Annotated in this window: 51 protein-coding genes and 1 pseudogene (1 of these 52 only partly in view); 19 read left to right on the top strand and 33 right to left on the bottom strand. The window is 60.6% G+C overall.

The annotated features are described in order from the left end of the window. On the bottom strand, window positions 1–329 hold the start of the coding sequence (locus SYN63AY4M2_RS11325; RefSeq protein ID WP_206337015.1) for an iron ABC transporter permease. Its footprint begins 715 nt before the window's first position; the window shows 329 of its 1,044 coding nt (coding positions 1–329); it begins with the start codon at window positions 327–329; the stop codon falls past the left edge of the window. A 391-nt stretch (window positions 330–720) separates the two neighbouring features. Beyond that, window positions 721–2,001: an RNA-guided endonuclease TnpB family protein gene (locus SYN63AY4M2_RS11320; RefSeq protein WP_011430848.1), complete on the bottom strand. Its 1,281-nt coding sequence runs from the start codon at window positions 1,999–2,001 to the stop codon at window positions 721–723. A gap of 209 nt (window positions 2,002–2,210) precedes the next feature. Here SYN63AY4M2_RS11320 and mutS point away from each other — a divergent pair, with 209 nt between their 5' ends. Further along, on the top strand, window positions 2,211–4,898 hold the full coding sequence (gene mutS / locus SYN63AY4M2_RS11315) for a DNA mismatch repair protein MutS (RefSeq protein WP_071813525.1): 2,688 nt from the start codon (window positions 2,211–2,213) through the stop codon (window positions 4,896–4,898). A 2-nt stretch (window positions 4,899–4,900) separates the two neighbouring features. Here mutS and SYN63AY4M2_RS11310 read toward each other — a convergent pair whose 3' ends face one another. Continuing rightward, complete coding sequence (locus SYN63AY4M2_RS11310) at window positions 4,901–5,557, bottom strand: cofactor assembly of complex C subunit B (RefSeq protein WP_083759167.1); 657 nt, start codon at window positions 5,555–5,557, stop codon at window positions 4,901–4,903. 456 nt (window positions 5,558–6,013) lie between these two features. On the opposite strand from SYN63AY4M2_RS11310, the gene sigC reads away from it, so the two are divergent. Beyond that, entirely contained in the window at window positions 6,014–7,117 is a 1,104-nt protein-coding gene (sigC, locus tag SYN63AY4M2_RS11305) for an RNA polymerase sigma factor SigC (protein WP_041439130.1), read from the top strand. Window positions 7,118–7,127: 10 nt separating this feature from the next. On the opposite strand, the gene murJ is transcribed toward sigC, so the two are convergent. From murJ to SYN63AY4M2_RS11275, 6 genes are all read right to left on the bottom strand, one after another. Further along, window positions 7,128–8,762 carry a murein biosynthesis integral membrane protein MurJ gene (gene murJ, locus SYN63AY4M2_RS11300; protein WP_011430852.1) on the bottom strand — a complete coding sequence of 545 codons (1,635 nt, stop codon included), beginning with the start codon at window positions 8,760–8,762 and terminating at the stop codon, window positions 7,128–7,130. 165 nt (window positions 8,763–8,927) lie between these two features. Then, window positions 8,928–9,293, bottom strand: coding sequence for a DUF4278 domain-containing protein (locus SYN63AY4M2_RS11295; RefSeq protein WP_011430853.1), 366 nt, complete (start codon window positions 9,291–9,293; stop codon window positions 8,928–8,930). 213 nt (window positions 9,294–9,506) lie between these two features. Continuing rightward, window positions 9,507–10,334, bottom strand: a complete 828-nt coding sequence (locus SYN63AY4M2_RS11290) for a HEAT repeat domain-containing protein (protein WP_011430854.1) — start codon at window positions 10,332–10,334, stop codon at window positions 9,507–9,509. A gap of 32 nt (window positions 10,335–10,366) precedes the next feature. Continuing rightward, window positions 10,367–11,224, bottom strand: coding sequence for a phycobilisome rod-core linker polypeptide (locus SYN63AY4M2_RS11285; RefSeq protein ID WP_011430855.1), 858 nt, complete (start codon window positions 11,222–11,224; stop codon window positions 10,367–10,369). Between the two features lie 274 nt (window positions 11,225–11,498). Continuing rightward, entirely contained in the window at window positions 11,499–11,981 is a 483-nt protein-coding gene (locus tag SYN63AY4M2_RS11280) for a phycocyanin subunit alpha (RefSeq protein ID WP_011430856.1), read from the bottom strand. Window positions 11,982–12,168: 187 nt separating this feature from the next. Beyond that, complete coding sequence (locus SYN63AY4M2_RS11275) at window positions 12,169–12,687, bottom strand: phycocyanin subunit beta (RefSeq protein ID WP_011430857.1); 519 nt, start codon at window positions 12,685–12,687, stop codon at window positions 12,169–12,171. A 723-nt stretch (window positions 12,688–13,410) separates the two neighbouring features. Here SYN63AY4M2_RS11275 and SYN63AY4M2_RS11270 point away from each other — a divergent pair. After that, window positions 13,411–14,022, top strand: coding sequence for a chromophore lyase CpcT/CpeT (locus SYN63AY4M2_RS11270; RefSeq protein ID WP_041438454.1), 612 nt, complete (start codon window positions 13,411–13,413; stop codon window positions 14,020–14,022). A 151-nt stretch (window positions 14,023–14,173) separates the two neighbouring features. Continuing rightward, window positions 14,174–15,175 (top strand): phenylalanine--tRNA ligase subunit alpha, encoded by a 1,002-nt coding sequence (gene pheS / locus SYN63AY4M2_RS11265; RefSeq protein ID WP_011430859.1) that lies wholly within the window; start codon window positions 14,174–14,176, stop codon window positions 15,173–15,175. 1 nt (window position 15,176) lies between these two features. On the opposite strand, the gene SYN63AY4M2_RS11260 is transcribed toward pheS, so the two are convergent. From SYN63AY4M2_RS11260 to SYN63AY4M2_RS11195, 13 genes are all read right to left on the bottom strand, one after another. Next, a complete protein-coding gene (locus SYN63AY4M2_RS11260) occupies window positions 15,177–15,473 on the bottom strand; it encodes a PipX family protein (protein ID WP_099834822.1) in 297 nt (98 codons plus the stop codon). Window positions 15,474–15,670: 197 nt separating this feature from the next. Continuing rightward, window positions 15,671–16,255 carry a TIGR04376 family protein gene (locus tag SYN63AY4M2_RS11255; protein ID WP_011430861.1) on the bottom strand — a complete coding sequence of 195 codons (585 nt, stop codon included), beginning with the start codon at window positions 16,253–16,255 and terminating at the stop codon, window positions 15,671–15,673. An 87-nt stretch (window positions 16,256–16,342) separates the two neighbouring features. Next, the gene (locus SYN63AY4M2_RS11250; protein WP_011430862.1) at window positions 16,343–17,086 is read right to left on the bottom strand and encodes an ABC transporter ATP-binding protein; all 744 of its coding nucleotides are present in this window, start codon (window positions 17,084–17,086) and stop codon (window positions 16,343–16,345) included. A 59-nt stretch (window positions 17,087–17,145) separates the two neighbouring features. Further along, complete coding sequence (locus SYN63AY4M2_RS11245) at window positions 17,146–18,912, bottom strand: MBL fold metallo-hydrolase (RefSeq protein WP_099834821.1); 1,767 nt, start codon at window positions 18,910–18,912, stop codon at window positions 17,146–17,148. Between the two features lie 258 nt (window positions 18,913–19,170). Next, entirely contained in the window at window positions 19,171–20,664 is a 1,494-nt protein-coding gene (locus tag SYN63AY4M2_RS11240; RefSeq protein WP_099834820.1) for a cellulose synthase, read from the bottom strand. Between the two features lie 126 nt (window positions 20,665–20,790). Then, window positions 20,791–21,060 (bottom strand): 50S ribosomal protein L27, encoded by a 270-nt coding sequence (gene rpmA, locus SYN63AY4M2_RS11235; RefSeq protein ID WP_011430865.1) that lies wholly within the window; start codon window positions 21,058–21,060, stop codon window positions 20,791–20,793. 59 nt (window positions 21,061–21,119) lie between these two features. Further along, entirely contained in the window at window positions 21,120–21,527 is a 408-nt protein-coding gene (gene rplU, locus SYN63AY4M2_RS11230; RefSeq protein ID WP_011430866.1) for a 50S ribosomal protein L21, read from the bottom strand. 157 nt (window positions 21,528–21,684) lie between these two features. Beyond that, window positions 21,685–22,434, bottom strand: coding sequence for a photosystem reaction center subunit H (locus SYN63AY4M2_RS11225; protein ID WP_011430867.1), 750 nt, complete (start codon window positions 22,432–22,434; stop codon window positions 21,685–21,687). 52 nt (window positions 22,435–22,486) lie between these two features. Continuing rightward, on the bottom strand, window positions 22,487–22,768 hold the full coding sequence (locus SYN63AY4M2_RS11220; protein ID WP_099887385.1) for a chaperone modulator CbpM: 282 nt from the start codon (window positions 22,766–22,768) through the stop codon (window positions 22,487–22,489). Next, a complete protein-coding gene (locus SYN63AY4M2_RS11215; protein WP_099887384.1) occupies window positions 22,765–23,697 on the bottom strand; it encodes a DnaJ C-terminal domain-containing protein in 933 nt (310 codons plus the stop codon). Before SYN63AY4M2_RS11215 ends, SYN63AY4M2_RS11220 begins: the two co-directional genes overlap by 4 nt. 153 nt (window positions 23,698–23,850) lie before the next feature. Next, complete coding sequence (locus SYN63AY4M2_RS11210; protein ID WP_099887383.1) at window positions 23,851–24,612, bottom strand: ChaB family protein; 762 nt, start codon at window positions 24,610–24,612, stop codon at window positions 23,851–23,853. 276 nt (window positions 24,613–24,888) lie between these two features. Further along, complete coding sequence (locus SYN63AY4M2_RS11200; RefSeq protein WP_099887382.1) at window positions 24,889–25,737, bottom strand: M28 family peptidase; 849 nt, start codon at window positions 25,735–25,737, stop codon at window positions 24,889–24,891. Next, window positions 25,734–26,516, bottom strand: a complete 783-nt coding sequence (locus tag SYN63AY4M2_RS11195) for an HAD family hydrolase (RefSeq protein ID WP_346426056.1) — start codon at window positions 26,514–26,516, stop codon at window positions 25,734–25,736. The genes SYN63AY4M2_RS11200 and SYN63AY4M2_RS11195 overlap by 4 nt, the downstream gene beginning before the upstream one ends. A 138-nt stretch (window positions 26,517–26,654) precedes the next feature. On the opposite strand from SYN63AY4M2_RS11195, the gene lpdA reads away from it, so the two are divergent. Further along, window positions 26,655–28,037: a dihydrolipoyl dehydrogenase gene (gene lpdA / locus SYN63AY4M2_RS11190; RefSeq protein ID WP_099887381.1), complete on the top strand. Its 1,383-nt coding sequence runs from the start codon at window positions 26,655–26,657 to the stop codon at window positions 28,035–28,037. 99 nt (window positions 28,038–28,136) lie between these two features. Beyond that, a complete protein-coding gene (locus SYN63AY4M2_RS11185) occupies window positions 28,137–29,444 on the top strand; it encodes a class I SAM-dependent methyltransferase (protein ID WP_240527345.1) in 1,308 nt (435 codons plus the stop codon). 38 nt (window positions 29,445–29,482) lie between these two features. Here SYN63AY4M2_RS11185 and SYN63AY4M2_RS11180 read toward each other — a convergent pair whose 3' ends face one another. Beyond that, the gene (locus SYN63AY4M2_RS11180; RefSeq protein ID WP_099887380.1) at window positions 29,483–30,874 is read right to left on the bottom strand and encodes a TldD/PmbA family protein; all 1,392 of its coding nucleotides are present in this window, start codon (window positions 30,872–30,874) and stop codon (window positions 29,483–29,485) included. Between the two features lie 24 nt (window positions 30,875–30,898). Next, entirely contained in the window at window positions 30,899–33,211 is a 2,313-nt protein-coding gene (glgB, locus tag SYN63AY4M2_RS11175) for a 1,4-alpha-glucan branching protein GlgB (protein ID WP_099887379.1), read from the bottom strand. A gap of 200 nt (window positions 33,212–33,411) precedes the next feature. Between glgB and tatA the strand changes: the two genes are divergently transcribed. The 7 genes from tatA to SYN63AY4M2_RS11140 all read left to right on the top strand — a co-directional run bounded on the left by tatA (window position 33,412) and on the right by SYN63AY4M2_RS11140 (window position 40,412). Then, a complete protein-coding gene (tatA, locus tag SYN63AY4M2_RS11170; protein ID WP_011430879.1) occupies window positions 33,412–33,690 on the top strand; it encodes a twin-arginine translocase TatA/TatE family subunit in 279 nt (92 codons plus the stop codon). Window positions 33,691–33,928: 238 nt separating this feature from the next. Beyond that, window positions 33,929–34,762, top strand: a complete 834-nt coding sequence (locus SYN63AY4M2_RS11165; protein WP_011430880.1) for an anti-sigma factor — start codon at window positions 33,929–33,931, stop codon at window positions 34,760–34,762. Window positions 34,763–34,955: 193 nt separating this feature from the next. Beyond that, complete coding sequence (locus SYN63AY4M2_RS11160; protein WP_228375270.1) at window positions 34,956–35,816, top strand: bestrophin family ion channel; 861 nt, start codon at window positions 34,956–34,958, stop codon at window positions 35,814–35,816. A gap of 270 nt (window positions 35,817–36,086) precedes the next feature. Next, window positions 36,087–36,452, top strand: a complete 366-nt coding sequence (locus tag SYN63AY4M2_RS11155; RefSeq protein ID WP_011430883.1) for an NAD(P)H-quinone oxidoreductase subunit M — start codon at window positions 36,087–36,089, stop codon at window positions 36,450–36,452. Window positions 36,453–36,526: 74 nt separating this feature from the next. Next, complete coding sequence (locus tag SYN63AY4M2_RS11150) at window positions 36,527–36,979, top strand: DUF2996 domain-containing protein (RefSeq protein ID WP_099813003.1); 453 nt, start codon at window positions 36,527–36,529, stop codon at window positions 36,977–36,979. A gap of 197 nt (window positions 36,980–37,176) precedes the next feature. Next, a complete protein-coding gene (gene glgA / locus SYN63AY4M2_RS11145; protein ID WP_011430885.1) occupies window positions 37,177–38,652 on the top strand; it encodes a glycogen synthase GlgA in 1,476 nt (491 codons plus the stop codon). Between the two features lie 152 nt (window positions 38,653–38,804). Continuing rightward, on the top strand, window positions 38,805–40,412 hold the full coding sequence (locus tag SYN63AY4M2_RS11140; RefSeq protein ID WP_011430886.1) for a 1,4-alpha-glucan branching protein domain-containing protein: 1,608 nt from the start codon (window positions 38,805–38,807) through the stop codon (window positions 40,410–40,412). Between the two features lie 282 nt (window positions 40,413–40,694). On the opposite strand, the gene ilvB is transcribed toward SYN63AY4M2_RS11140, so the two are convergent. Next, complete coding sequence (gene ilvB / locus SYN63AY4M2_RS11135) at window positions 40,695–42,491, bottom strand: biosynthetic-type acetolactate synthase large subunit (RefSeq protein WP_099813002.1); 1,797 nt, start codon at window positions 42,489–42,491, stop codon at window positions 40,695–40,697. A gap of 532 nt (window positions 42,492–43,023) precedes the next feature. On the opposite strand from ilvB, the gene SYN63AY4M2_RS14475 reads away from it, so the two are divergent. Beyond that, complete coding sequence (locus tag SYN63AY4M2_RS14475) at window positions 43,024–43,179, top strand: PepSY domain-containing protein (protein WP_346426067.1); 156 nt, start codon at window positions 43,024–43,026, stop codon at window positions 43,177–43,179. A 39-nt stretch (window positions 43,180–43,218) separates the two neighbouring features. Here SYN63AY4M2_RS14475 and SYN63AY4M2_RS11130 read toward each other — a convergent pair whose 3' ends face one another. From SYN63AY4M2_RS11130 to SYN63AY4M2_RS11120, 3 genes are read right to left on the bottom strand one after another with little or no spacing between them, the layout of a single operon-like run. Further along, the gene (locus SYN63AY4M2_RS11130) at window positions 43,219–43,770 is read right to left on the bottom strand and encodes a hypothetical protein (protein WP_011430890.1); all 552 of its coding nucleotides are present in this window, start codon (window positions 43,768–43,770) and stop codon (window positions 43,219–43,221) included. Beyond that, entirely contained in the window at window positions 43,757–44,143 is a 387-nt protein-coding gene (locus tag SYN63AY4M2_RS11125) for a hotdog domain-containing protein (protein ID WP_099813344.1), read from the bottom strand. Before SYN63AY4M2_RS11125 ends, SYN63AY4M2_RS11130 begins: the two co-directional genes overlap by 14 nt. A 33-nt stretch (window positions 44,144–44,176) precedes the next feature. Then, window positions 44,177–45,685: a hypothetical protein gene (locus tag SYN63AY4M2_RS11120; RefSeq protein WP_011430892.1), complete on the bottom strand. Its 1,509-nt coding sequence runs from the start codon at window positions 45,683–45,685 to the stop codon at window positions 44,177–44,179. Window positions 45,686–45,881: 196 nt separating this feature from the next. Here SYN63AY4M2_RS11120 and SYN63AY4M2_RS11115 point away from each other — a divergent pair, with 196 nt between their 5' ends. Then, entirely contained in the window at window positions 45,882–48,050 is a 2,169-nt protein-coding gene (locus SYN63AY4M2_RS11115) for a toll/interleukin-1 receptor domain-containing protein (protein WP_041438461.1), read from the top strand. A 210-nt stretch (window positions 48,051–48,260) separates the two neighbouring features. On the opposite strand, the gene SYN63AY4M2_RS11110 is transcribed toward SYN63AY4M2_RS11115, so the two are convergent. From SYN63AY4M2_RS11110 to SYN63AY4M2_RS13965, 3 genes and pseudogenes are all read right to left on the bottom strand, one after another. Next, on the bottom strand, window positions 48,261–48,518 hold the full coding sequence (locus SYN63AY4M2_RS11110) for a hypothetical protein (protein ID WP_049749773.1): 258 nt from the start codon (window positions 48,516–48,518) through the stop codon (window positions 48,261–48,263). A gap of 202 nt (window positions 48,519–48,720) precedes the next feature. Next, window positions 48,721–49,652 (bottom strand): IS630 family transposase gene (locus tag SYN63AY4M2_RS11105; RefSeq protein WP_099887378.1). Its coding sequence is split into 2 segments (ribosomal slippage): window positions 48,721–49,316 and window positions 49,316–49,652, totalling 933 coding nucleotides; the frame shifts between segments, so codons are not numbered across the junction. A 304-nt stretch (window positions 49,653–49,956) separates the two neighbouring features. Further along, window positions 49,957–50,067 (bottom strand): annotated as a pseudogene (locus SYN63AY4M2_RS13965) (SulP family inorganic anion transporter); the annotation flags it as partial. 380 nt (window positions 50,068–50,447) lie between these two features. On the opposite strand from SYN63AY4M2_RS13965, the gene SYN63AY4M2_RS11090 reads away from it, so the two are divergent. The 4 genes from SYN63AY4M2_RS11090 (at window position 50,448) to SYN63AY4M2_RS11075 (ending at window position 53,439) form a co-directional block, all read left to right on the top strand. Then, window positions 50,448–50,879 (top strand): hypothetical protein, encoded by a 432-nt coding sequence (locus SYN63AY4M2_RS11090; protein ID WP_011430898.1) that lies wholly within the window; start codon window positions 50,448–50,450, stop codon window positions 50,877–50,879. A 54-nt stretch (window positions 50,880–50,933) separates the two neighbouring features. Next, complete coding sequence (locus SYN63AY4M2_RS11085; RefSeq protein ID WP_228375271.1) at window positions 50,934–51,794, top strand: DUF2993 domain-containing protein; 861 nt, start codon at window positions 50,934–50,936, stop codon at window positions 51,792–51,794. Window positions 51,795–52,038: 244 nt separating this feature from the next. Then, window positions 52,039–52,665: a GerMN domain-containing protein gene (locus SYN63AY4M2_RS11080; protein ID WP_099813000.1), complete on the top strand. Its 627-nt coding sequence runs from the start codon at window positions 52,039–52,041 to the stop codon at window positions 52,663–52,665. A gap of 6 nt (window positions 52,666–52,671) precedes the next feature. Continuing rightward, window positions 52,672–53,439 carry an MlaE family lipid ABC transporter permease subunit gene (locus SYN63AY4M2_RS11075; protein ID WP_011430901.1) on the top strand — a complete coding sequence of 256 codons (768 nt, stop codon included), beginning with the start codon at window positions 52,672–52,674 and terminating at the stop codon, window positions 53,437–53,439. A gap of 42 nt (window positions 53,440–53,481) precedes the next feature. Here SYN63AY4M2_RS11075 and SYN63AY4M2_RS11070 read toward each other — a convergent pair whose 3' ends face one another. Together SYN63AY4M2_RS11070 and SYN63AY4M2_RS13850 are read right to left on the bottom strand one after the other, a co-directional pair. Next, the gene (locus SYN63AY4M2_RS11070) at window positions 53,482–54,588 is read right to left on the bottom strand and encodes a peptidylprolyl isomerase (protein WP_099835815.1); all 1,107 of its coding nucleotides are present in this window, start codon (window positions 54,586–54,588) and stop codon (window positions 53,482–53,484) included. Window positions 54,589–54,785: 197 nt separating this feature from the next. Beyond that, window positions 54,786–55,580, bottom strand: coding sequence for a choice-of-anchor Q domain-containing protein (locus tag SYN63AY4M2_RS13850; protein ID WP_168173340.1), 795 nt, complete (start codon window positions 55,578–55,580; stop codon window positions 54,786–54,788). Between the last annotated feature and the right edge of the window lie 552 nt (window positions 55,581–56,132).

Raw genomic sequence — 56,132 nt, 5'->3', positions numbered from 1 at the left:
GGATCCGCCAGCCCATTGCCCAACATCCCCTGCAGCAGGGCCCCCGCCATCCCCAAGGCCGCCCCCAGCAACTGGGCCAAAAGTGCCCGCGGCAGCCGCAACTGCCAGACAATGGTCTGCCGGACTGGATCCCCTTGCCCCCACAGGGCCTGCCACAGCTCCGCAAAAGTCATGGGAACGGATCCCAAGGCAATCGAGATCCAAAGCAGCAAGAGGATGACACTCAGTAGCAGAACCGCCAAGCCGACCGGCGAGAGGATCCGCCTGGCCTGCCCCCAGCGTGTCTCCGAGTCAACTCCTGATGACAGACGCCCTTGATTGGCCAACATCGCAAACCTCAGGACTTTTGAGAGGGGGAGATCCGCAAGACAGCTCCGACCGGCTCGCCAGAGCAGCGAGCCCAACCCCGCCAAGCTTTCCAGCTTGTTGAGACTTAGATTCAATAAAGACGTAGCTGCCAGAATAACAGGCTTTCTGGGTTATTGCAAGTCAGTTCTAATAAGCTTCTGCCCGCGTCCCCCCCTTGAGTGCCAACCCTTTGGCGTGAGATCGGGCAACACCCAACCTACTCAGGCCTAACCTGCCAGGGATCCGACTGCCCCGGGTAGGGTCATTCCCAGCAGCCGTGGAATGGGAAGTCCTTGACATACTCCCCTACCTAAAGGCAGGGGATTCTTGTTCTTGGTTCTACGGGCGCACTTACCGTATCGGGTTGCCCCTCTACAGCAGCGGTGCATCTCTCCCCAAGCGTTCCCGACCCCCAGGCCCCCCTACATCCCCCCGTATACGGGGGGACACAGGGGGGCGGGGGGCAGCGGTTCCCTTATGCCCTAAGGTACCGTTTTGCCATTTCAACCCTAAGACGCTTAACTTAAAGATGCTGAGCCCCAAAAGGCTTAGCCCCTTCTTCAGGATATTCAGAGCTGCATTCTGATCCCTATCCAGCACAAGCAGACACTTGGGGCAAATATGAGTTCGCGTAGACAGAGTCTTAACCACTCTATGCCCACAACCACTACAATCCTGCGTGGTGTATTGAGGCGGCACTGCTACGATTGCCTTGCCCCACACCTTGCCGTAGTAGTCTAGCCAGTGAGTGAATAGCGACCAGCTAGCATCTTGGATCGATTTGGCAAGATGACGATTTTTGACCAAGTTCTTCACCGGCAAGTCCTCATACACCACGATGTCGTTAGACATCACTACGCACCGGGCTAGCTTAATCGCCCAGTCTCTACGCTGGCGCTGGACTTTGAGGTCAATCCTACCTACTCGGTTCTTCTGTTTGTGGTAGTTGTTTGATTGCGGTTTTCTCCCTTTTGCGAACATCCTGCTCAACTTGCGTTGATGCCTTTTTAGCCGCTTCTCGCTGCGGCGCAAAAACTTCGGGCAATTCACGGTATTGCCGTTCTGGTCGGTGTAGAAATGCTTGAGCCCAAGATCAATACCGATAACATTGCCTGTGTATTGTCCTTGCTCCTTGCGGTCTACATCCAGACAGAACTGGGCATAGTACCCATCTGCTCTTCGGATCACCCGCACACGGTTGATTTTGGAGCTCAGGATATCCTGTCTTGCTTCTCCATTGCAGTACAGCGCAAAGGTCCCTGCTCCAAACCCGTCCGTGAAGGTGATAGACAGGCCATCATCAGATAACTTCCAGCCCGATTGCTTGTATTCCACAGACCGGCAATGCTTCTTGAACTGGGGATAGCCTTTCTTCTTTTCGCCCTGCTTGCACCGTCTGTAGAAGTTGGAAATCGATAGCCATGCTCGCTCCGCACTCGCCTGCCGAGCAGCAGAGTTGAGCTTATTCGCAAATGGGAACTCCTTCGCCAAGTCTTTGCAGAAAGCATACAGATGCTTCTTCCCTACCCCCCGATTGTCCATCCAATGGCGCAGGCATTTGTTGCGCACAAACTGTGCGGTGCGGATGGCTTCGTCCAAAGCTTGATACTGCTTTGGCGTCCCGTTGAGGAGTTTGGCTTCCCTGACTAACATGAATCTATTTTATTCTGGGTCTTATCAGATAAAACAATCTGCGCCTTATATCCCTGACCTAAAGGGCGGGGCTTTATGGCGCCGCTTGGTAATCTCCTCTCTTCCGGAGGGAGAGGGGGGAAGATCTCAAATCAAATAGAATGGCCCAAGCCGGTTAGCTTGGGTTGGATGGACCCTGAATTTGGCCCCCTCTTGCAAGCATTGGTGCCATGGCTTCTTCTGCTGAGACCACTTGGGATGCCCTGCAGGTGGATCCCGCCCTGCTCACCCCCATGATGCAGCACTACGTGGAGCTGAAGCGGCAATACCCGCACGCCATTCTGCTCTACCGCCTGGGGGATTTCTACGAGATGTTTTTCCAGGACGCGCAACTGGTGTCGCGGGAGCTGGAGCTGGTGCTCACCGGGCGAGAGGCAGGGGCCATTGGCCGGGTGCCCATGTGCGGGATCCCTTACCACGCCTTCGACCGCTATGCCGCCCAGTTGGTGGCCAAAGGCTACGCCCTGGCCGTCTGCGACCAGATGGAGCCGGCGGATCAAGCCAAAGGCCTGGTGCGGCGGGAAGTGACGCGGGTGATCACACCCGGCACCGTCATCGAAGAGGAGCTGCTGCAGGCGCGGCAAAATAACTACCTGGCGGCCATTGTCCGCCTGAGAGGCTCCAAGCAAACGGTCTGGGGCCTGGCCTATGCCGACATTTCCACCGGCGAGTTCTGGGTCTGCCAGGGCGAGGGGCAAGAGCAGCTAGAACAGGAGCTGGCGCGGCTGCAGCCGGCGGAGATCCTGCTGCCCACCGAAGAGGGGCTGGGCCTGGGCCTGATGCGGCCCGGGGATCCCCAAGCCCCCCTGGGCCTGCCCGGCCAGTACACCTATACCCTGCGGCCAGCCGAACCCTTTGAGCTGGCCACGGCGCGGGAAAACCTGCTGCAGACCTACGGCCTGCGCTCCTTGGAGGGCTTGGGCTGCGAGGGGCTGCCCCTGGCCATTCGGGCGGCGGGAGGATTGCTCCACTACCTGGAAGAAACTCAAAAAAACCTGGTGCAGCCTTCCCCTCAGGGGGGCCATCCGCTCCTGCGCCCGCCTCGCACCTACCAGCTCACCGACTACCTGATATTGGACACCCAAACCCGTCGCAACCTGGAGCTGACCCAGACCATCCGCGAGGGGGCCTTTGTCGGATCCCTGCTCTGGGTGCTGGATCGCAGCCGCACCGCCATGGGGGGACGCACCCTACGCCGCTGGCTGTTGCAGCCTTTGCGAGATCCAGAGCAAATCCGCCTCCGCCAAGACACCATCCAGGAGCTCTTGGAAAGCCCCTCCCTGCGCACCCGCCTGGGATCCCTGCTGGACTCTCTCTACGACCTGGAGCGGCTGGCCAACCGCGTCGCCTCCGGCACCGCCAACCCGCGCGAGCTGGTGGCCCTGGGATCCTCTTTGGGCAAACTGCCCCAGTTGGCCGAGCTGGTGGCCGAAGCCCAAACCCCCCTCCTGCAGAGCCTACAACAGGTGGATCCCGCTCTGGTTGACCTGGGCCACCGCATCGAGCACACCCTCCTGCCCTCGCCGCCCCCTGTGCTCACCGAAGGGGGGTTGATCCGGCCTGGGGTAGATGCCGAGCTGGACAGGCTGCGGCAGCAGGTGGAGCAAGACCGCCACTGGATTGCCCAGTTGGAGAAAACCGAGCGCGAGCGCACCGGCATCCCCACCCTCAAAGTGGGCTTCAACAAGGCCTTTGGCTATTACCTCAGCATCAGCCGCGCCAAGGCCCAGCAGGTGCCCAAGGAGTACATCCGCAAGCAGACGCTAACCAACGAAGAGCGCTTCATCACCCCTGAGCTCAAAGAAAAAGAGGCCCGCATCCTCACCGCCCAAACCGAGATCAACCAGCGGGAGTACGAGCTGTTTGTACAACTGCGCCAGGAGGCGGGATCCCAAGCTGCCGCCATCCGCCAGGTGGCCCAGACCCTGGCTGCTGTCGATGCTCTCTTTGGCCTGGCCGAGGTGGCCGTGCAGCAGGGCTACACCCGTCCCGTGATCACCGCCGATCGCCGCCTGATCATCGAAGAGGGGCGCCACCCCGTGGTGGAGAAATCGTTGCCCCAGGGCCTATTTGTCCCCAACTCGGTGCGCCTGGGATCCCCCCACGGCCCGGATCTCATCGTCCTCACCGGCCCCAACATGTCCGGCAAGTCCACCTACTTGCGGCAGATTGGGCTGATCCAGATCCTGGCCCAGATGGGCAGCTTTGTCCCGGCGCGGCGGGCGGAGCTGGGCCTGTGCGACCGCGTGTTTACCCGCATCGGCGCCGTCGATGACCTGGCCACGGGACAGTCCACCTTCATGGTGGAGATGAACGAGACGGCCAACATCCTCAACCACGCCGGCGAGCGCTCCCTGGTGCTTTTGGACGAGATTGGCCGCGGCACCGCCACCTTCGACGGCCTTTCTATCGCCTGGGCCGTAGCCGAGTACCTGGCCACCCAGGTGCGCGCCCGCACGATCTTTGCCACCCACTACCACGAGCTCAACCAACTGGAAACCCTGCTGCCCAACGTGGCCAACTTCCAGGTGGTGGTCAAAGAGCTCCGGGATCGCATCATCTTTTTGCACCAGGTGCAACCTGGCGGAGCCGACCGCTCCTACGGCATCGAGGTGGGGCGCATGGCCGGCCTGCCCCAGCCGGTGATCGAGCGGGCCAAACAGGTGCTGGCCCTGGTGGAACAACACAGCCGCATCGGCCTCGGCCTGCGCAGCCAGGGGAAAAGCCGCCCTTCTTCAAACAACCCCAAGAAACGGTTCAAGCAAGAATCCAATTCCCGCGGGATACCCGACTGCGATGCCAAGGCTGGGGATCAACTATCCCTGATCCCGACCTCCCTCTACCCCGAGGAGCTCTAGGTCTATCCTCGCTCCGGATCCCGTTCTTCCAGCCCCAAGGTGGCGGCCAGCACCTCCAGCTCCTCCCGCTGCCCCTCCACCCAGAGGTGGGATCCGGGGGGCGGAGCGGCCTCTTGCAGCTTCAGGCGGATCTGCTGCGGGCGGTGGCTGCGCCGCCAGTAGTACCAGCCCGCCCAAGGAGAGGCCAGCAGCAGCGTCCAAGGCCAGGCTCCCCAAGCCGGCTGCAGCATCTGCAGCACCAGGGCCAAACAGGCCAGCCCTGCCCCCGCCAGCCCCGTCAAAAAAACAGCCAACCCCACACTGGCCCGCGCCTGACCCACAAAGGTGGCGATCCCCTCCGGGTCAGCAGATTGCAAGCGATAGGCGCGCCCCTCCAGGTGCTTTCGGAGAAGGGATCCCATTTCTTCCAGGTTGCGACTGCTAAAATAGAGACGAGCTTCGACGCGGTCTTTGCCAGAGGCTCGCAGAAAAAAGAACAGGCCGATGGCCAGCAAGACCGTAAGCAGTAGCGTTGAAATTGTCTCCCCTTGCAAGGAAGAAGAGGCGGCTACTGCCGCACGTGCCTCGGATAGAGAGCCAAAGTTGATGGGCAGCGCAACTGCGATCGGGGCTTTCTCTCCTGACCAGAAAGAAGGAGACTTGGCAAGAAAGCAGTTCATGGAATGCTAGTTTACACGCCTGCTGACCAGTTTAGACTTCTCAGAGGAGCTGGCCGCCCCCTCCTCCAAAGAAAAACCGAGTTGCCACCTCTATCGCTTTGTAGCTCGCATGGGCAAAAAACCCCTCGGAGGGCAGTGCGCTTTTCAGCAACCTCAGTGGCAGTTCAAGAGGAGGGGAGGCTACGCCGGATCTCGTGCCTCTCGGCTGGGAAGTGCAACTATAATAATAATTAAGTTATGATAAGAGGCTTCTGCTTTACTGACTCTTGTCTCTCTCCCTTTCCAGGGTAGCCTCCTTTAAGAGGGCAGAGCTCTGCAGCGAGGGTTGAGGAGGAGGGTGCCTGCCCCACTCGAGCGATGACGGCGCAAAGCAACCGCTCCAGGGAGACACCAGCCTTAGAGATTTCCTCCCAGTCCTGCCCTTTTGGTTTGCCTGCCTCTGTCGCTGTTTCAGCAATACCTTACATGTCTAACTACGAACCTGAGCTCAACGACATTTTGTTGGATGGCGATCTCCTCGATCCCGCTGAGGAAGCAGAGGTAGATCTGGCCGAGAGCGAGTTTGCAGAAGAGGAGCCAGCTCGCCGCTCCACCGATCTGGTGCGCCTTTATTTGCAGGAGATCGGTCGTGTTCCCCTCCTGGGTCGCGATGAGGAGGTGGCTCTGGCCCAAAGAGTCCAAGACTACATGAAGCTTTTGGATGTGCGCCTGCGCCTGCAGAAAGAGTTGGGACGGGAGCCAACTCTGGCCGAGTGGGCAGCTAGGGCCAACCAGTACCCCGAATGGGCCAACCTCACCCCCGAGAAGCTACAGCAGATCCAGCGAATTGGCAAGCGCGCCAAAGAGCACATGATCAAAGCTAACCTGCGCCTGGTGGTGTCGGTGGCGAAAAAATATCAAAATCGCGGCCTGGAGCTGCTGGACTTGATCCAAGAGGGCACGCTGGGCCTGGAGCGAGCGGTGGAGAAGTTCGATCCCAAGAAGGGCTATCGCTTCAGCACCTACGCCTACTGGTGGATCCGGCAGGGCATCACCCGCGCCATCGCCACCCAGAGCCGCACTATCCGCTTGCCCGTTCACATCACCGAGAAGCTGAACAAGATCAAAAAAGCCCAGCGCAAGCTTTCCCAGGAGAAAGGCCGTACCCCCACCATTGAGGATATTGCTTCCGAGCTGGAGATGACGGTGCCCCAGGTCAGGGAGCTGCTGGTGCGGGTGCCGCGCTCGGTTTCTCTGGAAACCAAGGTGGGCAAAGACAAGGACACTGAGCTGGGGGATCTGCTGGAAACCGACGACATCTCCCCCGAAGAGACGATGATGCGGGAGGCCCTGCATCGCGATCTACAGCAGTTGCTGGCAGATCTCACCAGCCGCGAGCGGGATGTGATCCGCATGCGCTTTGGGTTGGGGGATGGGCGCACCTACTCGCTGGCGGAAATTGGCCGCGCCTTGGATCTGTCGCGGGAGCGGGTACGGCAAATCGAGGCCAAAGCCCTGCAAAAGCTGCGGCAGCCGAAGCGGCGCAACCGAGTGCGAGACTACCTCGAAGCCATCAGCTAGTCGGGCCTGCCTAGGATCTGGATGGAGATCGCTGGCTGGCAATCTTGCTCAGGCGCGTCTGGATCTGGGCTGCCAGCCAGTTCACTTCCGGGATCCGCAGATACAGGGCCCCTGCCGCAAACAAGCTGAGACCGATGCCGGCGGCCAGACCGGCCCAGAGGGCGGCGGTGATTAGAGAAGAGCCGAGAATCTCGTGGGAGCGCAGTTGCGTCCACAGCCAATGGCTGAGGCCCCCGGCCAAGGCGGTGATCCCCAGCAACGGCAGCAGGGCCTGCCCCATCTCCTGCCAGGGGATCTCCGGCAAGCGCTGGTGGAGGCGGATCCCCAGCCCAATCAGAGCCATCAGGTTAACGCCTGCCGTGGCCAAGGCAATGCCCGGTGCTCCAAAGGTTGGCAAAAACAGGAAGTCCAGCAGGGCGTTGAGGCCGATGGCCAGGCCGCTGATGTGCAGGGGCGTAGCCCCATCCTCCAGGGCGTAGAAGATACGCACCAGCACATCCCGCAGCAGGTAACAGGTCATCCCCAGCCCATAAGCCATCAGCAGGGCCGCCACCTCCTGGGTCACCTCCGGCGTAAAGCGACCGCGCTGGTAGGCTACTTGAACGATAGGTTCGGCCAGGGCCACCAGCACCATCGCCAGGGGCAGGGTGAGGATGGCCGTCACCATCAGCCCTTGGCGGATACGCTGGCGCAGCTCCGGCCAGCGGGATCCATCCCCCGCCAGCTGGGCGTAGAGAGGCATCAGGGGCACCAGCACCATGTTGGAGAGGATCCCCAGGGGGGTTTGCACCAAAAGCTGGGCATAGCCCAAGTTGCCGATGGTGCGATCCCCGGGCACGAAGGAGGCAAAAAAGAGATCCACATAGACATTGATGTGGATCATGCCGGAGGAGATCACCGCCGGCAACAGCAGCAGGCCCACCGCCCGCACCGGCGGGGATCCCCACTCAAAGCGCAGCCGCAGCCGCCCCAGCCCCAGCCGCTGCTGCAGCGGCACCTGCGCCAACCACTGGGCGATGGCCCCGATGAGCACCCCCCAGGCCAGCAACGTCGGGATCCCCGTCCATCCCAACGCGAGCAGGATCCCAATGACTGACAAGCTGGAGATCAACGGGCTAAGGGCGGGCAAGAGGTAGTGCTCGGCCGCATTCAGCGCCCCAAAGCCAATGCCAATCCAGCCCGAGAGCAAGGCCAGCGGCGCCATGATCCGCAACTGCTCGGCGGCAAGAGCATGCACTTCGGGGCTGGCCCCTGGTGCGCTCAGGCGCACCACCCAGTCGGCTCCCCACCAGAGGCCCAACGTCACCGCTAAGAGCAGGCAGCCCACCAAGGTAGAAATGGACTCTAGCCAACGGGCCGGATCCTCTCTTCCCGGCTGCTGCTTTTTGAGCACGCTGACGATGGCGCTGTGAAAGGGGCCGTTGATCCCGCCCAGCAAGATCAACAAAAAGCCAGGCAGGACATAGGCTATGCTAAAGGCGCTGTACTCTGTCCCCGAGCCGTAGACTGCCGCGATTAGGGCCTGACGGATAAACCCCATGCCCTTGCTGAGCAGCGTGGCCCCTGCCACCAGCCCTGCTACCGAGAGCAAGGAACGGGGTGGAGAAGACGCGGCGGATGGGATTCGCGGGGCAGACTCTTTCATACCCCTAGCTCCCCACCGCCGCCTTGGCAATGGGCAACTGTCGGGATGCCCTAATCTTCCCAGGATTCACCCACAGGCTCACAGCCGCTACCCCCCTCGCTTCGGCATAGGGCAGCACCATTATCCCGGATTCTCCCGACCTCTGGAGGGAGGGCAAGGCAGAGCTCAGGCCAGCAGTTGTCGCTCCTGCTCCAGTTGCCGCAACAGATGCTCGTCGCCGCGGGCCTGGGCAGCGCGAATGCGCTCTTGTAGTCGCCGCAGCAGGTTTTGCCGATGGGTTTCTTCGACCAAGGTTATAAAGTCCTTGCGCGGGGAAATAGCCGCCGGCACCCTGCTCGCTGCCTTCGCCGCCGGATTGAGGACAAGGCCTCGATACCTCAAGGCAGAAAACTGTGGCAGCGACACAACCGCCGATTGGGCTGGCCAGCTCCACGCCAGGCCCCGGTAGCGCGTTGGCACCTCCTGCCGCTGGCAGGTTGCGGGGGCAGAAGGGACAAAGTCGTGGGCAATGCCCCGGTAGGTCAGTTGCATAGGAAGACTCCCCCAAATAGACTGCGGCGATCTTTAAAGAGCTGAGGAAGAAAGCGACGCCCCTGAGCCAGCTTGTTGAGAGCCGTTAGACAACAGCTTCGGCTTCCTCGGCGCAGCTCAGAGGGTAAAACCCAATTTTATTCTGTATCGAAATTAACAAAATAAGCAGTTGGGTGTCAACTTTGGGTCGAGGTCGTCTCCCTATCCAGAGAATTAGAGCAGCTCGTCGATTAGCCGTAGCACCTGGTGCAGGTCGGTGCCGGCCTCTTTTCCCCGTCTGAGGTTCAGCTCCACCAACTGCTTGAGGGCGAGCAGCTTGATATTGGCCTCCACCGCTGCCGCTGCCATGGCTTGGGCCGCCGGCAGATAGCCGCTGGCCCCCAGATCCAGCAGGGCAGCCCGCCGCAGATGGATGTTGGGGTGGCTCAACACCGACAGTAGCGGTTGGACAAAACTGGGATCCCCTGTCAGCCGGTAACAGGCCCGCGCTGCCGCGCATTGGAGGCGAATTGAGGGGTGCTCTAGGTAAGGGCGGATCTGCCCCAGGGCGGCAGCCACCTGCAACTGTCCAAGCGCCTCGATCAAAGCCTCCAAGGCGGCAGGCGCTTCTGTCTGCAGACCCTGCTCCACCCAGCGCAGCCCTTCGAGCAACGCCACTCCCAGCTCTTCGGCTTGCCTGGGATCCCGATCCAGATTATTGGCTAGGGCGATCTCCACCAGCGCCTGGGCTGCTGCTGCCACCACTTGGCCATCGGAGCAGCGTAAAGCCTCTTTCAGAGCCGGGATCCCAGCAGGGGAGGCCACCTTGCCCAGGGCACGGGCGGCGTTGCGCCGCAGCGGATATCCCCCCTGCGTGGTGCGATCTGTCTCATCGGCCAAGGCTTCGATCAGGGCCGGGATCCCTTCGGGGATGCGCATGCGCCCCAGCCACCAAGCCGCGTAGTAACGTTCCCCCGGATCCCCATGGCGCAGCTTGGCGATCTGGCCAGCGGGGGTGAGGTCGGCGGCCGGAGGGAGATCTGAAGGAACAGCCGTGGTCATAGCATCAACAGGCCAGAGCGCCTGCAGAGGCCTCAAGCGCTGCGGACGCTGACGATCTTGGCGCCCGACTTGAGCAGCCGCTGCATCGTCGCCGAGAGCTGATCGGCAGAGACAAAGATCTGCTGGTTGGATTTGCGCACCCGGCTGGAGGTGGCCAGGGCCGAGGGCGGGTTAAGCAGCCGCGTCACCTCAATGCAGAACATGCGATCGGACTGGCCCGTTGGCGGCCCCAAGTGTTTGGTAATGGGGCTGGGGGGCAGCAGCCCCCGCACCCCGATGCGGCGGATGGCCGGGGTAAAGCCGGTGGCGAGGGGTACCATCAAGCGCGGCCTGCGCCCCTGGGAACGGTCGTTGTTGGCGTAGCCCCCGTAGAGGGCAAAAAGGTTGGTGAAGTCGCGGGTGGTATGGGCCTTGCGATATTCAAACCCGCGCGGATAGGGGACGATGTTGTCGCCAAAGGCTTCCAGGTATTCTGGGCTGTCGATGTAGGAATCGATCTCCGCGCTGTGGCCCCCAGCGTGGTAGATGTCCAGGTGTCGGGCAATATCCTTAGGGCTGGTGGGAGCTCGCCCCAGCAGGTGCTTGAAGTTGAGCTCGATGGCGCGGGTCTGGGAGTTAGGGTACAAAAACCGCCTCTTGTAGGCTTCGGACTTGGCGATTAAGCGCACAAACTCCCGCACCGTCAGGCTGCCCCGCCGTAGCAGCGATTCCGCACTGGCCAGCTCCTTCCTGTCTGCGCCAAACAGGTGATCGTTGCCCAGCACCTGGCGATAGATGGCCCGCAGGATCGCATTGAGCTGATCCTGGCTGGCATTAGGGCGCAATTCTAAGGGAGTCGTCTCTGTAATGCCCCGGATCCCCATTCGGCTTGCCGCTGTGATTCCACTCATGTTAATTCCTCATGATGAAACTGGCTGGATTAACTTTGAAAAAAGCTTGAAAAGGCTGCTTGGGTTCACCTCTCAACTCAACAACCCTCAGCAGCACAAATATGGGGTTGAAGCGAGAGCAACAGCGGCGCTTTTCCCTCTGGGGGAGAGATCCTCAGACCCAACCGGCCAAAGGGATCCCTTTCTCGCCACCGTTGCCCTCGACAACCTTTCTTCGCTATCCCCCTCAAGCGCCGGGCTGGCCACCTTTTTGGGGGATCCCAAGCTGCAGAACCTAGCTGAGCGCGTTGATGGCGTAGTCGATGTAGGTGTTGGCTTCGGTGGCCGCTTGCCCCGTCAGGCCATGGTTGGCTTTGATGTAGCGTAGCGCTTCGATAAACCAACTGGGGGAGAGTTCAAAAGCGGCGTTGATCTCGCGGATCCCGGCCAACTGATACTCGTCCAACGGGCCGGTGCCACCGGCTACCAAGCAGTAGGTGATGTAGCGCAGGTAGTGGCGCACGTCGCGGGCGCACTTGTCTTTGCCCGCTTGGGTGTGGCATTGTCCCCCAGGCTGAGTGGTATAGGGGAACTTGGCATAGACGGCCTCGGTGGCGCCGCGCACCAGCTCTTCGGCACGGCTGCTCAGGACACGGGCAGCTTCCATGCTGGCGGCAGCCCGCTGAAAACGGCCGTTGATGGCCTGCAACTCGCTGTTGCTCAGATAGCGCCCCTGGCTATCCGCGGTAGCAATGGCATCGACAATAGGGGTTTGCATGATTCAAAACGCTCCTTTACTTAAGCTCAACGCAAAAATCCAACACTGCAAAAGCGGCTTAACTGCAAAATGACTGCAAAAAAGGTTGTCTTCTCAGGGATCCCAGGCCAACCCGAGTTGAACTCCACGGCGGCCTTCACCCTAGGATCCGACTGTTCCAGGCAAAGCGATGGAGATTCCGGCCCTATCAGACCACGGCAGCAGCGGCGCGATCGAAGTAGGACTCGATTTCGGCGATCAAAGCGCTGCAATCACCCCGGGTGATGCCGTTGGGATCGCTCACCACCGCCACCGCAGCTTTTTTCATTTTTTGAATGCCGTTGGCCACAGAGCTGCCAGGGGTGCCCAGCGCCTGATAGGTTTCCCGCAAGCCGTTCAAGCAGCGCTCGTCCAGCACGCTGGGGTCAGCGGCTGCCACCGCATAGGTGATGTAGCGGAGGATGATATCCATATCCCGCATACAGGCGGCCACGTTGCGGCTGGGATAAGCAGGGCCGCCGGGAGCGTTCAAATTGGGCTCCTCGGCAAACAACTGACGGATGGCATCGGTCACAATTTTAGAAGCGTTGCTGGTGAGGCGGTTCACGGCGTCCAAGCGCTTGTTCCCCTCGGCAATCACCTGCTGCAGAGCCGCAAACTCGTTTTCTCCCAAGAAAGCGCCTTTGGAATCAGCTTGCGCAACAACTTTGCCAAATACATCGTTCATGGCTTTAAATCTCCTAGCGAAAGCAAAAGAGGTTATGAATCGTCACTCCCTGCCGCGGAAGTGGAAGCTCCCGCCAGCCAGGAATGCAGCAATGCCCCGATCCCTGATGCCGACCGGCACCGTTGGCACAGCTCCTTGTCCCAACAGACCTGCCCACGGGATCAAAGCCCGTAGAAACAAGATGGGCAAGCTAATCCTCGACCCACCTCCAGTCAAACGGCCTCGCAGGCGAAGCCGCTTGCCGACACATGTCAACGGATCCCGCTTCTTAAAGAAAGATCCTCCACTGCCGACAACCTGAACTGGACAGATGAGGAAAATCTGGCTCGCCTTGTTTCCAGTCTTTTTCTATCGCGAGGACAGGGAGCGATTGAATCAAAAAATGTAAAGGGACTTTACTTGCCGCAAAAAGTCTTGGATCCTCATCCAGACGGGCAATCCCGCCCTCTTCTCTCCATCCTTCAGGGCCTTAGTTTTTACAGAAAAAAATGTTACTTTACACAGCTTTACGACATGAAGAAAAATATAAACCGTGATTGTGGCTTTCGGCCAAGAGGCAAGCCCGCTTCAGTATCCACGCAAACCTTCTCATAAAGGATACATAATTTAACATTTGTGGAACCTCCTCGGCAGAGCAGAGGTTAGGGGAAAATCTGAGCAGGTTTTCATCGACCGCCTGGGATTTTCGGTATAAGTCCCTACGGTATTTCTGGATGCGTGGTTATGTCGAACTGGTTGGAGTCCACCTCTTCCCCTGAGCTGTTGCAGATGGCACGTTGGCTGGCGGGAGACTTCAGCAACCAAGAGCAAGCCTGGGAGAACCCACCTTTTTTTGCCTCGATCCGGGTGGCCTATCGCCCCTTGCCAACTGCTGTGCTGGGGGGAATCGGCTTTTATGTGGAGCAGGCTTACAGCGGCCATTTGGAGGAGCCCTATCGTCAGGCAGTGGTGGAACTCACTCAAGTGGGGGACGGGATCGTGATCCGCAACTACCGTCCTCTGCAGCCGCAGCGGTGGCGGGGGTGTGCTCGGGGGAGGGCGGAGCAACTCAGCCAACTGAGCGCTGCCGATCTGGCCTACCTGCCGGGGTGTGATGTGCAGGTGAAGAGGCAGGGATCCCTTTTTGTCGGCGTGACGGAGCCGGGTTGCCGCTGTTGCGTGGTGCGCAACGGTCAAACCACCTATTTGCAGACCACCTTGCACCTGAGCGAGAACGAGTTTTGCAGCCACGATCGCGGCATGGATCCGGTTACCCACCGCCAGGTGTGGGGAGCTGTGGCCGGCCCTTTTCGCTTTCGCAAGGTTGTCGATTGGCAGGCGGAGCTGCTGCAGTAGGTGGGAAGAGAATCCCTTGCCAATCTCGGCGCCGTCGGTGAAAGATGATACTTTGGGAGAAAGCAACTGCGGCCCGCTACATGTCCAATAGGGATCCTTGTCTGCCGGCTGCTCGGCAACGCTGACGCGAATGTGCGAATGAACTTTCCCCATGCAAGACGAACGAGACACGCTTCGCCAACAGCTTCTCACCCTCCAAGGTGAGGCGCTTGCCCAGGTGGCGCAGGCCGCCGATCTGGACGCCTTGGAGCAGATCCGCATCGACTATCTGGGCAAGAAGGGGAAGCTCTCCAAGATCTTGGGGGGCATGGGGAAGCTGCCCCCGGAAGAACGGCCTGCCATTGGCGCTTTGGCCAACACCTTCAAAGAGGCCCTGCAATCTAGGCTGGATGAGCGCAAACGGGCCCTGGCCGAAGCTCAGCTCCAGGCTCGCCTGGAGGCGGAGCGGCTGGACGTCACTATGCCGGGGCCGCGCCGGCCTCTAGGGCGGATTCACCCTTTGCAGGCCACCATCGACCGCATGCTCGATATCTTTGTGGGGATGGGCTACACGGTGGTCCACGGCCCGGAGATCGAGACAGAGTACTACAACTTCGAGGCCCTCAACACCCCCGCCGACCACCCGGCGCGGGACATGCAGGATACCCTCTATTTGGAAAAGGGCTATCTGATGCGCACCCAAACCTCTTCGGTGCAGGTGCGTTATATGGAGCAACACCAGCCGCCCCTGCGCATTGTGCATGCCGGGCGAGTGATGCGCCGCGACAGTGTCGATGCCACCCACTCGGCTGTGTTTCACCAAATGGAAATCTTGGCGGTGGGCCAGAACCTCACCTTTTGCGACCTGAAGGGCACCCTCAAGGAGTTTGTCACTCGCCTGTTGGGCCAGCGAGAAACCCGCTTCCGGCCCAGCTATTTTCCGTTCACGGAGCCTTCTGCCGAGATGGATGTGCGTTTTGGCTCCAAGTGGCTGGAAATTTTTGGCTGCGGCATGGTGGATCCCAATGTATTTCAGGCGGTCGGCTATGACCCGGAGCGCTACACCGGCTTTGCGGCAGGGATCGGCGTTGAGCGGGTGGCCATGCTCTTACATGGCATTCAAGATATCCGCCTGTTCTACAGCAGCGACCTGCGCTTTTTGTCGCAATTTTAGGTCAAGAGAAGGTGCGTTTGTAAACCAACTGCAGGTGCTCCAGCTCGTCTTTGCGATTGGCGCGGCGCAACAGGCGCATTTGTTCTTCGATGACCTGGCGGGCTTCGTTGCGGCTAATCGGGTCAAAGACCAATTCTTCCACAGCAGATGGATCGGCGTTGTGATCGGGGGGCTTGAAGTAAACCCGAAAAAACAGCCGTTGGGCATAAAGGGTGGTGAAGATGGCCTCACCTTCGTTAACCCGACACAGGCCGTAGAGCAAACCAAATGTAGGGTGATTTAGATAGAGCTCATTCATGCCCAATAGCGTACCACTCTTGGTGGAGAAGAGGGGCTTTCCTTCTCGTTCGGTGGCCGAGAAAGTTGCCGAAACGATTTCGCTCCGGCTCTTGAGACCGAGAGCGCAAATCGTAGGTTCCACCCAGCTTGATTTTGGTTCGGCTGTTGCAACTGGATTCGAGGTTAACAGAGTTTTTTTAGACACAGGCCAGGCTGCTACCGCCGCTGCTGTTCCCCCACCTTTTTCTTCATGTCATGCAATTCCTTCTCTACCTCTAGCCGCATCTCCAGCCGGCGAAATTCCTCCTCCAACTTATCTTCCTCAAACGGTTTTCCCCAGGGGCTGAAGCCCCAAGCCGGCTCGGCGGCAGTTTTGGCTTGGGCGGCCTTGACTTCTTGCAGCTTGGTTTTCACCTCTTGGCGGCGCCGGGCAATTTGCGGCAGCAGAGCTTCCAGTTGCTGGATTTTCTCCTCCAGAGCCTTCCCTTGGTTGAACAACCGGCTTCCTTTCTCCAAAAGCTCGGCTTCCCGTCGACGCGCCCCTTCGGCCAGGTCGGGGCGGTTGGCCCGCTCGGCTTTTTCGATGCGAAAGTGCCAGGTCTTGATCTCCTCGCCCAGCTTGGCGAGAGCTTCGCTCAGGGCTTGCTTCTGGGCCAAGCTTTCCTGCCGCAGCCGTCGAGTTTCTTCTTCCTGCTGGCGCAACTGCTCGTCGAGGGCTTGCAACTCGATCTCTGGGTGGGCTTTGAGGAATTCCTCTAGGCGGGTCTCCAAAAATCGGATGATATCTTCGATCAATTTCATGGGCCGATCCTCACTGGCCGAGCGCTCAGTTGCGTTTAGGCTAGCGCAAGCCGGCTCGTTCCCGATAGGCCCCCGTTGGATCGCAGCCTAGACCAGCAAATGCCCATCGGCAACGCGGATGATGCGCTGGGCGGCCTGGGCCACTTCCAGGTCATGGGTAACCACGACAAGGGTAATGCCCTGGCGGTGCAGCTCGGCAAAGAGGTTGAGCACTTCCTGGCCGGTGCGGCTGTCCAGGGCTCCTGTAGGCTCGTCAGCCAACAACAGTTGTGGCCGGTTGACGATGGCACGGGCGATGGCCACCCGCTGCTGCTGGCCGCCGGAGAGTTGAGCCGGGCGCTGGTGCAGCTTGCTCCCCAAGCCCACTTGTTCTAAAGCTTGCTTGGCCCGCCGGCGTTGCTCTGGCTCCGGGATCCCGGCGTAGGCCAGGGGCAGCATCACGTTCTCCAGAGCCGTCAAGAGGGGCAGGAGGTGAAACTGCTGGAAGACAAAGCCAATCTTTTGGTTGCGAATCCGGGCCAGCTCCCGATCCGTCAGAGTAGAGACTTCCACGCCGTCCAGCCAGTAGCGCCCTGAGCTGGGCCGATCCAGGCAGCCCATGAGGTTCATCAGGGTGGACTTGCCGGAGCCAGAGGGCCCCATGATGGCGCAATACTCCCCTGCCTCGATCGCCAAGTCGATATCGTAGAGGGCCTGAAAGCTGCCTTCCGGCAGTGGGTAGACTTTGTTCACCCCGACCATTTGCACCACGGGCAGGTGGGGTGTGGTAGGGCGCTCCAGGGATCCGACCAGCCCCTGGCGACGATCTGCCCAGGGTTGTTGCTCAAGCATGGTGGGTACCGCGACTGGCCCCATTCTAGCCTTTGGGCTGCTGGGGCTTCGGGGGCTGACTAACCGGAAGAGCGGATTTCCAGCGGCTGATGGTAGGGACAGCTTCCTTGCGGATCCACCCGGAGGCGGTAGAGGGGGGAGCGCTCTTGGTCGCAGCGAAAGGCTTGGGCTTGTGAGGTTAAGATCTGGCGGGCAAAGCGGCAGTTCTGGCACTTTCTGCCACCGTTATCGGTGGAGGCAGAAGGCTGTTTTGGACGCGGCACGATTCCTGCTGGTGCGGGGGCGGCCCCTGCCGGGCGGATCAGCTCCCGCGGCGAAAGGCCGCGCAACACCAGTTCGGATCCCTGCCAGCGGGCCTCCACCAAGCCAGTCTCAGCCCAGGCGGCCCAGCGGGGATCCTGGGCAATCTGAGGGGGCAGCCGTACCTGTACGCCGGCCAAGGCGCGGGGCGAGCCCTGTTCCTGCCAGATCTCTTCCACCTCCCCCTCGTAGCGCAAGGCGGGATCCCTGGGAAATTCTGACGGCTTGACTTGGGTTTGCAGGCGGCCGTCAGGCAGCTCCAACCAATGGCCGGGTTGGGGGCAGTGGACATGGTAACGGTTGCACAGCTCCGGCAGATCCGCCAGATCCTGCGCCTGCTGGGGGCTGGCGTGCACCAAGACCACATGTTGGGGGCGAAAGGTGTGGACGATCTGGGTCAGATGCCCAACGTCGTTGTGGCTGTGCCAAGCCAGCCACTCCACTCCGATGCGGGAGCGCAGCGGCGCTGGCCATTGGTCAAAGGGGGTGGCCAGCTCCACTTCCGGCAGCCGCACCAGCAGACAGGAGCGCTGCGGCTGGGCCAGCAAGCGCGACCAGATGGGATCCCAGGCTTCAGGCCCGGCATCGGCATCGCACAGCAACAGGCCCTGGGGCAGGGGATCCGCCTCCGTGAGGGGCTGCACCCGCGGCTGCAGGCGGTCTTCCCAGAACAAGGGCTGATAGGTGGCGAAATTGCGCACCGGCTCCGGCAGGTAGGGGAGCAAGCGTTCGTAGAGGTTGCAGCCTGCCGCCAGCCCCGGCGCCACCCACACGGTCAGCTCTTGGGAAGCCTGGGTAAAGCGGTGGTGGGCTTTGAGGAGGAAGAGCAGCTCCTGCCCCAGCCCCAACACCGGCAGCGGAAACAGCACCGTCTGCCCTGCTGCCAAGGCGCTGATCAGACGCTCCAGCAGGCGGTTTTCCAGATGGCGACGGGGCGGATGGCGAGTGGATCCCAGCGAGGCTTCGATGAGCAGCACGTCCGGCTGCCAATGGCGCAAAGCGGTGAGATCCAAGCCGGGGGCAAAGCGGGTTGAGGCCAGGGAACAGTCGCCGGTGTAGACGCAGGTTTGGGCCGGAGTGGTCTGGGTATTTTGCAGCAGGGTTGCCGCTGCTCCCGGCAGGTGCCCGGCTGTGAAAAAGGTGAGCATCAGATGGGGCAGGATCTCTCGTGCCTGGCCAAAGGGCAGTGCCCGAAAGGGAGGAAAGCGAATTTCCCGGTCGTAGCCCGGCCAAACGCCCCGCTCCCACAGGCCGCCCGCCAAGTGGGCGGTCAGGGGAGTGGCATAGATAGGCACCTGCGGGTAGCGACGATAAAAGGCGGGCAGCCCCTGCAGGTGGTCAAAGTGAGCATGGCTGCAGATCACCGCATCCGGGATCCCTGGCAGGGCCTTGAAGAGGGAGGAAGCAGGCAAACCGCAATCGAGGAGCAAGCGGTGGGATCCCATCTCCAGCCAGTAGGCACAGCCCTGCCGGCGGGGATCCGTGCCCAGGGGAAACAGTCGAAGGGGGGGTCTTTCTGACTCCACAGATGTGTTGTTTTTAAGCTAGAAGACCACGCTCAATCCTGCAAACCACAAGGGCGGCTCGGCCAGGGATCGCCCCTCCCCCTCCGTACACCTCCCGGAAAGGCAGGGGCAACCTCTGCCGATCTAGCTATCCTATCCTTCTTCCAGCATAGCTGTTGACCACTTCCGCCGGGGCAGCCGGCCATTTTCTCTATGCTCTCCATGCAACAGCGGAATAATAGGGGGATTTGGCTTTGCCGTGTGCCTGGCTTGGCAGCCCTAGGAGTTGGAGAGCGCATCTGTTGTTTCTTCCGCTGCCGGGTTGTGGCTACGCAAGGCAAAGCCGGCAAAATCGTGATCGTCCGGGCGCACCGTTAGAACCATCAGGTTGTAGAAGGCCCAGACTAGGCCAAACAGCAGCTCTGGCCAGGTTGGATCCCAGTTGCCGGCAAAGCGCAGGGATCCCACCCCCATGGCCAACAACGTCAGCACAATAGCCAGCGCCTGCGGGCCGAGGGCAAGCTGGGACGGCTGTTCGGGGTAGGGGGGCACCCCCCGCACCGCCTGCACCAGCGCCTGGATGGACTGGAAAAACTGGCTGCCCGTCTGCCGCTCCGACTGCCACGCCGCTCCCCACAGCGACGGGGGAAAAGCCAACAGCCAGGTGAGGCGCCCCAGCAGGGCGTAGGGAAGAAACCAGGCAAAGAAGACTCTATCAAAGGCCGGCACCGGCATCCAGCCTGTGCAGAGAAAGAGGATGGGCACCGCTAAATAGGCCAGCTCCGCCACCCCGCCCGCAGCCCAGAGGGCCAGCCACAGGTACTGAAAGCGCTGCTGCTGCGTGGTGGGCTTGCTCCAGAAGGGGTTTTCCCGCAGGGCAGAAAACACCGCCAGCAGAGCGACGCGGCGGTTGCGCAACGGCAACAAAATGCCAGTGACCTGGGCTGGGCGCACTAGGTGGGACTGCCAGCCGCGGCAGTGCATCTGACACCCCAACTGCACAGGGCGGCGAATGTCGATTTGCGGGATCCCCTCCAAAGCTGCCCGCCGAATGAGACAGCCAGATCCCAGCAGCGGCGCCGCCTGGTAGCCCTGGGATCCCACCGCCAAAAGCTGCTGCAGCGGGTGAACCGCCCTGGGCTGGCCCAGGGTGCGCAGCGTTGCCTGCACAAAGCCGGTGGCATTGGCAATCGGGGCCCGCTCCGGAAAGTCGTAAAACAGGGGCAACGTCTGCCACAAAAAATCCGGCTCGACAAAATGGCCGGGATGCAGCAGGAGCAGATATTCTCCCTGGAGCTGGCCGGATCCCAGCATGTAGGCTAGGGGATCGGTCGTGGGGCTTGGGCAAGACCAGTACTCGCAGGGGATGGCCCGCGCCACTTTAGCCATCTCCGCATCTTCCACCCGATCCACAATATGGACAAACAGCCGCTCCCAGGGGTAATCCAGGCGCAGGGCCGAGAGCACCGTCTGCCGGGTCGCTTCCACGGAATCCCGCTGGCGCAGCACCAGCACGTCCACCCGCGGCAGTTGAAAAAACGCCCGCCGCAGCACCTCGGGCGCGGGCACCCCCTCCTGCGGCACCTGGGGATAGCGGCTGAGGATAAAGCCCACCGCCGCCAGCCAAACGTACAGCTCTGCCCCCCAAAACAGAAGGGATCCCAGACCGGTCAGCCCCTCGCTGATGCGCCAGTAGAGGTACGCCACCCCAGCGATAAGGTGGAGCAACCCCACTCCCCGAAACAAGTACACCCGCACAGCCCTGGATCTCACAGGCGCTCCACACAGGATTGGGATTGGGCCAAGCCAGGATCCCCCCTTTGCCCAGCTGCAGGCTGAGGAATGGAACCAGTTGAGCTGTCTTGCCCAGTTGCCCAGCCAGAACGGGAAGCTCACTGCCTATTGGGCAGCCGCCTCAACCGGGTAGACGCTCACCTTTTTCCGCCACTTGCCGTAGCGCTCAAAGGTAACAATGCCGGTGGCCACCGCAAACAAGGTGTCGTCGCCGCCGCGGCGCACGTTCACCCCTGGATGAAACTTGGTGCCCCGCTGTCTCACCAAAATGTAGCCAGGGTGCACCAGCTCGCCGCCAAAGCACTTCACCCCCAGCCGCTTGGCATTGGAGTCGCGACCGTTGCGGGTACTGCCGGTTCCTTTCTTGTGAGCCATAACGCCTCCTCTGCAACTGTGTCGTCGCCAAAGATAAGTTGGGATCCTGAGTTTAGGATCTATTCCTCCGCCGCTGGGATCCCTGTGGTGTCAGTGGTCGCCTCAGAAGTGGATGGCGGAGCAGACTGGGCCGTGGCCAGGGTTGTGCCGTTGAGTTCGATGGACTCGATCAGCACGCGGGTGAGCGGCTGCCGGTGTCCTCTCTTTTTGCGGGTTCCCTTCTTCGGCCTCATCTTGTAGACGATGATTTTGTTGCCGCGGCGGTGCTGCAAGACCCGTGCCCTGACCACTGCCTCGGGAACATACGGATGCCCTAGCGTCACCTGTCCCTCGTGGTTGATTAACAACACCTGGGACAGGGCCAAGGGGCTGTTTTCCTCTGTGCCGGGCAGGCGATCGACGTCGTAAAAGCGCCCTGGCTCTACCCAAAGCTGCTTGCCACTGGTTTCCACAATTGCGTAGGTCATGCCTTTTCCTTGCCGTACAGGTGCCCCTAGGGGTCTTGCAACCTGATCCGAGCATTGACAGCGATTTTTAATCCTAGCGGAAAAACCTGCCCTCTGTCAGCTAGGGCTATTCCCTCACCCCCATCCCCTCTCCCTTTGGGAGAGGGGAGTTGGAGCATCATTCGGTCAGCTTTTCCCAGGCGGCCTGGAGGGCAGCTTGCATGCGCTGGGCGGCGCGGCTAAGGCGCTGCTGCCAGGTTGTCCATTTTTGCTGCAAAAACTCTGCCGCCTCATCGAGCAGGGAGAGGTCGAACTTGCCCCCTTTGGCCAGCTCGTCCCGCACTTGCTTGACCTTGACGCGCACCACCTCCGGCGGATCCTGGGGGCCGACCAGGGATTTGAGGCGATCCCCCATGCGCTGGATGAGCTGCTTGACTTGGCGAGACTTTTCGCTCCAAAAGTTCTTTAGGCCCTCAGTTTCTGATTTGAGGCGCTGCGGCGCATCTTCCTTGACCACCACGGCATCTACGTCGATGGCCTCTACATCCTCCGGCAACAGGACGGCGCGCCCTCCCCAGGGCTCGGCGATGCTGCCCCCCAGGATGTAGGCGGCAATCGTTCCGGTTTCCCAATCGAAGAGAAAATCCTCGATCCAGCCCACCGGCTGATCCCCAATACGCACGGTTCGCCGGTAGAGGGAGCTAAGCGGCGTTGCCGGAGTGGCGAAGACGGTGGAGTAGGTCAGCAGCGCGTCCGGCCCGATGAGAGAGATTTGCTCCAGGGGGGTGTAGCCCTGCTGGCTGGTGAAGTAGCAGACCCGCCCTTGTCCATCGACCCAGATTTCTTCGACAGTGCCCAGGGCCGTGGCAGTGCTGCTATCCAGGGCCAGCAGGCCCACCACTTGGCTGCGTCGGACGACTTGTTCCATAGAGAAGTTCTCCTGACTTGCGGGATTTAAGGGAGATGGAGGCTTGGGCTGCTTAGCCTCCGCGGTAGTAGTGTAGCTGCGCCCTGAGGCGGGCAATTTCCTGGGCCATATCCAAAACCATGGCCGCCCCAACCCAGTTGAGGCCCAAGTCCCGATGCAGGCGGATCATCTGGATTAAGCGCCGCAGTTGCTGGGGGTTGAGGTAGCAGCTTTCGGCTTCCACCAGGCCTTGCCCGAGCAACCACTCCAGCAGGTGAGGAGGGATCCCGGCTACTTCACTTGCCTGCTCGAAGGTATAGAGCCGCTCCTCCACCCGCACAATGGCCAGGCTCATAGACTCACCTCCTGCAGCCGGGCGCGGGGATCCCAGCTCCGATTTTGCCGCAGCTTCTCGTAGAGATCCCGCTCAGTGGGGGAGAGGGATTTGGGCGTGACAACCTTCAGCCGCACCAGCAGGTCGCCCCGCTGCCCTTGGGGATCCCGCCAGCCCTGGCCGCGCAGCCGCAGGGTCTGGCCGCTATCGACGCCGGCGGGGATCTTCAGTTGCACCCGACCGGTGGGGGTGGGGACTTCCGCTGTGCCGCCCAAAACCGCCTCGTCAGGGGTGATGGGCAGCTCGCAGAGCAGGTTGTCGCCGTCGAAGCGGAAGAAGGGGTGCGGGGGCAGCTCCAGGGTGAGGTAGAGATCCCCCCTCGGCCCGCCAAAGGGGCTATATTGGCCTTTACCCTTGACGCGGATGCGGCTGCCCGGTTTGGCGCCGGGAGGAATGCGGATGGTGAGGGTTTCGCCATCCACGCTCAGCCGCTTTTGGGTGCCGTGGAAGGCCTCTGCCCAGGTGAGGCCCAGCGTGGCTTCTACGTCTTGCCCTGGCAGATCCACCGAGACAAACGGCCCAAACCCCGTGGTGAAGCCCTGGAAGCCGCCGCGGCGGGATCCCATGCGGCCCAGCAGCTCGTTGATGAAGTCCTCGAAGCTGGCGTACTGGGCAAATCCCTCCATGCCCGGCCCCGCCGCCGCGCCGCTGCCCACCCGTTGCCAGTACTGGCCAAACTGGTCGTAGCGCCGCCGCTTTTCCGGATCTGAGAGCACCTCGTAGGCTTCGTTGATCTCCTTGAAGCGCTCCTCTGCCGCCTTGTTGCCGGGGTTGACATCGGGGTGATACTGGCGGGCCAGCTTGCGATAGACGCGCTTGATTTCCTCGGCAGAGGCATCTCTGCTGACGCCCAGGATCTTGTAGTAATCCTTGAAGTCACTCGCAGCCATAGGCTCACCCCTGCAAGGTTAGGTTAGAGTTTTTCGGGCTATTCTCAGGATATAAGGTTGCAGCTAAAAAATTGGAGCAGACCCAGAACACGTACAGGCAGAGCGGCGAGATGGCGCTTTACTGTGCTCTTGCTACTTCGGAAACTTTTTGGGCTAGGGCTTGCGTTTGGAGAAGATCCCTTTCTCATCTCGTGTGAAAATTTGCTTGACCTTTTCCCAAGCTTTGAGGAGTGCATAGGTGGAGTTATTGCTCTCTTGTTTGGCTTGGTTGTAGGCTTCCACAAAGGTTTGCTGCGCTTCTTCCGAGAGGTCAGCGCGGATTTCCGGCGAGATGCTCTCTGGGGTTAAGTCTCCCTCTGGCTCACCGGGCAAGTTCAAGTCGGCAATGGAAACTTCCTCTCCGCCAGCACTCTGCAGCAGCCAGTAAATTTCGCCCGACTTCTCTTCCGGTACTTGCACCACCAACAAGAACTCGCCCGCCTGTACCCGGGTTTGGTAGATGGCGGCTTTCTCCTGCGGCATACCCAAGGCAATCAGGGCGGATCCCAGCCCTGCTCCCAGCGCCCCGTAGAGAGCGCCACCGGTTGCCCCCAGCAGCGCCGCTCCTAGTGGCCCGGCGGCCACCACCGCCCCCAAAAAGGGAATAAACAGCACCCCTACCCCCGTGAGGAGCCCCAGCAGCGATCCAAACAGGGATCCGTAGATGGCGCCGCTGGTCAAGCCATCGAGAACCACATCTTTGCGAGTGATAAAGCCACTAATTTTGGCTTCCGTTTGAAAGTTGCGGCCAATGATGGAGATGCGGTCGTTGGGGATACCGCGGTTGAGTAGGCGCTGGATGCACTCTTGGACTTTGGCTTCTTCTTTGAAAACGGCAGAGACGCACTTTTTGGGGGCTTGGGCGAAGGTATTCATGAAAAAGGCTCCTGTGAAAGTTTTGACCCAAAAGGCTAAGGGAGGTTTTTTGGCAAACTTTTCCCCTCTTTGCCTATGCCGCCTATTATCTCCCTCTGTCGCCCAAGCGGGAGTCGAGGGATCGCGAAACTCCTGGAGCGATCTCCGTACTGAGGAGGCCTGCCCAAGCGCCCCGCGCCGCTGGCCTTCACCCCCAGCCCCTCTCCCAGAGGCACCCTCACCCCCAGCCCCTCTCCCAGAGGGAGAGGGGAGTTGGGAATCGAGGGATCTCACGGCCTAGAGGGATCCAAGACCCTGCCTCAAGCCGCGGCAGACCCCACTCAAAAAGGCAAGATCTAGGGTCTCGAGGGTGTCGCTCAGCTTGTGGTAGTGGGGGTTGCGCAAAAAGGCGGTGTCGGTCACCATAGCCGCAGGGTAGCCCGCATCCCAAAAGGGGGAGTGGTCGCTGAGGCGGGTAACCGGCAGGAACAAACCCCGCTGGCCGGCTGGCAGCCAGCAACACGGGATCCCCACCTGCTGAAAACTGCGCTGCAGCCTAAGCAGATCCCCCAGGGCGGGCCAGTTGCCAATGAGACCGATGTAATCTCCCCGGTCGGGGTAGAGCCGCTCCAGGCTGGCGGGGTAGCGCTGGGATCCGGGGGTGGGATCCCGGTAGCCCAGCATCTCCAGAGAGAGCATCAGCCGCAGGGGTTGGCGCTGTTGTCTGAGAAAGCGGGCGTAGGCTTTGCTCCCTAGCAGGCCCCGCTCTTCTAGGTCGAAGGCCACTAGCCACAGGGGGGAAGGGGCGGGCTCGGCGGCAAAATGGCGGGCCAACTCCAGCAACACCGCCACGCCGCTGGCGTTGTCGTCGGCGCCGGGGGTAGCAGGCGCGGCGTCGAAGTGGGCCCCGATTAAAATGGGCCTGCGGCCAGGCTGGGATCCCGGCAATTTCAAGATCCAGTTGCGGTGCTGGCAGCCATTGGCCTCAAAGGGGAAGGGCTCCACCGGGCCGCACTCGGAAAGCTGTTTTTGGACATACTGCTCCACCTGCCGGTGGCCCAAAGGCGACCAGTCGGGATCGCGGGGCTGAGCTACTTGCTGCAGGTGCTCCCGGAGGCGCTGTTGCAGATTGGGCTCTCGGGTCACTTTTCTTGTCCGGCGAGGGCTTGAGCGTGGACTTGGCGAGCCAGCTCCAGAGTAAAGTGGCTGTGGGATCCCGCCCTTCCCGCCAACACCTGAAACGGCAGCCCAGGCTCCCCTAGGTGATCCAACACCAAAGCCGCTCCCGAAAAGTCTTGCTCCCGCGTATAGTTGTTTACTGTCACCACGGCTGGGACGCCCGCCTGCTGGGCCGAGCGCAGCCCGTTCTCCGAGTCCTCAAAGGCCAGGCACTCCTGGGGGCGCAGCCCCATCTGTTCCAGCGTGTAGCAGTAGATGTCGGGGGCTGGCTTTTTGGCGGGGACAATATCGCCGGCAGCGATCACCTCAAACCAGCTCAGGCTTTCTGGCAGGGTGTGCTCCAGAAGGGCCGTCACGTTTTCGGGCGTGGTGGTGGTGGCGATGGCCAGGCGGATCCCGGCGGCTCTGGCTTCCTGTAAGAGGCGCTTGACGCCGGGGCGCAAAGGGATCCCTCCTTGGGCCAACAGAGCTGTGTAGTGGCGGGTCTTGGCCTGGTGCAGCCGGGCTATTAGACTGGTCAGGTCTTCGCCGGCAGGCAGGGGCGGCTGGCAGGTCTGGACGAAGTGGCGAATGCGCTCTTTGCCGCCGGTGATGGCCAGGAGCTGGCCGTAGAGCTCCACCGACCAGTGCCAGTCCAACCCTGCCTCGGCAAAGGCGGCGTTGAAAGCCACGCGGTGCCCATCCCGCTCCGTATCCGCCAGCGTGCCATCCACATCAAAAATGAACGCCTGCAGTTCCATGCGCATCCCCCGTTCCCACCCCGCCAGCCTCTTGTCAACTGGGCAAGCGACCCTATGCTACCTCATGGTTTGGATGCTCTCAGCCAGGTTCCTGGGAAGGCCAACAAGATGAGAAAATGAGGCACCGGTTATCCAAGTCTCGCCATGAGCTTTGATTTTGACTTGATCATCATCGGTGCTGGCGTCGGCGGCCATGGCGCGGCGCTGCATGCCGTCGAATCCGGCCTCAAAACCGCCATCGTCGAAGGTGCGGAAATGGGCGGCACCTGTATCAACCGCGGCTGCATCCCCTCCAAAGCTCTCCTGGCCGCCTCCGGACGCCTGCGGGAACTGCAACACACCCCTGAGCTGGGCATCCAAGTGGGATCCGTCCAGGCCGACCGAGGAGCCATTGCTGCCCATGCTGCCCAGGTGGTGGAGAAGATCCGCACCGACATGACCCGCTCCCTAGAGAAGCTGGGGGTAACAATCCTGCGGGGGCGGGGCGGGCTGGCGGGGCCACAAACGGTCGAAGTCCAGGAAGAGAAGGGATCCCAGACCTACACGGCGCGGGATGTGATCCTGGCCACGGGTTCTCGACCCTTTGTGCCGCCGGGGATCCAGGTGGATGGCCGCACCGTGTTTACCAGCGACGAGGCGGTGCGGTTGGAGTGGATCCCGGAGCGGCTGGCCATCATCGGCAGCGGCTACATCGGCCAGGAATTTGCCGACGTCTACACGGCGCTGGGATCCCAAGTTATTCTCATCGAGGCGCTGGAGACCCTGATGCCGGCCTTTGACCCCGACATTGCCCGCCTGGCCCAGCGGGTGCTGATTAAACCCCGCCAGATCCAGACCTATGTGGGCGTGCTGGCCAAGCAGGTGATCCCCGGCCAGCCGGTGACGATCCACCTCTCCAACGGGGAGACGCTGCAGGTGGATGGCTGCCTGGTGGCCGCTGGGCGGATCCCGGTCTCAGAAGGGCTGGGCCTGGCGGAGCTGGGGGTTGTTACGGACAAGCGCGGCTTTGTGCCGGTGGATAGCCGCATGGCCACCGAATTGCCCCACCTGTGGGCCATTGGGGATGTGACGGGCAAGATGATGCTGGCCCACGCGGCGGCAGCGCAGGGGCGGGTGGCGGTGGAAAACATCTGTGGCCGCCCTGCCTACATGGATTACCTGAGCATCCCGGCGGCGGTGTTCACCCATCCGGAGATGGGCTTTGTGGGGCTAACCGAGCCGCAGGCCAAAGCCGAGGGCTATAGCGTAGGCACGGTGCGCACCTACTTTGGCGGCAACTCCAAGGCCATTGCTGCTGGCGAGACTGAGGGCATGGTGAAGCTGGTCTTTGATAAAGAGACGGGCCTCTTGCTGGGATCCCACATTTTTGGGCCGCATGCCGCCGATCTCATCCACGAGGCAGCCCAGGCCATCGCCCGCCGCGCCACGGTGCGAGAACTGGCCGGCTTGGTGCACGTTCACCCCACCTTGGCAGAGACGCTGGAGGAGGCCTACCGGCGAGCTGCCCACAGTTTGACGGCGGCCTAGCCCTGCCCTGCTGCCGACCGACACGGGCCGACTTGACGGCCAAAACCGGTCTAAGAATCTACAAAGACTCTTAGGATAGGGGGGAAGAGGTGGGAGGACGTGCCTTTGGCAAGCGAAGCGGAGATCACCCAGGCAGTGCAGGCCCAGTACGAGGCGTTTCCCTACCCGCCTGTGCCTTACGACCAACCCTTTGAGGGCTTCTCCAGCCTGGGCAGCTATACGTTGGCCCAATATGCCCGCACCCGCACCTTACAAGAGCCGACGGGCGCCAGGTTTTTGGTGGCCGGGTGTGGCACCGGCTGGGAGGTGCACGGCATTGCCGCCAGCAACCCCGGCTATGGCGCCGTGGTCGGGATCGACCTCAGTCGCCCGGCCCTAGAGATTGCCCAGAAGCGGATCAAGTACCACGGCCTGCGCAACTGCTCGGTGCACTACGGCGATCTCATGGATCCCTCCACCTGGCCGGAGGGAAGCTTCGACATGATCAGCTCCTATGGGGTAATTCACCACACCGCCGATCCGGTCAAGGCTTTGCAGAACCTGGCCTCGCGCCTGGCCCCTGACGGGGTAATGGCCCTGATGCTCTACAACCGTTCTGGTCGTTGGCACCTCTACCGCATTCGCCGCGCTCTGGAGCTGCTGGGGATTACCCCACCGGCCACGCCGGAAAAGATCGAATTTGTGCGGCAATTATTAAAGGCAGCCCATCCCAATTCCCTGCTGGCCCGGCACGCCAAGGCCCACGAAGAGTACTACTTACCAGATGAAAACATCGTCGATAACTTCTTCCACGCCAACGACATCCCCTTTGACATTGGCGAGATCCCCGACCTGGTGGCCCAGGCGGGACTGGAGTTTATCGATGTCGCCCCCTACTTGGACTATTGGAACGCCAGGCCCTTGATTGCCGCCACCCACCCGGAGTTCCACCGCCGCTACGAGGCCCTTGCCCGCATTGACCAACTGCGGGTCATCGAGTACCTGGAGCCCCTCTACCACACGCAAAATCTCTTTTGGTGCTGCCACCAGGGCAAAAAGTTGGCCCATTGGGATCCCTTTACTCCCGAGTTTTTCCAAAGCTCCCGTTGGCAGCTCAACCCCCTCTTTCTCCAGTACGGCAAGGTGCGCTACTGGGATCAAAAGATCCCCTTTTCGGATCTGCTGGGCAAAGTGGATCCGGCCCAGATCGTGACCCAAAAGATGGACATCTTCTGGCCCATCGCCCGCATCCCGGGCAAGATGATCGCTTCTAGCCGCTACCAGGTGGTGGAGCTGCTGCTGCCATTGGCCAAGCAAGCTCGTTCCGGCGCCGAGATCTTGGCCGACCATCGCGAGAGAGCCGGCCACGTCCTCCGCCTCTTCCAGCAGTGGGAAGCCGACCGCCTGGTTCTAAGAGTTGCTCCCTAACTCCCCTCTCCCTTTGGGAGAGGGGCTGGGGGTGAGGGCTAAGCAGGCTGTCGGCCCCCCACAATGGCACGGCAGCGAATGTAGGGCCCTCCGGCGTCTACCTTGGCCGGCTGACCCTTGCCGCAGTGGCCGGATCCCAAGTCCCACCGGAAATCCCGCGACACGGCATCCACCGACTGCAACACCTCAAAGGCATTGCCAGTGATGGTGACTCCCCGCAATAGCTCCGCCAGCTTGCCATTGCGAATGCGGTAGGCCCGCTCCACGCCAAACATGAACTCACCGGTGGAGTCGGCTTGCCCGTTCCTGGCCCCATCCAGGAAGTAGCCGTCGGGAGTGCTGGCGATGATCTCCTCCAATGTCTGGGATCCCGGCTCGAGATAGGTGTTGCGCATGCGGATGAGTGGCTCGTCGGCGTACTCCCAGGCGCGGGCATTGCCGGTGGGCTCGACGCCGAAGTGGGCAGCCGTTTCGCGGTTGTGCAGGTAGCTCACCAGGATGCCGTTCTGGATGATGGTAGTGGTTTGAGTGGGAACACCTTCATCGTCCACGGGCAGCGTTCCCCCTGCCCCCGGCATCAATTCAGAACGGCCAGAGTCCTTGAGAGTAACCAGTTCGCTGGCCACCCGCTGCCCCAGCTTGCCGGCTGCCACCGAGCCGGCCAAGACAAAATCCGCCTCGACCGTGTGGCCAATGGCCTCGTGCACCAGCAGCCCCACGATGGAAGGGGACAAGATGACCGTGGCCCATCCCCCCTCAGCATAGCCTGCAGAGAGGAGATCGACGGCTGTGGCAGCCGCCTTCTCCGCCATCTGCAAGGGATCCGCCCGAAAAAGGCAATTCCACCCCCCCGTCACGCCAATGGACTCAGTACCGCTGCTTAGTTGGCCATCCGCCTCGGCCACCGCCTGGATCCGCAGCTCAGGGCGCACCAGCCGGAAGGCCACATCCGCCCCATCCGTAGTAACAATGGCTTTTTCCTCGTAGATCTCGTTGTAAGTGCAACTGGCGGAGGTGATGCGGGCGGAAGACTTGCGCGCCTGGGCTTCTGTTTCCAGAGCCAACTGGATCTTGGCCTCCAGGGGTTTGTTGACCACCTCCTCCACGCCGGGCTCGCAGAACTCCCCCTGGGCCAGGGATACGCTGGGCAAAGCCTTCAGCTTCTGCCTGCGGCAGTCGGCGCTGGCGCGGGCCGCTTGCTGAGCTTCGGCAATGGCCTTGCGAATGGCTGCGGGTGAGAGATCCCCGGTGGCGGCAAAGCCCCAGGTGCCGGCTTCTAGCACCCGCACCCCCACACCTGAGCGCCGTCGAACCGCTGTGCGCTCAATGCGCCCCTTTTCCGCCGTGACACTGCGAAAGACTTTGCTGTGGTAGCGCAGTTCCACAAAGCCAGAATAGTCTCGAAGGATGTCGCGCAGCAGATCTCGCATGGCAATGAGGCGGGAAGGCCGTACTCACTCCAGCATAGCTTTGTTTTCGCCTGAATCCTCCGCCAGCTGGGGCGGCTGCCACTTCAGCACCAAGGTTGAAAGAGGGGGCAGGCAGAGCTCAAGCGAGTAGGGCAGGTTGTGGTAGGGCCAGTCATCCGTCCACTTGCCCCCTAGGTTGCCAACCCCGCTGCCCCAGAACTCTACCGCGTCGCTGTTGAGCAGTTCCCGGTAAAACCCTCGCTGCGGCACGCCAATGCGGTAATTCGGCCAAACCACCGGCGTAAAGTTACAGACTACCACTAGCCACTCCCTGGGATCCTCCCCATATCGGATAAAGGAGATAATGCCCCGATGGTCGCTGCAGTCAATCCAGCGGAAGCCTTCTGGCTTGGTGTCTTGAGTGTGGAGAGCTGGCTGCGAGCGCAATAGATGGTTGAGGGTGGCTACGTAGTGGCGCAGTTTAGCGTGGGGCTCATACTGCAGCAGCTCCCAGTCTAGATCTGCCCAAACATTCCACTCGTTCCACTGGCCAAACTCCATGCTCATGAACAAAGTTTTCTTGCCGGGGTGGGTGAACATGTAGCCGTAGAGGGCCCGCAAACTGGCGAACTTGTGCCACAGATCCCCCGGCATTTTGCCCAACATGTGGCTTTTGCCGTGCACTACCTCATCGTGGGAAAAAGCCAGCATGTAATTTTCACTGAAGGCATACATGAGGCTGAAAGTCACTAGGTTGTGATGGAACTGGCGGAACCAGGGATCCATGCGAAAATAATTCAGCATGTCGTGCATCCAGCCCATGTTCCACTTGAGGTTAAAGCCCAGACCACCCACATGGGTTGGCCAGGTTACCATTGGCCAGGCAGTGGATTCCTCGGCAATGGAAAGAACGCCAGGGTAGTACTTGAAAATAAGGGTGTTGAGCTGGCGAAAAAAGTCGATGGCCTCCAGGTGTTCTCGCCCGCCGTAGCAGTTGGGGATCCATTCTTTGCGGTCGTAGTCCAGATAGAGCATTGAGGCCACCGCATCCACCCGAAGGCCGTCGATGTGGTATTTGTCAAACCAAAAGAGGGCATTGGCTATTAGATAGTTGCGCACCTCGTTGCGGCCGTAGTTGAAAACCAAAGTGCCCCAGCCCTTGTGCTCGCCCTTGCGGGGGTCGGCATATTCGTAGAGGTGGGTACCGTCAAAAAAGGCCAGCCCATGCCCATCTTTGGGGAAATGCCCCGGCACCCAATCGACAATGACGCCGATCCCTTCCTGGTGGGCGCGATCGACAAAGTACATGAAGTCTTGGGGCGAGCCGTAGCGGGAGGTTACCGCGTAGTAGCCAATAACCTGGTAGCCCCAGGAGCCGTCGAAGGGGTGCTCGGCCACGGGTAAGAGCTCGATGTGGGTAAAGCCCAGCTCCTTGACATAGGGGATCAATTTGTCCGCCAGCTCCCGGTAGGTAAGAAAGCGGGTGTTGGGCTTTTGCTCCACCGGCACCAGGTGCCCATCAGCGGGGGGGTCTTCCGTGGAAGCGTGCATCCAGGATCCCAAATGCACCTCGTACACCGAGATGGGCGAGCGCAGGGGGTCGGTGGCAGCCCGCTTTTCCAGCCACTCCTGGTCGTGCCAGGTATAGGTGTGGAGGTCGGCTACAATTGAGCCGGTTTTGGGTCGCACCTCCTGCTGAAAGCCATAGGGATCTGACTTTTCGTAGATATCCCCCCAGGCAGTTTTCACCTCGTACTTGTAGACGGCTCCTGGCCCAACACCAGGGATGAACACCGCCCAGATGCCGCTTTCGCCCAGCCGCTTCATCTGGTGTTGGCGGCCATCCCAGTGGTTGAAGTCGCCAATGACACTGACATTGCGGGCGTTGGGAGCCCAGACGGCAAAGTGGACTCCCTGAACCCCATCTACGCTGATGGGATGAGCGCCCAACTTCTCGTAGATGCGGTGGTGGTTGCCCTCGTTGAAGAGGTAGCGATCCAGCTCGCCGATGTGGTTGACCTTCTCCAGGGGAAAGCGATAGGGATCCTCCCACTCTTCCAAGTGCTGGCCCTCCGGATCCCAGACCCGCTGCGCCCGCAGAAAGTAGTCTGGAACCGGCGTGCCAGGCGCAAAGCACAGCTCAAACAACGTTTCTGGATGCAGCGGCTGCATGGGGTAGGCCTGCCCAGTGGCGCGTTCTACCAACCAAACCTGTTTGGCATTGGGCACCAGGGCCCGCACCAGCCAGAAGGACGTCTCCCCCTGCTCTATCTGCTGCGGCCCCAAAACAGCATAGGGATCCTGCCACTGGTTGGTGACGAACTGAAGCACTTGTTCGGCAGACAGGAGAAAGCCCATCGGCAAGCTTCAACAAAGCAACAATCTCAGTCTAGCGGTCGTCGGCTGCCGCTTTTGGCAGCTCATGGATTCCAGAGCCATGGCAGTAGCAGCCAAACCTTTCTGCCCCCGGGAAAACCTGCTAGAGTTGGGAGGGGATAATTCCCCTCCTTGCCAGCGAGGTTGGTTGGCTTGTTCTATTTTTGGGGTTTTGGGGACTTATGGCTATCCTGCTGTCGAGCGAACCTATCCTGGCCGTGAGCATCTTCGGCATGGGCCTGCCAGAGCTGGCCGTGATTGGGATAATTGCAGTGGTCGTGTTCGGCCCCAAGAAGCTGCCGGAGTTGGGCAGCGCCTTCGGCAAAGCGTTGCGCAGCTTCAAGCAAGAGATGAACAACCCCAGCAGCGATGACGAGCCCACCGCCGGTGCCGATCGCGTCAGCGGGACGGAGTCCCTGAAGGTAGAAGCGGAGAAGGTGGTCGAGAAAGATGCCGCCTGAGGGCATCTGCACTGAAAAAATGGTGTCTTGGGTCGGCTCCTCGTTTTGTAGGAGATAGGTGCGAGTAAAAGCGGATACCGCAAGTTGCACGGCCGGCATCTGCACCAGCCGCAACAAAATGAAGTCGGCTTGCCGGTGAGCTGGATCCAGGGCTGATGTATATTTTTGAAAAAGCTACCGGCCTGGCGCTACCGCTTGACCCAAAGCCGGGCTGGACAGGCGCAGCAGATGGGGGGCTATGGCGGAGCCGACCGATTTCGAGCTGATGCGCCAGATCCAACTGCGGGATCGCCGCAGCCACTTTTTACTTAAGGATCGCTACCAAAAGCGCCTGCTGGAGATCGCGCTGTCCACTCTCAAGCAGCCTCACCAGGCCGAAGAGGTGGTGCGCCAGGTGTTTGAGTTCTGCTGGAAACATGCGGAGGCCTTTGACCTGCAGCGGGATCGCTCGGTGGCCCTGTGGCTTTACGAGTTGACGGCCTTTCAAGCCCAAGAACGCTTGCGGCGCTGGAGCTGGTTGCCCGCCCCTGCCTCCATCCGGGTCGCACCTCCTTGGTGGCCGCGGCGCCTCCTCTGGGGCAGCTTAGTAGGGTTAGGGATCTACGCAGTGGCCATAACAGCGGCCTACTGGCGGCTGCGCTGGCAGGGGGAGTCGGTAGCCATTCAACGGCTCTATCAGGAGTGGCAACGACAACCGCAGGTACGGCGAACCCTTCTGCGCGACCCCAGCTTCCGCAACCCCCTGTTGGTACAAGCTCTCTGGTCGCCCCGCGCCAAGCAGGTGTTGCTCTTGGCTTCAGAAATGCCCCCTGCCCCCCCGGGAACCACCTACCAACTGTGGCTGGAGTCGGCTGGGCAGCGCCTGGAAAGCGCCGGCACCTTCACCGTCAACGCCGAGGGATCCCTGCAATGGCTCAGCCAGCCCACCCATTCACAGCAGCCGACCCGCCTTTGGATTACCCTCGAACCGGCAGGCGGGAGCGAATCCCCCACTGGCGCCCCTCTGCTGCAGAGCAACTTCTGGATCCCTGCCTCTCAACCTGAGGAGAGCAAAGAGAACCTCTTAAACTAGCTTGAAATGACTCCTGAGACCCTGGAAGTTGCCCCGTCAGGTCAAGGGATTCATCCCCCCGTATACGGCGGGGAAGAGGGGGGCCTGCGCCGCCAAGGTTTCGGTCAACAACCGTTGCCATGACGGTAGTAGGATCAGGGGGCAGGCTTGCCGACGCCACACCAGGATTCGCCAGTATCTATCGGGAAATGGGTTGCGTTGGTTTCGCTTGGCCCTGCAGTTGCACGGATCGGTTGTGCCGGCAGTGCTGCCTCGCACCCTCATCTGTGGTCTCCTGGGAGTGCTGGTTTCCGTTCTCTACAAGCTGGGGTTGCCCATAGCGCTGTCCTCGTTGGTGGCGTTCGTGCCCAACATCGTTTTTGGCTTGATGCTGGTGTTTCGGACAAACACTGCCTACGAGCGGTTTTGGGAGGGGCGAAAAGCTTGGGGATGCGGGGTGAGCAACGTGCGCAACTTAGCCCGCTTGATTTGGGTAGCCATTGAAGAGAAGCAGCCAGACGATCGGGAAGAAAAAATCAAAATCCTCTATCTCCTGCCTGCTTTTGCCATCGCCATGAAGCAACATCTGCGCCAAGAATTTTTGCCAGATGAGCTTCAGACCCTCCTCAGCCCAGAGCAGTTGCAACGTCTTAAAAACCTCAACCATCCCTCCTTGCAAATTGCCTTTTGGATTGGAGACTACCTACAGCGCCAATACCAAAAAGGCCGCGTTGAAGTCTATCAGCTAACGATCATGGTGGAGCGGCTCAATAACATGGTCGATGTCCTGGGCGCCTGCGAGCGCATTCTCATGACCCCAACGCCCATGGCCTACGCCTTACATTTGAAGCAGTTGTTGCTGCTGTATTGTTTGTCTTTGCCTTTTCAGATGGTGGAGGGATTGGGCTGGATGACCGGCCCCATTGTCGGGCTGCTGGCCTTTATGCTGTTTGGCGTCGAGGAGATCGGCATTGAAATTGAGAACCCCTTTGGACGGGATCCGAACGACCTGCCCCTTGATGTGATTTGCAGTAGGATGAAGCAGAATATCGCTGATTTGATCCAGTCTGCCTAGAACAACCATGGGTTATCTCATAAACAAGCTTAGGTTTCCCTGGGGAAGGTAGTCCGGCTTTTTAAATTTTTCCAGTAACACCGGCTACGCAGCCGACAGCCGTACTTTTAGGCTTCTTCTGTGCCAGAGGGATCCCGCTTCTCCCCAGAATTGTTGGGTGGGGAGATTGGCCTGGGCAACTTTCTGGGATCTGGACGACAAGGGATCCCACCTCGGCGCCAGGAATGATACCTTGAACAAAGGCGTAGGATCTCGACCGGAGCGACAGCCATGCTGAAATGCACCACCCGCCACGTTCACATCTTTGCTGGCGAGGTGACCGCCGATAACCACTTTGTGCCTCGCGACGATCTGCTCACCCTCGATGTGGATCCCGACAACGAGCTGGTCTGGAACGATGCCGCCTTGCAGAAGGTCTATGCTCGTTTTGAGGAATTGGTAGAAGAGTACAGGGGCCGGGATCTGACTGAGTACAACCTGCGGCGCATCGGCTCTGACCTGGAACACTTCATTCGCTCTCTCCTCAAGCAAGGGGAAATTGCCTACAACCTGCAGGGGCGTACCCCCAACTACAGCATGGGCTTCCCCCAGATCCCTGCTGAAGAAATTGTCGGCCAGTACATCCCCAAAGGTTAGCCTCTCTTCCATCCCTGACTCTGGGCCTGCCAGCCCGCACGCCAATCGTTGACCTGTTATCGGAGTATCAGCCCATGTCTGGAGAACCTACCCCCGCCCAGGAAACCGCTGTCGAAAAGCCGGCCCGGGTTGAGGCCGCCAACCCTGCTCCCAAGGAGACTGACACTGCCCAAGCCTCGCCCAAAGCCGCAGCAAAAAAACCAGCCAAGGAAGAGAAGCCTTTCGAGCAACTCATTGCAGAAGATGTGATCCCGGCAACCATCGCCGCTTTTCAGAAACGCGGCGTCACCGATCTGCAACTGCGGCTGGAGGGCAAGACGCTGATTGGCTCGTTTGCCGGCGGCAAAAAGCAGTTTAGCGTCCTCTTTGCCGAGGGATCCCTCAATGGGCCCAAGTTCTTCCGCTGCGCTATTGAAGGATCCCCGGCCAGCACCATTGAGTCTTTTATGATCGACGAGCGTCGCGTCGATGTGCCCCTGTTCGTGTTCTATCTGGTGCAGCGCCTCTATGCCCAGCAGTGGTATTGAGCGATCCCAGGCAGATGCCTGAGCCGCCAGCCAAACCCGTAGGCAGCGCAGCCAGAGATTGAGCTAGCCACCTGTTAGGCAAGGAAGGGATCCCCGGACAGGGATCCCTTTTCGCTGAGGCGGGGGATGGGCTGTAGAAGCCAAAAGAGATTATCTTTTGTGAAGAAAAGTAAGGCGGTGCTACGGGAGAGCGCGAAATGTACATCGTGCAGATTGCGTCGGAATGTGCCCCGGTCATCAAGGCGGGGGGGCTGGGGGATGTGGTGTACGGCCTCAGCCGAGAGCTGGAAGTGCGGGGCCACTGTGTCGAGCTGGTTTTGCCCAAGTACGACACCATGCGCTACGACCAGATCTGGGGCTTGCACGACGCCTATCGCGACCTCTGGGTGCCCTGGTATGGGGGAGCTATTCACTGCTCGGTGTACTGCGGCTGGGTACATGGCCGCCTTTGCTTTTTTATTGAGCCCCACTCCGGCGACAACTTTTTTAATCGTGGCTGCTACTACGGCTGCCCGGACGACAACATGCGCTTTGCTTTTTTCAGCAAGGCGGCTCTGGAGTTTCTTCTCAAAAGCAATAAGCGCCCCGATATCATTCATTGTCACGATTGGCAGACAGGATTGGTGCCGGTGCTGCTCTTTGAGATTTACAAGTACCACGGCATGGAAAACCAGCGGGTATGCTACACCATCCACAACTTTAAACACCAAGGCTTTGGCGGCCCGGAAATCCTCTGGGCCACCGGCCTCAACCGGGAGCCCTATTACTTTCATTACGACCGCCTGCGAGATAACTTTAACCCCTTTGCCCTCAACTTTATGAAGGGCGGGATCGTCTTTTCCAACTTCGTGACCACCGTTTCCCCCACCCATGCCCTGGAAGCGCGATTTGGTAATTACAACTATGGACTGGGACACACTCTTTACTTGCACCAGCACAAGTTTCGCGGCGTCTTGAATGGCATCGACTACGATATTTGGAACCCTGAGATCGATCGCTTTATTCCTTTTCACTACACGGCGCAAACTTTGGAAAACAAGGCCAAAAACAAAAAAGCACTGCGGGATCAGCTATGGCTACAAGATGTTGATAAGCCCATTGTGGCCTATATTGGGCGGCTGGACGAGCAAAAAGGCGTGCATCTGGTGCATCATGCCATCTACCGCTCCCTGTTTAAAAATGCCCAATTCGTGCTGCTGGGATCCGCCACGGAGCCGGGGATCGGCGCCTGGTTTGCCCATGAGAAACGCTACCTCAACGACAACCCCGATGTTCACATCGAGCTGGGCTTCAACGAAGAACTTTCCCACCTCATCTATGCGGGGGCAGACATCCTTGTGGTGCCCAGCCACTACGAGCCCTGCGGCCTTACCCAGATGATCGGCCTCAAGTACGGCACGGTTCCGGTGGTGAGGGGCGTGGGCGGCCTGGTGGATACCGTTTTCGACCGCGATTACGACACTCGCAAATTGCCGGAGCAGCGCAATGGCTACGTGTTCTACCACACGGATCGCGCGGCTCTGGAGTCGGCGCTGGATCGGGCCATCGACCTGTGGTACACCGCTCCCGACCAGTTTCGCCAACTGCAAGTCCAGGGCATGAGCTACGACTACTCCTGGAACTACCCCGGCAAAGAATACCTGGAGATCTACGAGTTCATTCGCCACCGCTGAGCGATCCCCAGCGATCCCAGCCCTTGACCACAAGGGGGAAATGCTGGACGATAGGTAGCAATGCCGCTCTTAACCTTCCCTACAGATTTATTGCCGGGGAAGGGGAGCTTGCTCGGTTATCTTCTCCTACCTGAGGATCCCTGGCCGCTATGATGGGCTATCTCGCCTTGGTACTCCACGCACACCTGCCCTTTGTGCGCCACCCTGAGCAGGACTTCGTGCTGGAAGAAGAATGGCTCTACGAAGCCATCACCGAGACCTATGTCCCGCTGCTGCACATGTTCGAGGGGCTGCGGCGAGATGGCATCGACTTTCGCTTCACCATGTCCCTGACGCCGCCCTTGGTGTCGATGCTGCGGGATCCCTTGCTGCAGGAGCGCTACGACCACTACCTAACCAAGTTGGAAGAGCTGGCCCAACTGGAATACGACAAGAACGCCACCAACGGCCACATTCGCTACCTGGCCGAGCACTACATCAAGCAATTTGCCATGGTGCGCGATCTCTGGGAGCGCTACGACCGGGATCTGGTGCGGGCCTTCAAACAGTTTCAAGACAGCGGCAACCTGGAGATCATTACCTGCGCGGCTACCCACGGCTACCTGCCCTTGATGCAGATGTACCCGCAGGCGGTATGGGCCCAACTTATCGTGGCCTGCGAGCACTACAACGAACACTTTGGCCAATGGCCAAGAGGGATCTGGCTGCCGGAGTGCGCCTACTACCAGGGGCTGGAGCGGATGATCGCCGATGCCGGCCTGCGCTACATGATCACCGACGCCCACGGTTTGCTCTATGCCAAGCCGCGGCCCCGCTACGGCATGTACGCCCCCATCTTCACCGAGACTGGCGTTGCCGTCTTCGGTCGGGATCACGAGTCTTCGCAGCAGGTGTGGTCAGCGGAGGTGGGCTACCCTGGGGATCCCGTCTATCGCGAGTTCTACAAAGACCTGGGGTACGAGGCCGACTACGAGTACATCAAGCCCTACATCATGCCCAACGGCCAGCGGAAAAACACCGGCATCAAGTACCACCGCATCACGGGGCGCAACCTCGATCTGGGACAGAAGCAACTTTACGATCCCTACTGGGCCAGGGAGAAGGCGGCAGAACATGCGGGCAACTTCATGTTCAACCGCCAGCGGCAGATCGAGTATTTGTACAGCGTCATGGGGCGTCCGCCGCTGGTGGTGGCCCCTTATGATGCCGAGCTGTTCGGCCATTGGTGGTATGAGGGCCCCTGGTTTTTGGATTTCCTCATTCGCAAGAGCTACTTCGACCAAAATACCTATCGCATGACTCACCTGGCGGAGTACTTGCGGGAGAACCCCACCCACCAGGTGTGCAAACCTGCCCAGTCCAGTTGGGGGGCGCGCGGCTTCCACGAGTACTGGCTCAACCCCACCAACGCCTGGATCTACCCCCACCTGCACAAGGCTACCGAGCGGATGATCGAGCTGAGCCGCCGCGAGCCTGCCGATGACCTGGAGTGGCGGGCCCTGAACCAGGCGGCGCGGGAATTGCTCCTGGCCCAATCTTCCGACTGGGCCTTCATCATGCGCACGGGGACGATGGTTCCCTATGCGGTACGCCGCACCAAATCCCACCTGCTGCGCTTCAATCACCTCTACGAGAAGATCCAAGCCGGCCAGTTTCGGCGAGAAAAAGCCACCCCTGAAGACGAGCAGTGGCTGGCCAAGGTGGAATACATGGACAACATCTTCCCCAACCTCAACTACCGTGTCTACCGGCCCCTCTGACCATTGGGTAAGGCCGGAACCTTTTGGCAACTTCCACCCGCACCGCGTGGAAAAAAGAATTTCCGACTACTTGAGCCTCACTCCCCCCCTTCCTCTTGGACGATGGGCTGGGGTTGGTCGCAGCAGAGGCGCGCTCGGGAAGTGTTTTCTTCAATCGGGTTTGAAACGACTGCAGTTTGAAATAGCCATCATCGGCATCCCTGCGGACTTTCCGCTGCCGAGGGCGGGCCTTGTTGCGAAGGGATCCCAACTTCCCTGCCCTGATGGCCAGCCCTGCCGGTTCTAGAGCTTGGTGCCGCACTCGGCGCAGAACTTGTGCAGGCTGGGGTTTTTGGTGCCGCAATTGGGGCAGTAAATCAGCTCGGCGGCTTGCTCCAGTTGCCGCTTTTCCGGCAGGCCGATCATCTGGTAGTTGGCTTTGCCGGCGGGCACCATCGGGTAGCAGTTCTCGTCCCGCTTGACCACAAAATCGACCACCACCGGCCCCTCGTGGCGCAGCATCTCTTGGATGGCGTCGTCCACTTGATCGGGGTGATCGACGCGCATGCCCTTGATACCAAAGGCTTCGGCCAGCTTGACAAAATCTGGCATGCCCGCCGCCATATCGGAGTGAGAATAGCGCTCGCCGTGGAAAGCCTGCTGCCACTGCCGCACCATGCCCTGCCAGCCGTTGTTGATGATGGCCACCTTGGTGGCAATGCCGTACTGGGCCACCGTGCCCAGCTCCTGCATGTTCATCTGGAAGCTGGCGTCGCCGCTGATGCAGATCACCTCGGCGTGGGGCAGGGCCACTTTGACCCCCATGGCCGCCGGGAAACCGTAGCCCATGGTGCCCAGGCCAGAACTGGAGATCCACTGGCGCGGCCCGTTACGCAGAAACTGCGCCGCCCACATTTGGTGCTGACCGACATCGGTGGTGTAGTAGGCGTGGGGAGCATGGCGACGAAAGGCATCGATCACCTGCTGCGGGGCGATCACGCCCTCATAGCGGGGCACCTGCAGGGGGTAGTCCCGTTTCCAGCGCTCGATCCGCTCCAGCCAAGCCTGCGTCTGGCCAGGGGTGTGGGGCATTTTGCTCAGTTGCGCCAACAGCTCCACCAGGACGGTGCGCACATCTCCCACAATCGGCACGTCCGGAGTGCGGTTTTTGCCCACTTCTGCCGGGTCGATATCAATGTGGATAACCTTGGCGTGCTTGGCAAATTCGTCCAGCTTGCCGGTTACGCGGTCGTCAAAGCGGGCCCCCACGGCAATCAGCAGGTCGCACTCGGTAACGGCGAAGTTGGCGTAGGCGGTGCCGTGCATGCCCAGCATCCCCACCGAGAGGGGATCGTTCTCATCGAAGGCCCCTTTGCCCATGAGGGTGGTGGTCACCGGGATCTGATAGGTGTGGGCCAGCTCGGCAATCTCGGCATGGGCACCCGAGATGATGGCCCCGCCCCCCACGTAGAGCAGGGGCCGCTTGGCCTGCAGGATCAGCTTGGCCGCCGCGTGGATCTGGCGAGGGTTGCCCCGCACCGTGGGCCGGTAGCCGGGGATATTGACCTCGCTGACCGGCTGGTAGTCGAACTCTTCCAGGCCCACATCTTTGGGGATGTCGATCAACACTGGACCGGGTCGCCCCGTGCTGGCGATGTGGAAGGCCTCGGCCACAATCCGGGCCATCTGCCGGGGGTCGCGCACCACGTAGGAGTGTTTGACAATGGGCAGGGTGATGCCAAAAATGTCAGTCTCCTGAAAGCCATCAGTACCAATCAAATGGCGGGGCACCTGGCCAGTAATGGCCACCAGAGGCACGGAGTCCATTATGGCGTTGGCGATGCCTGTCACCAAATTGGTTGCCCCCGGCCCCGAGGTGGCAAAGCACACCCCCACCTTGCCGGTAGCGCGGGCGTAGCCATCGGCAGCATGGGCAGCGGCCTGTTCGTGGCGGACTAGGAAATGTTTGAGTAGCCCTTGGGATTCGGCCTTGTACAGCTCGTCGTAGATGGGCAAGATCGCTCCTCCTGGATAGCCGAAAATGTGCTGCACCCCATGTCGATGCAGGCTATCCACCAGTGCATAGGCCCCTGTTGCCACGATATCTTCTCCCCACTGAAGACGACCGAGCGCTCAACCTGAAGGGTTTGAGCTAGAAGACCAGCCAGCTATTGGCCGGCTTTTTAGGTTGTGTATTTAATTCAACAGTCTAGCAGGGGTTTGCTCCGCAGGGTTGAGATTTGCCTGGGGGGTGGCAACCGGTTTTTTCCTTCACCCTGCTTTTGCCTTGGAGAGCCCTTTAAGGCTGAGCTGTCGCATCCCCAGCAGAGGTGGCTCTAGATGAGAAGGGATCCGCTGCCCTGGGGATCCTGCGCTGCAAAACCTGCCCAGGCCGACGTGAGACCATCCGGTTCTCAGAGGGTTGAACCTGAAATTGATGGCATCCTCCCCTCAATATTTATTGAGGGGATTATTGCCCCTCGAGCTCCCCTACTTCTCTAAAACCTGCTGTTATCTATCTAGGTTTGATGATTGCGATGCTGGTCGGCAACCCGCTGGCTGGCCTCAAGACCGGCCCAGAGCCGGTTTTTGCCCAGTCTTCTGTCTCAGCAATCGATGAAGAAACTATTGGATTGCTCGCTTAGTTGTTCCCGCTGCTTCCGTTGAAGAAGTCGAACTGGAGCGGGAGAATGGGCGCTGGGTTTGGAAGGTGGGGTTTGCCAACGACATTGAGGTCAAAATCGATGGCAGAGCCGGGAAAATTCTAGACATCGATGATGACTGGTAGTTGGGCTGCTGCAAGAGCCCAAGAGAGGGCTGACGAGTTCTATCGGATCCTCGAGCGGCTGCTGCGCAGGATGAGCCATGCCAATTCCAAGGCCGGCCCCAGCACTCGCCAGGCGCGAAAGCAAAGCAGCAGGGATCCCTGTCCGTGCCAGCCGGTGTGGGCGAAGGTCAAGCGCAGGTGGCAAGCCAGCGAGGGGGGGAGGGTTGCCAAAAGCCCTAGGCACTGCCCCGTCAAGGCCGGGTCGGCAAAGCCGATTTCCAGGCCGCCTCGCCAGGACTGGATCTGGATCCCCTCGGCCAACCGCCTCAGAAGGGGCCAGAAGCGAGGCCAGTCGGCAAAGGAGAGACGGCAGCCCACCCAGGCTGGCCAATGCCCGCGAACGTATAGGGACCCGCAGCGCCATTCCCAACCCCGACGGCTGCCCCGCAGAGCCAAGCCCCTCCACCCGCGCCATTCCCCAACCCAGGCGAGGGGGCCCTGCCAAGGCTTGCGGTAGCGCAGCAGGAGCTGTTGTGGCCAGAACAAAAACAGCCCCAACCCCGTGACCAGCAACAGCCCTGCCAGGCGCTGGATGACCTCAGGCCAGCCCATAGCGAGCCAGAAAACGGGGCAAATCGACCACCTGACAGGTATAGGATCCCTGCATGACCAAGCGCCCCTGCTGCGTGATCTTCACCTGAAATTCAATGCGCCTTCCCACCGCTTGCACAACCTCAACCTGAACGTGTAGAGGATCCCCGACCACGGCTGCCGAGCAGTGTTCCAGGGCAAAGCGGATCCCGACGACGGCTTCTTCCCCCTCGTAGAAGGGCTGCAAGGTGTTGTGGCCGCACCGCTCGATCAGCGCCAACAGCGCCGGGGATCCGATCACCCTCACGCCGGGGTTGCCCAGGGCCTCTGCCGTTTGCTCGGGGCCGGGGATCCCTTGCCAGGTGCCGCGGGTGCCGAGAGGAACAGGTTTCACGGTCTGGGAGCCCCAACAGGCGAGGGTGGGCATTTAGCGGGATGCAGTCCTGGACTGCCACAGGCGCCAGCCCTGCCCAAGCAAGAGGCAGAGAACCAGGATCCCGACGAGAACCACCAGCACCAGGGCCCGCTCCAGGCGGGTGGCATAGAACCCCGTCACCGTCCAGTTGCGGCTGAGGTTGGAGCCCAAAATGGCAAGCATAGCCAGGCCCAAAGCTTGGGTCCCTGTCCAAGGTGCCCTTCCCCTTTCTTGGTTTAGGGCTATGGGCTGCAGCGCTGCCAAGATCAAGGCGGTGATCAAGGCTGCCAGCAAGAAGGCCGCCTGCGGCTGGGCGTGGACGAAATAGCCCACCCCCAGCGGCAGGAGCAGGCTGGCCAGCGTCAGGCCGATCCCCGTCGGCAGCGGCCTGTCTTGCCCGTACACCCAGTGGACAAGCGCTGCCAGCCCCATGCTCGCCATGCCCAGGTACAGCGCCGCCGCCACATAGGGCTGGGTGAGGTCGATCCCGGCCACCTGCAGGTTGAACTGGTGCAGCAGGTTTTGCAGCAGGGGTTGGGCCGACAAAAACAGGGCGGCCATTGCCCCCCAGCGGCTGGGAAAAGCCAGACACCCCAGCCCCAGCAGCGCCGCCCCGTAGGATCCCCCCAGCCGCAGCGCCAGCAGCGCCCCACCGCCTACCAGCGTCAGGCTCACACAGGCCCGCCAGAGCAAGGCCTCTTTCCCCTCGGGTGCCGGGATCCCGCCCTCCAAAGCCAGCAGAGCCCACGAGAGCAGCACCCCCGCCCCGTACAGCAGCGCCCAAAAGGGATCCTGGTACAGCCCGTTGCGCACCAGGGCCAAAGCCAGCGCCGTCGCCACCAGCCATCCCACACCGTGCCCCAGGGCCGACAGCAGCCGGTTGGAGCCCACCTCGCTGTCGCGCGAGGACTCCGTCCCGCTGGCGGGAACGGGGAGGATCAGCAGGGGCAGCGTGCCCGCCACCAGGCTGAGGGCAGCCAGCCCCACCGGCAGCAGCACCGACCAAGGGAGATCTTGGGGGGAGCCCATCTCCAGCAGGCGGGATCCCCAGGTCAAGGCGGCGATGCCGCTCCAGCCCTGGCCCAGACCCATCAGCACAGACAGCATCTCCGCCTCGGCCAAGCAGCCCAGCAACGGGATCCCCACCAAGCCCATCCCCAGGCCGCAGCCCCACAGCAGCAGAGAAAAAGCAGCTCCCGCCTCAGATTCCTCGAAAGCACCGCGGGCTAGGCCCCACACGCTGGCCAAGCTGAGCAGCAGCACCGCCAGCCCCTGCCCGGCCCGCCCGCAGCCGCTCAAGCCCAGCAGACCCAACCCCACCAGTCCCCCCAGCAACACCGCTAGCGGGATCGGCTCCGACAACTGTCCCAGCCCTGCCCCCAGCGCCGCCAAGGCTGCCAAGCCCAGCCCCACTGCCGGCTGCCAACGGCGAAGGGATCCCCAGCGGCGATAGCGAATCGCTTCCAACAGCAAAACCACCAAGCCAATTGCAGCCCCAATCGCCAGCGCTCCGCTTACCATCTCCCCCTCCTGACCAACCCTTCCTCAACTATCGCCGATCTTGGTCTGGCCATCGAAGGACTCCGTCCCGCTGGCGCAAACGGCAAAAGGGTTGACAGAAACTTGGTGCCTTATCCCCCAGCCGGGGAAGGGCAATGCCCCAAGCCGCCGAGGCGGTGGCAAAGATAAGCTGGAAAAGAGCAGCGAGCGGGCGTTCATGTCTTCCGAGCATTACAAGTTCGACCTCTTCTTGCGTTACCACCGGGCCCAGGCCCGTTGGGCGCGGCAGTTGGCGGAGCGGCTGGATCGGGAGGGCTTCAAGGTCTGGTTTGACCGCTGGATGCTACAGCCAGGAGACGACCGCCGGCTGGAGCTGCAACTGGCCATCGAACAGTGCCGCTGGGTCGGGGTGGTGGCCTCGCCGGAGTTTGTCGCCAATCCCTGGCCCAGAGATGAGCTCTACAGCGGCTTCTCCCACGCCCCGCCCCGGCAGAACCAGCGCCTGCTGACGCTGCTGCACACGCCCGCCGAGCTGCCCCGCCCCCTGGCAGAAGCGCCGCTGCTGGACTTTAGCGGCTCCGATGAGGATCCGGTGCTGTTCGAGTACCGGGCCCGGGAGCTGATGCACTTTTTGGATCCCAGCTTTCCCGCCCCCGGGGATCTGCAGCGATTTCGGCTGCAATACCGTCGCCGCGAGGAACTCCCTGAAGATGAGGAGGTGCGGGGGTTCCAGGCCTTTTTGCGGGCCATTCAAATGGCCATCCTGCGCATTGCCACCGGCGAAATGCCCTCTGCCACGCCGGAGGAAGGAGCACGCAAGATTGCCATTTTGCAATTTATTCAGCGGCTGTTTCAGTGGAACAGCGCCGACATTCAATTTGAGCGGGCCGAGGAGTGGCGCAAGCGGGGCAACCTGAGCGAGGCGCTGGCCGCCTACGACCGTGCCTTGAACATGGATCCCAACTTTGCCCTGGCCTGGAGCCGGCGCGGCGATGTGCTGGTGCAGTTGGCCCGCTACCGCGAGGCGGTGGACAGCTACAACGGATCCCTGAGCATCAACCCCTACGACGAGGAGACGCGGCTGCGCCTGGCCCTGATTTTGGGGCGCCTGGGCCAGTACAAAGCGGCGGTGGTCAACTACGACAAGGTGCTGGAGAGCAACCCCGAAGATGCCTTGGCCTGGCACAATCGCGGCATTCGCCTCATGCAACTGAAGCGGCCCAAGCTGGCCCTCAACAGCCTGAACAAGGCGCTGCGCTACAACCCCCAACAGCCCCGCACCTGGCTGGCGCGTGGGATCGTGCTGCGGCGGCTGCGGCGGCCCAGCTCGGCGGCGGCCAGCTTTGCCCGCGTCCTGAAGCTCAACCCCAGAAGTGGCCGGGTCTGGCGCTACCAAGGCAATGCCCTGTTCCACTGCCAGCGGCTGCGCTCGGCCATCGAGTGTTACAAGCGCTCGCTGCGGCTGCGCCGCCGGGATCCCATTACGCTCCACAACCTAGGGGTGGCTCTGCTGCGCCTGGGGCAGTATCGGCTGGCCAGCAAGGCCCTGGAACGTGCTCTGCGCTACGACGCCGACAACCCCAAAAGCTGGTATGCCCGCGGCGTGGCCTTCCAGAAATTGGGCTACCTGAGGGAGGCTTGCATTCACTTCGAGGAAGCCCTGAAAATCCGGCCAGAGGACTTCCCGGCTCGCTACGCCCTGGCGGTGGCCCAGCAGGAGCTGGGGCAATACGAAGCCAGCCTGGAGCAGTTCCGGCGCCTGGTGCAACAGCGTCCCGGCAGCTTTGCCTGCTGGTTTGGCCAGATCACCAGCCTGCGGCGCTTGGGCCGGTTGGAAGAAGCCCTTGCTGCCGCCCAACAGATGACCCGCCTCAACGAACGGGATCCCTGGGGCTGGTTTGCCTTAGGGCTAGTGTATGGCGACCTGAAAGAGGCAGAAAAAGCGGTGGAGGCCTACTCGCGGGTTTTGCAGCTCACCCCAGAAGACGCGGTGGCCCTCAACAACCGCGCCTGGGAGGCCCTGAAGCTGGGGAAATTGGAGCTGGCTCTAGCCGACGCCCAACGGGCCACAGAACTGGAGCCGCAGCGGCCCGCCTTCTGGCATACCTTGGCGCTAATCCAACTACAGGCCGGCCAGCGGGAGGCGGCCCAGGCCAGTTTGCAGCGCTGCCTGGAACTGGATCCCCAGTTTCAGCCGGCCCAAGCTGCTCTGCAGGAGCTGAACCGCGCCGGCTCCAGCTCGCCGACACCGTTGCCGGGCAACTTTGCCGAGAGCCCTGCTGCTGACGCGCCGGCAGGAACGGCGCTGCCAGAACTGAAAACCCTCACCCCTCAAGAGGAGCCGCAACCGGTAGACCGTAGGCCCCTACCGGATCCCTCCGCTTAGCCCTTGTCTTGTGCCAATCCCCACAACGCCCTGACTGGATTTATGCCCAGGGACAGCTTGCCTCCCTGCCTGACAAAACTCCACCGGCTCAGGGCTATGTAGACCATCCGCGAACTGAAGCGCGGAAGCAGGCTACTGAGCAGGGGGAGAACCTCAGCCTTAGCAATATACAAACTGTGCTGTTCAGAGGGGCCGTCAGCTCTCCCCCGTTCACAGCAAGGGCAGGCCGCGCAGTCGTCGCAGTTGGTTGATATGGGCTGGGCAATCACACCCGAACAGGGCAATGGCGGCGTTGCTCTCTTCGAGGGTGAACTCCAAGAAAAGATGCTCCGCCGCCTCGACCTCAGCTTCAGATGGGTTGGGATCCCCTATCTCTGGCCAAGGGAGCGGGTGCCGCCACGGCAAAGAACGAGAGCGGACAACACTCAGATCAAATTGAGGCACCTCCAGAGCAGAAGCCCAAGCCATAGGAGCAGGCGACAGCAGCAACGCCCACAGAGCCGGTGTAGCCCACCTAGCCCAACGCCAATAGAAATGAGGGATCCCTGCCATCAATCTGACCAACTCACCGTAGCGGTAGTGTACCACTGGTTTTGGCTTCTGTCAGGAAAGAGAAACTCCATCAGCCGAAATGACCGTAAAGTGGTTGAGCTTACAGCCTGTTAAGGACTCAAGGGGTACAATAGCAGCACTTAGCAAACCAACTTTGGAAGGAGGATGGATTGATCAGTAGTAAAGAAGTCTTCACTATCTGCTCCATGCTATATTTCCCAATTCTGCAAAGCTGCCGAATAAAATGCTTCAACACCGACCACATCATCTCAATGGGATTCAACTCCGGCGCATACACAGGTAGGTATAGGATTCGTGCTCCTGTCCCCCTAATCAATTCCTCAACTTCCCGACTCTTGTGGATATTTAAATCCTTCCTCGCATCTAGCTTCGGACATAGCTCGCTTCTCAAAAACTCCAAAAAATCTCCTTTCTTCATCCCACCCTTGATGACACGACAGCCAACTACACCTCTCAAGGAAATAGCTCCAATAACTGTATACTTTTCACCCTTGTATCTCTGACGATAATGATAAGCCCTTTGACCACGTAAACTCCGAGATACTCTCCGCTCCATTCCCTCCCAGACTCCCGTCTGGTCGATGGCAATCAAATCCTCCGCTGGAATATTCCTGACTTCTTGACTATAAGCTAGTCGTTCCCTTTGCACCTCCTCTTCTTTGACTTTTGCACTGCGGTAGGTCTTTTTTTTAGAGTCATTCCTTGCTTTTTCAAGAAATTATGTATCGTGACGATGCTTACATTGATTCCTAAGCGCTCGCGCAACAGTTCTTGATACTGCCACAGGTAGAAGTCTGGGTGTTCTGTAATAATTGCGATCACTTCCTGCCGATGTTGTTCCAAAATGCCCACTCGCTTGGTGCCTGCTTTCTTAGGGGCTAAATCTTGAGTTTGTTGGTACTGACGCACCCAGCGGTGTACTGTTCTTTTGGTCACCATGAAGCGTTTAGCTACCTGGCGGATGGAGGTGCTACCTGCCTGGTAGGCTGCTACAACTCTTTGCCGCAAATCCAAAGAATGAGTCGGCATTCCTTTCTCTCCTTCCTCTTGAATACCTGTACCCTATTTTAAATTAAAAGGCTGTACCTAATTTATGGTGAAAAACCCGACGGGTGGAAACCCTCTGGAAAGCGTGTCAAGCGGGGCCTGTACCAAACGGCAAAGGGGTGGTTGGTTAACGCTGAGGCAAATGCTGTCGCCAACCTGCTTAAGAAAGTCAGCAGAACCTTGGAGCTTTGCGTGAAGGAACTGTCTAGAGGCGCTTTGACAACGCCGTTACGGGTTCTTTTGTGGACTGCGTAAGAATCCCCCGCCTTCAGGCGGTGGGAGTGTTAAATCCAGCTACAATTGCTGTGTAAAGCCCCGCTTTAGGATCAACGCCGCTGGCAATGGCAAAGGCAAGCGCTAGCGGCAAAGCCACCACTGCTGTGGTCAAGCCGCCCATAAGGTCGCCGCGCCAGCGCGCCAAAAGCTTTTTCCACCCTTGGCCTGCGTCATCCGTAGCCACAGTTGGCTGACTCACCACAGCTACTCGAACACTCCTCAGTTGCCGATAAGTCCTTTCAAAGGGTAACACAGTGTTTACAAATGTGTATACGGACTCAATGGCACCGGGGAAGGTGTAGCGTCGCTGAGTGCCTCAGCGGCAGTTGACGGATAAAGCCAGAGTGTGAGCAGCCGATCGTAGGCCCAACGATGGTTTAGAATATTTTTAGAATCTGGTCTGAGGTTGCGGGGATCCTAAAGACGCCCAGCTCGGCGGTTTTATTCCGTCGTTTCTTCTCCCCTTTCCCTTCAGCTCCCTCTGTAACTTAGGAGATTGCTATGGCCGTTCCTAGTGGTCTTTCCAGCCCGCTGCCGGAGCAAGAAACCTCTACGGGACAAGGAAACGGTCTGAACTTGGCTCCTCGGCCTGCCGACCCGATCCTGCCGGCTGCTCTAGGGTCAGGAGAGAGGTCCGGCCCGCCGGTGTTTCCTAGCCCTGTCAAGTTCAGCAAGATCGAGATCGACAACCGCCCGGTGGGAGCTTCCACCCTGAAGGTAGTGGATTACTTTGCCGATGGCCGTCCGGTTGCTGCTGCCACTCTGAAAGTTGTGGATACCTGGGGCGAGGGGCGCCCAACGGTGGCTTCCGGCGTCAAATTTGTCCATGACCCAACCCTCAACCGGCCGGTGATGGCGGACGGCCTGAAAATTGCCAAAACTTTCCTGGGAAATCGCCCTATTGAGGCTAGTCCCCTTAAGGTGTTGCGTTAGCCGGCATCCCTGACGAGGGCCAGGGATCCCCCTGCTAACCTGAGTGGGGGAGACGTGACAGCGGCAAATATGGAGATCCTGGCGGCTTTGGTGGGGTTGCTGGCGGGCTTGGGAGGAGGGGCAGGCTACCTGGCAGATCAGGCGGCTCGGCAGCTTTTGCTCGCTCAGCTCGATGGGGTAGAGGTTTTGGAGGTGCGCATCCAAAGCCGCCCTAACTATCGTTTTTTGAGCGGCCAGGCGGATCGGTTGTTGGTTGCCGGGCGGGGGCTGTACAGGGCTCCGTTTCCGCGCATAGAGCTGCTGGAGCTGGAAACAGATCCGGTGGCCATTGACCCCTCTTTTTTCCGCGGGGCTCCTCTGCGGCTGGAGCGTCCTCTGCAGGCGGCGGTGCGGGTGGTGGTGCGGGAAGAAGACTTGAATGCTGCCCTCAACTCGCCAGAGGTGCTGAGACAGTTTCAGGATATCCGAGCAGATCTGCCCTTTGGCGGGCTTAGGGACGAACCCCGCCGCTTCGATCTGCGCAAACCCCGGGTCGAGTTTTTGGCTCCTGACCGCCTTCGACTTTCTGCCCTCTTGGTGGAGCAGGAAGGCGGCAGCGAGCAAAAAGACTCCGTCCCGCTGACGCGAGCAGTTGATGTAGTGTTCAACGCCGGGATCCAGGTGGAGGAGGGGCGCCGCTTGCAGCTTCAGGATCCGGAGTTTGTCATCGGCTCTGTGCGGGTTCCCGATGAGATCTCGGCAGCGTTTTTGGGCGGCCTTAACGAGGTGTTTGATCTGCAAGAGCTAGAAGATCTGGGGCTCCTGGTGCGGGTGCTCAGCCTGGAGATAGGGTCTGATCAGGTGCAGGTGATCGGCTTTGTGCGGGTCGAGAGCTTGGAGACCCTGATGGGATCCCGGCGAGCCGCCCTTCCCTAGCAGGGATCCCCGCCCATTGGGGCTAAATCTTCTCGTCGATAGGGTCGTCTTCTGCCAGGAGCTTCTCGATGCGGGCCTCGTCCAGGCGGGAGAGCAGCCGCGCCGCCTCTTGGTTGTCGCGAATGGCTGTGGCCAGCGTGAAGCCAGTTCAAGCTGGCTTGCGCCTGTGCCGGTTTGGGGATCCCCGGCAGGGTGGGCCTTTCTTCGCTACCCTAGAGCTAAGCAAGACAGGGGAATGGCAGCGATGGATCACTACGGAGGGCGTACCGCACAGCTTGGCTCTGGCAAATTGGGGGGGCGACGTTCCCGCCCACGGCGCGACCAGGCCCTGCCCCTGGGGATCCTGGGCTTTTTGCTGGGGGTGGGGGTGATGGGGGGAGCCTGGTGGTACAGCATTGGGCCGCGGCAAACCCTTTCTTTGTACTGGCTGACCACGGCTAACAACTCGATCTACTACGTGCAGCAGGAGCGCTCCGTGCGCGCCTTCGACGCCCAAGAGGCCATCCGTGTGGCTTTGGAAGAGCTGATCGCCGGGCCCCGGGATCCCCACCTCACCACCGCCATCCCTCCCCAGACACGGCTGCTGGATGTGCGGGTGGAAGGCAACGATATTTTCCTCAATTTCTCTTCTGAATTCACGCAAGGGGGGGGATCCACGGCGATGATGAGCCGGATCGCGCAGGTGCTCTACACGGCCACCAGCCAGAACCCCGGCGCGCGGGTGTGGATCTCCGTCGAGGGGCGTGCCCTCGAGGTATTGGGGGGGGAAGGGCTGATGATCGACCAACCCTTGACGCGGGCCTCGTTTGTCCCCAGCTTCCAGCTTCCGGCAGAACCTGAGGCGGAGCCGTCAGCCGTATCGGCCTCTTGAGAGATCATGAACTGGTTCCAACGGGTGGGCAGCAGTTTTCTCCTGGCCGGGCAGGTGACCTTGCACCTGCTGCGGGGCCGCATTCACCGTCGCAACACGCTGGAGCAACTGGCAGCGGTGGGGCTGGAGTCGCTGCTGATTGTTTTGATCACAGCGGTGGTGATCAGCGGCGTTTTCACGATTCAGTTGGCGCGCGAGTTCATCAACTTTGGAGCTTCTTCCCTCATCGGCGGGGTTTTGGCCATTGCCCTGGCCCGCGAGCTGACGCCGGTGGTGACGGCGGTGATCCTGGCTGGACGGGTGGGATCCGCCTTTGCCGCCGAGCTGGGCACCATGAAAGTCACGGAGCAGATCGACGCCCTTTACCTGTTGCGCACCGATCCGGTGGACTATCTGGTGATCCCACGGGTAGTGGCCGCGGGGCTGATGCTGCCGGTGCTCACCATCCTCTCCCTGTTGACGGGGTTGGTGGGGGGGATGATCATCTGCGCGTCGGTTTACAACATTCCTTCCACGGTGTTTCTCACCTCGGCTCAGAATCTCCTGGCCCCTTGGGACTTGATCGTCTGTTGTTTGAAGGCGATGGTGTTTGGGTCTCTGATCGCCATTGTCGGCTCCAACTGGGGCCTTTCCACCAGCGGGGGCGCCAAGGGGGTGGGGCGCTCCACCACCGATGCTGTGGTGACGGCGTTGCTGGGGGTGTTTGTTACCAACTTTCTGATCTCTTGGCTGGCGTTTCAGGGCCCGGGAACTGCCCTCAGCCGCGCCTTCTAGCCACTCAAAAGGGCAAAGGTAGGAGATAGTGATGCAAAATCCCTACGCCCCATTCCTGAGATTTTCTTGGCCTGAGATCAGCCGGGCGCTCAGGATCTGATCCCCCAGCTTGATCTTGCGCAGCACCTCGGTGCCCTCGGTAACATAGCCGAACACGGCGTAGCGGCCATCCATGAGGTTGAGGCCGGCGGGAGTGAGATCCGGCTCGGCCATAAAGATAAAGAACTGAGAAGAGGCGCTGTTGGGATCCTCGGGATAGCGGGCCATGGCCACCGTCCCTTCGGCAGCAAAGGGCAGGGCCGGCTCCACATCCCACAGGCCCAGTTGATCGAAGGTTTGGCCGTAGCGGGGCATTACCTCACCCTTGACCCGGATCTCCATGGGGATGGTGCGGACTCTGCCGGTGGCCGGATCCACATAGCCGTCGGCAGGGCCAGGGGGATCTCCAGCTTGCACTAGGAAGAATTTCTCCACTCGGTCAAAGGTCAGGCCATCGTAGAAGCCCCGCTGCACTAGGTCAGCGAAGTTGCCAGCAGTTATTGGAGCACTATAGCCATCCAGGGTGATCACCATGCGCCCGGCGGTGGTGTTCAGCTCCACTTCTGCCCGGCCCAGGAGCTGCGGCTTGTCGGCGTACTCATCAGGTACCTCGTAGGGGAAGGCCCCCACCCAGTTGTTCTCCAGGGATCCCAAGTCGTCTATGAGGCGGTCGTAGGCGGCGCGGGCTTCCTCCTTGCCCTTGGATTTGCGCTCCGTGGCCTGGCTGATGAGCTGCAACTCCTGGCGTAGGGCGGCTATTGCTTCAGAGGCGGCGGCAGCCTGCTCGGGGGGCAACTCCGCCAGCAGGGGATCCGCATAGCGATCCAGGAGCCGCTCCACCTGGCGCACATCCCCCCGCACCGCCGACCAGCGGTTGTACTTCAGGTCGGCCTCGATTTTGGTGATGGACTCGTCAATTTCCCAGATCCGACTGTCTTGGATGGGCAGCGCCCGCCGCAAGAGGGTTCGCGGATCCGTAATGGCATCCCCTTGCGGCAGCGCCAGCGCCGGGATCCCCCAGAGCGCCACCCCGCAGAGCAGAGCAGCTACGTAGAGGCCAAGCCGGCAAAGGGATCCCCATTGCCAAAATCCTTGGGCACGCTGCGTCATGGTTCCTACCGACTGCAAAACCACTCCTGTCTCAGCCTGACACCCCACCGTCACAGGCGGCAAGCGCTGTCAAACCTCGATAGATATCTCCACGACTGGCTCACTCCACCTGGGGGAAAGCCGTTATCGCTACGCAACGCTTTTGCAACCGCGATAGCAAAGACGGAGTTCTCAGAGGGCATGACTACACGGCTCTCCTACCTAGGAACGGTGACCTCGAAGCGGACGACACCGGCTGATCCAGAACTGCCTCCCCCCACATTCACCACCACCACACCGTTGGGGTTGCTGATGCCCCCACAAGCAGGCGGCACGGCCCCACCCGGCGGAATGAAGGCCCCCCTATCCCCATCTTGGGCGTCGCTAAGGGCCACAGGGGATCCCCCTGTGCTCACCGACAGGCTGCCCGGCACATACTGCAAGCCAGGCGCCAGGGGATCGCACACCACAAAGTTGGAAGCGGGCGAGTCCAGCAGGAAGTAGATGGCATACTGCACCCGCGCTCCTGGGCGCACCGGCAGGTTGATGGCCCCCTGCAGGAAGGTGCTGGCTCCGCCTGGCCAAGGGATCCCTGGGTTGTCGTTGGGGTCGGTGGGCTCGTCGAAGAATTCGGGAATGGAGAGGCCATTGAGGGCGCTGATCCGCTTGACCAGTCGGATCCCTTCGCCTGGGGGAGGTGCTGGGCTGGGTGTGGGCGTCGGAGTGAGTGTGGGTGTCGGTGTCGGGGTGGGCGTCGGTGTTGGAGTGGGTGTTGGCGTCGGTGTTGGGGTGGGGGTGGGCGGAGCTTGCTCCTCATATGCTCCTACATCACACCGAACTCCAGCAGGTCGGGAAAAACCCCGCTGATCCTGGTTGACAGGGCTACTGTTCAGGTCGGTACACTGCCCGGCTGGCACAGCGTCGATGGCTACACTGCCTGCCAGAAGGGCATGGGTCTGGGTCGGCCCACCATTGTTGGCCAGTGGCCCAAGGTTCAAAGCTGCTGAGGTCACAGCCGTAAGTCCTGGGCAGCTTCCATCGGTGTCGAGATTCGCCCCGCTGGGGGTGAGAGTGCCAGCGTTGGAACAATTACCTCCGCTTGTACTGTTTGCGACGATTGAGTTCCTAAGGTTGGCTGTGGCACCGTTGAAAATACCTCCACCTTTTGAAGCTGAGTTCGATGCAATTGTTACAAAGCTTAGACTGCTGGTGCCGAGATTGTAAATGCCACCGCCTTTTGTGCCAGCACTATTTCCTGATAGGGTGCTGTTGGTAATGTTTACTGTACTGCTGCTGGAAACATAGATCCCTCCCCCTTCCTGGTTGACATTGTTGAAGGGGATCTTGCTGGCGTTGTTGAAGGAGATCTCGCTGGCGTTGAGGGTTACCTTGCCGCCGTTGCCGTTGTAAATGCCACCCCCTTTTTCACTAACGTTATTGCCGGAGATCCCTGTTTTGCTGATGTTTGTCGTGCCTAAATTGTAGATGCCGCCCCCTTCCTTGCCAGCACCATTGTTGACAATGCCGGCGTTGGTAACCGTTATCGTGCCGCCGCTGCCGTTGTA

Source organism: Synechococcus sp. 63AY4M2 (assembly GCF_002760475.1).
Lineage (GTDB): Bacteria > Cyanobacteriota > Cyanobacteriia > Thermostichales > Thermostichaceae > Thermostichus.
The sequence above is the reverse complement of the archived record's forward strand: the minus strand, read 5'-3'. Positions and strand labels throughout refer to the sequence as shown.

What these genes read in the sequence shown, in the direction of transcription:
- pheS (WP_011430859.1), top strand. Translation starts at nt 14,174, where the DNA reads ATGCAAGACGAACGAGACACGCTTCGCCAACAGCTTCTCACCCTCCAA.
- SYN63AY4M2_RS11165 (WP_011430880.1), top strand. Translation starts at nt 33,929, where the DNA reads ATGGCGGAGCCGACCGATTTCGAGCTGATGCGCCAGATCCAACTGCGG.
- SYN63AY4M2_RS11275 (WP_011430857.1), bottom strand. Translation starts at nt 12,687, where the DNA reads ATGAACGATGTATTTGGCAAAGTTGTTGCGCAAGCTGATTCCAAAGGC.
- SYN63AY4M2_RS11295 (WP_011430853.1), bottom strand. Translation starts at nt 9,293, where the DNA reads ATGCAACTGACCTACCGGGGCATTGCCCACGACTTTGTCCCTTCTGCC.
- SYN63AY4M2_RS11090 (WP_011430898.1), top strand. Translation starts at nt 50,448, where the DNA reads ATGGCCGTTCCTAGTGGTCTTTCCAGCCCGCTGCCGGAGCAAGAAACC.
- SYN63AY4M2_RS11255 (WP_011430861.1), bottom strand. Translation starts at nt 16,255, where the DNA reads ATGAAATTGATCGAAGATATCATCCGATTTTTGGAGACCCGCCTAGAG.
- tatA (WP_011430879.1), top strand. Translation starts at nt 33,412, where the DNA reads ATGGCTATCCTGCTGTCGAGCGAACCTATCCTGGCCGTGAGCATCTTC.
- SYN63AY4M2_RS11130 (WP_011430890.1), bottom strand. Translation starts at nt 43,770, where the DNA reads ATGGGCTGGCCTGAGGTCATCCAGCGCCTGGCAGGGCTGTTGCTGGTC.
- glgB (WP_099887379.1), bottom strand. Translation starts at nt 33,211, where the DNA reads ATGGGCTTTCTCCTGTCTGCCGAACAAGTGCTTCAGTTCGTCACCAAC.
- murJ (WP_011430852.1), bottom strand. Translation starts at nt 8,762, where the DNA reads ATGAAAGAGTCTGCCCCGCGAATCCCATCCGCCGCGTCTTCTCCACCC.
- SYN63AY4M2_RS11110 (WP_049749773.1), bottom strand. Translation starts at nt 48,518, where the DNA reads ATGGCTTGGGCTTCTGCTCTGGAGGTGCCTCAATTTGATCTGAGTGTT.
- SYN63AY4M2_RS11310 (WP_083759167.1), bottom strand. Translation starts at nt 5,557, where the DNA reads ATGAACTGCTTTCTTGCCAAGTCTCCTTCTTTCTGGTCAGGAGAGAAA.
- SYN63AY4M2_RS11180 (WP_099887380.1), bottom strand. Translation starts at nt 30,874, where the DNA reads ATGCGAGATCTGCTGCGCGACATCCTTCGAGACTATTCTGGCTTTGTG.
- SYN63AY4M2_RS11210 (WP_099887383.1), bottom strand. Translation starts at nt 24,612, where the DNA reads ATGAATACCTTCGCCCAAGCCCCCAAAAAGTGCGTCTCTGCCGTTTTC.
- rplU (WP_011430866.1), bottom strand. Translation starts at nt 21,527, where the DNA reads ATGACCTACGCAATTGTGGAAACCAGTGGCAAGCAGCTTTGGGTAGAG.
- rpmA (WP_011430865.1), bottom strand. Translation starts at nt 21,060, where the DNA reads ATGGCTCACAAGAAAGGAACCGGCAGTACCCGCAACGGTCGCGACTCC.
- SYN63AY4M2_RS11115 (WP_041438461.1), top strand. Translation starts at nt 45,882, where the DNA reads ATGTCTTCCGAGCATTACAAGTTCGACCTCTTCTTGCGTTACCACCGG.
- SYN63AY4M2_RS11075 (WP_011430901.1), top strand. Translation starts at nt 52,672, where the DNA reads ATGAACTGGTTCCAACGGGTGGGCAGCAGTTTTCTCCTGGCCGGGCAG.
- SYN63AY4M2_RS11150 (WP_099813003.1), top strand. Translation starts at nt 36,527, where the DNA reads ATGTCTGGAGAACCTACCCCCGCCCAGGAAACCGCTGTCGAAAAGCCG.
- SYN63AY4M2_RS11080 (WP_099813000.1), top strand. Translation starts at nt 52,039, where the DNA reads ATGGATCACTACGGAGGGCGTACCGCACAGCTTGGCTCTGGCAAATTG.
- SYN63AY4M2_RS11270 (WP_041438454.1), top strand. Translation starts at nt 13,411, where the DNA reads ATGTCGAACTGGTTGGAGTCCACCTCTTCCCCTGAGCTGTTGCAGATG.
- SYN63AY4M2_RS11070 (WP_099835815.1), bottom strand. Translation starts at nt 54,588, where the DNA reads ATGACGCAGCGTGCCCAAGGATTTTGGCAATGGGGATCCCTTTGCCGG.
- SYN63AY4M2_RS11290 (WP_011430854.1), bottom strand. Translation starts at nt 10,334, where the DNA reads ATGACCACGGCTGTTCCTTCAGATCTCCCTCCGGCCGCCGACCTCACC.
- SYN63AY4M2_RS11260 (WP_099834822.1), bottom strand. Translation starts at nt 15,473, where the DNA reads ATGAATGAGCTCTATCTAAATCACCCTACATTTGGTTTGCTCTACGGC.
- glgA (WP_011430885.1), top strand. Translation starts at nt 37,177, where the DNA reads ATGTACATCGTGCAGATTGCGTCGGAATGTGCCCCGGTCATCAAGGCG.
- SYN63AY4M2_RS11195 (WP_346426056.1), bottom strand. Translation starts at nt 26,516, where the DNA reads ATGCGCATGGAACTGCAGGCGTTCATTTTTGATGTGGATGGCACGCTG.
- SYN63AY4M2_RS11140 (WP_011430886.1), top strand. Translation starts at nt 38,805, where the DNA reads ATGGGCTATCTCGCCTTGGTACTCCACGCACACCTGCCCTTTGTGCGC.
- SYN63AY4M2_RS11280 (WP_011430856.1), bottom strand. Translation starts at nt 11,981, where the DNA reads ATGCAAACCCCTATTGTCGATGCCATTGCTACCGCGGATAGCCAGGGG.
- lpdA (WP_099887381.1), top strand. Translation starts at nt 26,655, where the DNA reads ATGAGCTTTGATTTTGACTTGATCATCATCGGTGCTGGCGTCGGCGGC.
- SYN63AY4M2_RS11155 (WP_011430883.1), top strand. Translation starts at nt 36,087, where the DNA reads ATGCTGAAATGCACCACCCGCCACGTTCACATCTTTGCTGGCGAGGTG.
- SYN63AY4M2_RS11320 (WP_011430848.1), bottom strand. Translation starts at nt 2,001, where the DNA reads ATGTTAGTCAGGGAAGCCAAACTCCTCAACGGGACGCCAAAGCAGTAT.
- SYN63AY4M2_RS11225 (WP_011430867.1), bottom strand. Translation starts at nt 22,434, where the DNA reads ATGGAACAAGTCGTCCGACGCAGCCAAGTGGTGGGCCTGCTGGCCCTG.
- SYN63AY4M2_RS11215 (WP_099887384.1), bottom strand. Translation starts at nt 23,697, where the DNA reads ATGGCTGCGAGTGACTTCAAGGATTACTACAAGATCCTGGGCGTCAGC.
- SYN63AY4M2_RS11250 (WP_011430862.1), bottom strand. Translation starts at nt 17,086, where the DNA reads ATGCTTGAGCAACAACCCTGGGCAGATCGTCGCCAGGGGCTGGTCGGA.
- mutS (WP_071813525.1), top strand. Translation starts at nt 2,211, where the DNA reads ATGGCTTCTTCTGCTGAGACCACTTGGGATGCCCTGCAGGTGGATCCC.
- SYN63AY4M2_RS11285 (WP_011430855.1), bottom strand. Translation starts at nt 11,224, where the DNA reads ATGAGTGGAATCACAGCGGCAAGCCGAATGGGGATCCGGGGCATTACA.
- SYN63AY4M2_RS11120 (WP_011430892.1), bottom strand. Translation starts at nt 45,685, where the DNA reads ATGGTAAGCGGAGCGCTGGCGATTGGGGCTGCAATTGGCTTGGTGGTT.
- SYN63AY4M2_RS11220 (WP_099887385.1), bottom strand. Translation starts at nt 22,768, where the DNA reads ATGAGCCTGGCCATTGTGCGGGTGGAGGAGCGGCTCTATACCTTCGAG.